47 protein-coding genes, 1 tRNA gene, 1 rRNA gene and 1 pseudogene (1 of these 50 only partly in view) are annotated in these 56,646 nt (G+C 71.4%); 24 read left to right on the top strand and 26 right to left on the bottom strand.

Translation table 11 applies throughout. The features are described from left to right. The 4 genes from ACWC2T_RS30535 to ACWC2T_RS30520 all read left to right on the top strand — a co-directional run. A protein-coding gene (locus ACWC2T_RS30535) for an enolase C-terminal domain-like protein (RefSeq protein ID WP_450673569.1) crosses the window boundary here: on the top strand, positions 1–141 show its end. 1,065 nt of this gene lie to the left of the window's left edge; only the last 141 of its 1,206 coding nucleotides appear in the window; its start codon lies beyond the left edge, outside the window; the stop codon is at positions 139–141. Positions 142–160: 19 nt separating this feature from the next. Then, a complete protein-coding gene (locus ACWC2T_RS30530) occupies positions 161–1,915 on the top strand; it encodes a thiamine pyrophosphate-binding protein (protein ID WP_450673568.1) in 1,755 nt (584 codons plus the stop codon). An 80-nt stretch (positions 1,916–1,995) separates the two neighbouring features. Next, positions 1,996–2,892, top strand: a complete 897-nt coding sequence (locus tag ACWC2T_RS30525) for an FAH family protein (protein ID WP_450673567.1) — start codon at positions 1,996–1,998, stop codon at positions 2,890–2,892. Next, positions 2,889–4,199, top strand: coding sequence for a phthiocerol/phthiodiolone dimycocerosyl transferase family protein (locus ACWC2T_RS30520; RefSeq protein ID WP_450673566.1), 1,311 nt, complete (start codon positions 2,889–2,891; stop codon positions 4,197–4,199). Before ACWC2T_RS30525 ends, ACWC2T_RS30520 begins: the two co-directional genes overlap by 4 nt. 62 nt (positions 4,200–4,261) lie before the next feature. Here the strand turns inward: ACWC2T_RS30520 and ACWC2T_RS30515 are convergent, their stop codons facing one another. After that, positions 4,262–4,618: an ArsR/SmtB family transcription factor gene (locus ACWC2T_RS30515; RefSeq protein ID WP_450673565.1), complete on the bottom strand. Its 357-nt coding sequence runs from the start codon at positions 4,616–4,618 to the stop codon at positions 4,262–4,264. A 185-nt stretch (positions 4,619–4,803) separates the two neighbouring features. Here ACWC2T_RS30515 and ACWC2T_RS30510 point away from each other — a divergent pair, with 185 nt between their 5' ends. From ACWC2T_RS30510 to ACWC2T_RS30495, 4 genes are all read left to right on the top strand, one after another. After that, a complete protein-coding gene (locus tag ACWC2T_RS30510) occupies positions 4,804–6,255 on the top strand; it encodes an MFS transporter (RefSeq protein ID WP_450673564.1) in 1,452 nt (483 codons plus the stop codon). Between the two features lie 54 nt (positions 6,256–6,309). Continuing rightward, positions 6,310–6,702, top strand: coding sequence for a 5-carboxymethyl-2-hydroxymuconate Delta-isomerase (locus ACWC2T_RS30505; protein WP_450673563.1), 393 nt, complete (start codon positions 6,310–6,312; stop codon positions 6,700–6,702). 42 nt (positions 6,703–6,744) lie between these two features. Beyond that, positions 6,745–7,467, top strand: coding sequence for an SDR family oxidoreductase (locus ACWC2T_RS30500; protein ID WP_450673562.1), 723 nt, complete (start codon positions 6,745–6,747; stop codon positions 7,465–7,467). 291 nt (positions 7,468–7,758) lie between these two features. Beyond that, positions 7,759–8,184, top strand: coding sequence for an SRPBCC family protein (locus tag ACWC2T_RS30495; RefSeq protein WP_450673561.1), 426 nt, complete (start codon positions 7,759–7,761; stop codon positions 8,182–8,184). A 15-nt stretch (positions 8,185–8,199) separates the two neighbouring features. Here ACWC2T_RS30495 and ACWC2T_RS30490 read toward each other — a convergent pair whose 3' ends face one another. After that, positions 8,200–8,478: a hypothetical protein gene (locus ACWC2T_RS30490; protein ID WP_450673560.1), complete on the bottom strand. Its 279-nt coding sequence runs from the start codon at positions 8,476–8,478 to the stop codon at positions 8,200–8,202. 46 nt (positions 8,479–8,524) lie between these two features. Between ACWC2T_RS30490 and ACWC2T_RS30485 the strand changes: the two genes are divergently transcribed. After that, positions 8,525–9,187 (top strand): protein-L-isoaspartate O-methyltransferase family protein, encoded by a 663-nt coding sequence (locus ACWC2T_RS30485; RefSeq protein ID WP_450673559.1) that lies wholly within the window; start codon positions 8,525–8,527, stop codon positions 9,185–9,187. 39 nt (positions 9,188–9,226) lie between these two features. On the opposite strand, the gene ACWC2T_RS30480 is transcribed toward ACWC2T_RS30485, so the two are convergent. Continuing rightward, positions 9,227–9,976: a PP2C family protein-serine/threonine phosphatase gene (locus tag ACWC2T_RS30480; RefSeq protein WP_450673558.1), complete on the bottom strand. Its 750-nt coding sequence runs from the start codon at positions 9,974–9,976 to the stop codon at positions 9,227–9,229. A 93-nt stretch (positions 9,977–10,069) separates the two neighbouring features. Then, entirely contained in the window at positions 10,070–11,401 is a 1,332-nt protein-coding gene (locus tag ACWC2T_RS30475; protein WP_450673557.1) for a cytochrome P450, read from the bottom strand. A 231-nt stretch (positions 11,402–11,632) separates the two neighbouring features. Between ACWC2T_RS30475 and ACWC2T_RS30470 the strand changes: the two genes are divergently transcribed. Further along, on the top strand, positions 11,633–13,054 hold the full coding sequence (locus ACWC2T_RS30470; protein WP_450673556.1) for a hypothetical protein: 1,422 nt from the start codon (positions 11,633–11,635) through the stop codon (positions 13,052–13,054). On the opposite strand, the gene ACWC2T_RS30465 is transcribed toward ACWC2T_RS30470, so the two are convergent. After that, positions 13,051–13,479, bottom strand: coding sequence for a pyrophosphohydrolase domain-containing protein (locus tag ACWC2T_RS30465; protein WP_450673555.1), 429 nt, complete (start codon positions 13,477–13,479; stop codon positions 13,051–13,053). The genes ACWC2T_RS30470 and ACWC2T_RS30465 overlap by 4 nt on opposite strands. Before the next feature lie 106 nt (positions 13,480–13,585). On the opposite strand from ACWC2T_RS30465, the gene ACWC2T_RS30460 reads away from it, so the two are divergent. Then, positions 13,586–14,584 carry a TAXI family TRAP transporter solute-binding subunit gene (locus ACWC2T_RS30460; RefSeq protein ID WP_450673554.1) on the top strand — a complete coding sequence of 333 codons (999 nt, stop codon included), beginning with the start codon at positions 13,586–13,588 and terminating at the stop codon, positions 14,582–14,584. 36 nt (positions 14,585–14,620) lie between these two features. On the opposite strand, the gene ACWC2T_RS30455 is transcribed toward ACWC2T_RS30460, so the two are convergent. Both ACWC2T_RS30455 and ACWC2T_RS30450 read right to left on the bottom strand, forming a co-directional pair. Then, on the bottom strand, positions 14,621–16,024 hold the full coding sequence (locus tag ACWC2T_RS30455) for a sensor histidine kinase (protein WP_450673553.1): 1,404 nt from the start codon (positions 16,022–16,024) through the stop codon (positions 14,621–14,623). A 9-nt stretch (positions 16,025–16,033) separates the two neighbouring features. Beyond that, positions 16,034–16,720, bottom strand: coding sequence for a response regulator transcription factor (locus ACWC2T_RS30450; RefSeq protein WP_450673552.1), 687 nt, complete (start codon positions 16,718–16,720; stop codon positions 16,034–16,036). Between the two features lie 291 nt (positions 16,721–17,011). Between ACWC2T_RS30450 and ACWC2T_RS30445 the strand changes: the two genes are divergently transcribed. The 8 genes from ACWC2T_RS30445 (at position 17,012) to ACWC2T_RS30410 (ending at position 23,384) form a co-directional block, all read left to right on the top strand. Continuing rightward, positions 17,012–17,791, top strand: a complete 780-nt coding sequence (locus ACWC2T_RS30445) for an amino acid ABC transporter ATP-binding protein (protein ID WP_450673551.1) — start codon at positions 17,012–17,014, stop codon at positions 17,789–17,791. Between the two features lie 101 nt (positions 17,792–17,892). Then, positions 17,893–18,729, top strand: coding sequence for a glutamate ABC transporter substrate-binding protein (locus tag ACWC2T_RS30440; RefSeq protein ID WP_450673550.1), 837 nt, complete (start codon positions 17,893–17,895; stop codon positions 18,727–18,729). A 77-nt stretch (positions 18,730–18,806) separates the two neighbouring features. After that, positions 18,807–19,472, top strand: coding sequence for an amino acid ABC transporter permease (locus ACWC2T_RS30435; RefSeq protein WP_450673549.1), 666 nt, complete (start codon positions 18,807–18,809; stop codon positions 19,470–19,472). Then, positions 19,469–20,428, top strand: coding sequence for an amino acid ABC transporter permease (locus ACWC2T_RS30430; protein WP_450673548.1), 960 nt, complete (start codon positions 19,469–19,471; stop codon positions 20,426–20,428). The genes ACWC2T_RS30435 and ACWC2T_RS30430 overlap by 4 nt, the downstream gene beginning before the upstream one ends. 176 nt (positions 20,429–20,604) lie before the next feature. Next, positions 20,605–22,209: an FAD-dependent monooxygenase gene (locus tag ACWC2T_RS30425; protein WP_450673547.1), complete on the top strand. Its 1,605-nt coding sequence runs from the start codon at positions 20,605–20,607 to the stop codon at positions 22,207–22,209. A gap of 76 nt (positions 22,210–22,285) precedes the next feature. Further along, positions 22,286–22,372, top strand: a complete 87-nt coding sequence (locus ACWC2T_RS30420) for a putative leader peptide (protein WP_313960178.1) — start codon at positions 22,286–22,288, stop codon at positions 22,370–22,372. A gap of 68 nt (positions 22,373–22,440) precedes the next feature. Then, entirely contained in the window at positions 22,441–22,974 is a 534-nt protein-coding gene (locus ACWC2T_RS30415; protein ID WP_450673546.1) for a cysteine dioxygenase, read from the top strand. Next, positions 22,965–23,384: a rhodanese-like domain-containing protein gene (locus ACWC2T_RS30410; protein ID WP_450673590.1), complete on the top strand. Its 420-nt coding sequence runs from the start codon at positions 22,965–22,967 to the stop codon at positions 23,382–23,384. Before ACWC2T_RS30415 ends, ACWC2T_RS30410 begins: the two co-directional genes overlap by 10 nt. Positions 23,385–23,502: 118 nt before the next feature. Here ACWC2T_RS30410 and recX read toward each other — a convergent pair whose 3' ends face one another. The 4 genes and pseudogenes from recX to ACWC2T_RS30390 form a co-directional block, all read right to left on the bottom strand. Then, a complete protein-coding gene (gene recX, locus ACWC2T_RS30405; protein ID WP_450673545.1) occupies positions 23,503–24,372 on the bottom strand; it encodes a recombination regulator RecX in 870 nt (289 codons plus the stop codon). A gap of 3 nt (positions 24,373–24,375) precedes the next feature. Then, positions 24,376–25,503 (bottom strand): recombinase RecA, encoded by a 1,128-nt coding sequence (gene recA / locus ACWC2T_RS30400; protein ID WP_351209042.1) that lies wholly within the window; start codon positions 25,501–25,503, stop codon positions 24,376–24,378. Positions 25,504–25,774: 271 nt separating this feature from the next. Continuing rightward, positions 25,775–26,912: pseudogene (locus tag ACWC2T_RS30395) on the bottom strand (AI-2E family transporter). A 125-nt stretch (positions 26,913–27,037) separates the two neighbouring features. Beyond that, positions 27,038–27,232 (bottom strand): DUF3046 domain-containing protein, encoded by a 195-nt coding sequence (locus ACWC2T_RS30390; RefSeq protein WP_388763542.1) that lies wholly within the window; start codon positions 27,230–27,232, stop codon positions 27,038–27,040. 80 nt (positions 27,233–27,312) lie between these two features. On the opposite strand from ACWC2T_RS30390, the gene ACWC2T_RS30385 reads away from it, so the two are divergent. Then, positions 27,313–28,257, top strand: a complete 945-nt coding sequence (locus ACWC2T_RS30385) for a hypothetical protein (protein ID WP_450673544.1) — start codon at positions 27,313–27,315, stop codon at positions 28,255–28,257. 98 nt (positions 28,258–28,355) lie between these two features. On the opposite strand, the gene ACWC2T_RS30380 is transcribed toward ACWC2T_RS30385, so the two are convergent. Genes ACWC2T_RS30380 through ACWC2T_RS30370 form a run of 3 tightly spaced genes read right to left on the bottom strand, consistent with a single transcriptional unit; the run spans position 28,356 to position 30,482 of the window. Continuing rightward, positions 28,356–28,664, bottom strand: a complete 309-nt coding sequence (locus tag ACWC2T_RS30380; protein ID WP_450673543.1) for an AzlD domain-containing protein — start codon at positions 28,662–28,664, stop codon at positions 28,356–28,358. Then, positions 28,661–29,533 carry an AzlC family ABC transporter permease gene (locus tag ACWC2T_RS30375; RefSeq protein ID WP_450673542.1) on the bottom strand — a complete coding sequence of 291 codons (873 nt, stop codon included), beginning with the start codon at positions 29,531–29,533 and terminating at the stop codon, positions 28,661–28,663. Before ACWC2T_RS30375 ends, ACWC2T_RS30380 begins: the two co-directional genes overlap by 4 nt. 22 nt (positions 29,534–29,555) lie before the next feature. After that, positions 29,556–30,482: an AraC family transcriptional regulator gene (locus tag ACWC2T_RS30370; protein ID WP_450673541.1), complete on the bottom strand. Its 927-nt coding sequence runs from the start codon at positions 30,480–30,482 to the stop codon at positions 29,556–29,558. Positions 30,483–30,589: 107 nt separating this feature from the next. Between ACWC2T_RS30370 and ACWC2T_RS30365 the strand changes: the two genes are divergently transcribed. The 3 genes from ACWC2T_RS30365 (at position 30,590) to ACWC2T_RS30355 (ending at position 37,587) form a co-directional block, all read left to right on the top strand. Then, positions 30,590–35,581, top strand: a complete 4,992-nt coding sequence (locus ACWC2T_RS30365) for an ATP-dependent helicase (protein ID WP_450673540.1) — start codon at positions 30,590–30,592, stop codon at positions 35,579–35,581. A 133-nt stretch (positions 35,582–35,714) separates the two neighbouring features. Further along, a complete protein-coding gene (locus ACWC2T_RS30360) occupies positions 35,715–36,563 on the top strand; it encodes an Fpg/Nei family DNA glycosylase (RefSeq protein WP_450673539.1) in 849 nt (282 codons plus the stop codon). 259 nt (positions 36,564–36,822) lie between these two features. Beyond that, on the top strand, positions 36,823–37,587 hold the full coding sequence (locus ACWC2T_RS30355; protein WP_450673538.1) for an SDR family NAD(P)-dependent oxidoreductase: 765 nt from the start codon (positions 36,823–36,825) through the stop codon (positions 37,585–37,587). A gap of 354 nt (positions 37,588–37,941) precedes the next feature. On the opposite strand, the gene ACWC2T_RS30350 is transcribed toward ACWC2T_RS30355, so the two are convergent. The 9 genes from ACWC2T_RS30350 to ACWC2T_RS30310 form a co-directional block, all read right to left on the bottom strand. Next, positions 37,942–38,412, bottom strand: coding sequence for a Dps family protein (locus ACWC2T_RS30350; protein WP_450673537.1), 471 nt, complete (start codon positions 38,410–38,412; stop codon positions 37,942–37,944). Positions 38,413–38,609: 197 nt separating this feature from the next. Then, positions 38,610–38,984, bottom strand: a complete 375-nt coding sequence (locus ACWC2T_RS30345; RefSeq protein ID WP_351209052.1) for a helix-turn-helix domain-containing protein — start codon at positions 38,982–38,984, stop codon at positions 38,610–38,612. A 109-nt stretch (positions 38,985–39,093) separates the two neighbouring features. Then, on the bottom strand, positions 39,094–39,639 hold the full coding sequence (locus tag ACWC2T_RS30340) for a CinA family protein (RefSeq protein ID WP_450673536.1): 546 nt from the start codon (positions 39,637–39,639) through the stop codon (positions 39,094–39,096). After that, positions 39,636–40,394, bottom strand: a complete 759-nt coding sequence (pgsA, locus tag ACWC2T_RS30335; protein WP_450673535.1) for a CDP-diacylglycerol--glycerol-3-phosphate 3-phosphatidyltransferase — start codon at positions 40,392–40,394, stop codon at positions 39,636–39,638. Before pgsA ends, ACWC2T_RS30340 begins: the two co-directional genes overlap by 4 nt. Then, positions 40,391–41,863 (bottom strand): 30S ribosomal protein S12 methylthiotransferase RimO, encoded by a 1,473-nt coding sequence (rimO, locus tag ACWC2T_RS30330; protein WP_450673534.1) that lies wholly within the window; start codon positions 41,861–41,863, stop codon positions 40,391–40,393. The genes pgsA and rimO overlap by 4 nt, the downstream gene beginning before the upstream one ends. A 94-nt stretch (positions 41,864–41,957) precedes the next feature. After that, positions 41,958–42,803: a helix-turn-helix domain-containing protein gene (locus ACWC2T_RS30325; RefSeq protein ID WP_450673533.1), complete on the bottom strand. Its 846-nt coding sequence runs from the start codon at positions 42,801–42,803 to the stop codon at positions 41,958–41,960. Positions 42,804–43,090: 287 nt separating this feature from the next. Next, the gene (locus ACWC2T_RS30320) at positions 43,091–45,826 is read right to left on the bottom strand and encodes a DNA translocase FtsK (RefSeq protein ID WP_450673532.1); all 2,736 of its coding nucleotides are present in this window, start codon (positions 45,824–45,826) and stop codon (positions 43,091–43,093) included. 124 nt (positions 45,827–45,950) lie between these two features. Continuing rightward, on the bottom strand, positions 45,951–46,631 hold the full coding sequence (locus ACWC2T_RS30315; protein WP_351209058.1) for a response regulator: 681 nt from the start codon (positions 46,629–46,631) through the stop codon (positions 45,951–45,953). Between the two features lie 299 nt (positions 46,632–46,930). After that, positions 46,931–52,393, bottom strand: coding sequence for a HAMP domain-containing protein (locus ACWC2T_RS30310; RefSeq protein ID WP_450673531.1), 5,463 nt, complete (start codon positions 52,391–52,393; stop codon positions 46,931–46,933). A 409-nt stretch (positions 52,394–52,802) separates the two neighbouring features. On the opposite strand from ACWC2T_RS30310, the gene ACWC2T_RS30305 reads away from it, so the two are divergent. Beyond that, positions 52,803–55,562 carry a SpoIIE family protein phosphatase gene (locus ACWC2T_RS30305; protein ID WP_450673530.1) on the top strand — a complete coding sequence of 920 codons (2,760 nt, stop codon included), beginning with the start codon at positions 52,803–52,805 and terminating at the stop codon, positions 55,560–55,562. Positions 55,563–55,615: 53 nt separating this feature from the next. On the opposite strand, the gene ACWC2T_RS30300 is transcribed toward ACWC2T_RS30305, so the two are convergent. The 3 genes from ACWC2T_RS30300 to rrf all read right to left on the bottom strand — a co-directional run. Further along, positions 55,616–55,691, bottom strand: a tRNA-Thr gene (locus tag ACWC2T_RS30300). An 84-nt stretch (positions 55,692–55,775) separates the two neighbouring features. Continuing rightward, a complete protein-coding gene (locus ACWC2T_RS30295; protein WP_450673589.1) occupies positions 55,776–56,438 on the bottom strand; it encodes a DegT/DnrJ/EryC1/StrS family aminotransferase in 663 nt (220 codons plus the stop codon). 115 nt (positions 56,439–56,553) lie between these two features. After that, positions 56,554–56,646 (bottom strand): 5S ribosomal RNA (gene rrf / locus ACWC2T_RS30290); the annotation flags it as partial.

Genomic DNA, 56,646 nt, shown 5'->3' with positions numbered 1-56,646 from the left:
GCCCCCGCGCCCGGCCCGGGGTTCGGCCTCGGCCTCACGGCACGCGCCGCCGCCTGGGCCGTGGCGCACCGCACCGAGGGCGACCCCGTCTGGCGCCCCGTCGCCGCGTCCGGGAGTCGCACGCCCCGCATTCCCGCGTGAATCGCACGAAGGATCACACATGACGTCCTACTTCTCCGACCTGCTCGTGGAGTTCCTGCACCAGCAGGGCATCGACAAGGTCGCCTTCAACCCCGGTGCGTCCTTCCGCGGCGTGCACGACTCCCTCGTCCACGCGGACAGCGCCGCCGTGGCGCCCGACATCGTGATGGCCTGCCACGAGGAGATCGCGGTGGCCCTGGCGCACGGCTACCACAAGGCCAGCGGACGCCACATGGGCGTGTTCGTGCACGCCAATGTGGGTCTGCTGCACGCCTCGATGGCCATCTTCAACGCCTGGTGCGACCGGGTGCCGCTGTTCGTGCTCGGGGGCAACGGCCCCGTCGACGCCGGCAAGCGGCGCCCCTGGATCGACTGGATCCACACCTCGCAGAACATCGAGTCCGTCGTCAAGGACTATGTGAAGTGGTGCGACCAGCCCATCGGGCAGCGCGCCACGATCGAATCGCTCTACCGCGCCTTCAAGCTGATGAACACCCCCATGCAGGCCCCGGTGTTCGTGGCCCTCGACTTCGACGTCCAGGAGCAGCCGCTGGAGGACGGCGTACGGCTGCTGCCCGCGAGCGCCACCGAGCCCACCCGGCTTCCCGCGCTCGGCGGCGCCGACCTCGACCACCTCACCGGACGTCTGCTGAGCGCGCGGCTGCCGGTACTCCTGGTCGACTTCTCCGGCCGTGACCCGCGGACGGTCGCGCCACTGGTCGCGCTCGCCGACGCGCTCGGCCTCGCCGTCGTGGACCGCGGCAACCGGATGAACTTCCCGGCCACCCATCCGCTGAACGTCAGCCACACCGGCGGCGAGCTGCTGGCCGAGGCCGATCTCGTCCTCGCGCTGGAGGTGCAGGACCTGGTGGGGGCCCTGGGGTCCTTCCTCACCCTCACCGACCAGGGACAGCCGGCGAACGGCGCCGAGATCGTCACGCTCGGCTTCAACGAGTTGCTGACCAGCAAGTGGGCCGCCGACTACCAGCAGTTCGTGCCGGTCAGCAGGGCCATCGCGGCCGACACCAGGGACTCGGTGGCCGCCCTGCTGGCGGTCGCCGAGGACCCGACGGGGCCGTTCGCCGAGCCCGCGTTCACCGAGCGACGCGAGGATCGCGTCAAGGCGCTGTCCGCCCTGCACACCGAGGCGCGGACCGGGTGGGCACGGCAGGCCGAGGAGGCGAAGGGCCGCGAGCGCATCCACGTGTCCGCGGCCGTCGACGAGATCCACCGCGCGGTGCGGGACGAGGAGTGGATCCTCACCAACACCGGCAGCCTCACCATCGACGGCTGGGTGAAGAAGCTGTGGCCGCTGGAGCGACCCGGCAGCTACCTGGGTCTCAACGGCGGCGGCGGTCTCGGCTACGGCCTGGGCGCATCCGTCGGTGCGGCCCTCGCCCACCAGGGCGACGGCACCCTCTGCGTCGACCTCCAGGCCGACGGCGACTTCCTGTACACGCCGAGCGCGCTGTGGACGCTGGCCGCGTACGACGTGCCGCTGCTGGTGGTCGTCATGAACAACCGCCTGTACCTCAACTCCACTCAGCACGCCGAGCGGATCGCCGGCAACCGTGACCGGGACACCGGCCGCGCGCACATCGCGACCAGCTTCTACGACCAGCCGGTCGACTTCGTGAACCTGGCCCGGTCCTACGGCGTGCACGCCCTGGAGCGGGTCGAGCGGATCGAGGATGTCGAGCCGACCGTGCGGGAGGCCGTGGCCCACATCAAGGCGCAGGGCCGGCCCGTCCTGGTCGAGATCCTCATGGAGTGAGCGGCCGCGCGCCCCTCCCCGATCTTCCCCTTCCCTTTCCCCTTCTCCCTCTCCCAAGACTTTCCGAGGAGCCCTCCACCATGACGGCGCCCCTTCCCTCCGTCTTCGAATGCGTCTACGGCGACGCGCGCCACGTCGGCCTCGGCCTGCCTGAAAGCGACGCTCCCCTGCGCCTGTATCCCCTGGCCGGTGACACACTGGCCGCCCTGGTCGCCGCCGCGGACGGCGACGCGCAGACCGCCCTCGCCCGGCTCACCGAGGGCCGCACCCCCGTAGAGGTGCCGGCCGCGGACCGCGACCGGGTGCGGATGCTGCCGCCGCTGCTGCCCGCGCACACGGGCGACGCGCTGGTCAGCGGCTTCATGATGACGCACAACGTGAAGGTCGGCGCCGAGGTGCCGGACCAGCCGAACTGGTTCGTCAAGGGACTCGGTGACGTCCTCAAGGTCCCGGGCGAGCCGCTGTCCGTGCCCGCCGACGCGGTCGCCGTGTGCGAGGAGGCCGAGGTGGTCCTGGTCTACCTCGGGGACGAGACGGGTGTGCCGCGCTACGTCGGGTACACCTTCGGCAACGACCTCACCGACATCGGCCGCTTCAAGCAGCACGCCGGGCACCTGTCGTACGCGAAGCTGTGCGACGCGGGTGTGGCCCCCTGGCTGCACCTGGGTGCGCCACCGCGCTCGGTGACAGGCGAGGTCGTCATCGAGCGGGACGGGGCATCGGCCTGGAAGGGCTCCTTCACCACGGGCACGGACGCGCTCCACTACGACCTGGAGACGATGATGTCCCGCCTCTTCGCATACCAGGCCCTGCACCGTCCCGGCCGCGTGCACTACGTCTACCTCGGCGCCGACCGCAGCAGTTTCCACGCCGGTTTCCGGACCGCGGACGGCGACCGGGTCACCTTCGATGTCGCGAGTCACGGCGTACGGCTGTCCCACCCGCTGGCGTGGACGCGCGGCCCCGGGAAGGGGTGAGCACGGTGGCGCTGCTGCGCAGGCTCAGCGATGTCGAGGCGTCGTTCGCCTACACCCACGCGCTCATGCGTGGCACCACACAGGTCACCACCCACGTCTCGGTGCGCGGGGACATCGGCCCAGAGCGGTGGCGCGCGGCGGCCGGCCGCTGGGCCGGTGACCTGCCGCTGCTGTCGCTGCGCATCGAGGAGAGGCCCGACGGCCTGTGGTTCGCCGCGGGCCCCGGACCCCGCGCCGAGCAGGTCCGGCACACCGTCCTGACCGCGCCGGACTCGCCGGACGAGGTTCTGCGGCGGGAACTCAACGACGTCCTGGAGACCGGCGGCCCGCTGTGGCGGCTGCACGCCGTCAGCGATCCGGGCGCCGGGACGACGCATCTGTACTTCACCCGGAACCACGCCATCTCCGACGGTCACTCCACCGGAGCGGTCGTCCGCGCCCTGCTGGACGCGCTGTTCCCGCCGTCGGACGGCGAGGGTCCGCACGACGTGCGCACCCTGCCGCCCTGCGCGGACGGACTGCCGTACCGGCCGCCGCGGCGGCCGGACGCCGGCGGGACGGCGGAGGCCGGGGCGCGCGAGGTCGCGACGCCCGAACGGCTGCCGTTCGCGGCGCACCGGCCCTGGCAGGAGCGGAGCGCGGACTTCGTACCGCTGACGCACACGCGCGCGGCGAGTCTGGCCCTCAAGTCCTGGTGCAGGTCCCGGGGAGTGACGGTGAACCAGTTCTTCGGGGCGGCGCTGGCGGAGTCGTACGCCGAGGCGACCGGGCGGGCTCAGGTCGGCCTGTGCACCGCGGTGTCGCTGCGGCCGCGATACGCGCCGAGCACCCCGCTGCCGGACGTGGGCTGCTTCATCAGCGTGCTGAACGTGCCACTGCGGCTGGACCGGGGGAATCTGGCCGGTCATGCCCGGCACTACGCGGCCGCGCTGGCGCGGGCCGACGCCGCGTGGCGGCCGCCCTCCCGCTCGCACGCGGCGATCCGCCGGGCGGTCGAGGAGACGGCGGCCGCCCGGTCCGCCCCGGGCATCTGCATCACGAACGTCGGGATGGCCGACCCGGCGCTCGGCCCGCACCTGAGCCGGGTCACCGGCTACCGGACGGTGGTCAACCGGACGGGCGCCAACTACGGCGTCGTCCTCCACCTCGGCACGCTCGACGGTGTGTTCGCCACGGCGCTGGCCTTCGGCGCACCGGCCACCGACCGGGCACTGGTGCGGGCCGTGGCGAAGGGACTGCACGACCGGGTGGTGCGCCCGTACGCGACGGTCCGGGACCTGTCGGCCGCCGAGGCCGCACCCGCATGACCGGGCACCGGTGCCGCGCCGGTGAGATCCGGCCAAGGCACCGCGGCCCGGGCCGATCCGCCTCAGGAACCGGCGTCCTGACGGAGCACCAGATCGAGCAGACCCGGGAAGCGGGCGTCGAACTCGGCTCTGCGCAGGCGGTTGAGTCGCTTCGGCCCGGCGTCCCGCTGCTCGAGCAGCCCGGCCTCGCGCAGCACCGCGAAGTGCCGGCTGAGGGTGGCCTTGGTGACCGGCACGTCGAAGCTGCCGCACGACCGCTCCCAGTCACCGGCCTGCGCCAACTCCCTCACCAGGGTGCGGCGCACGGGGTCGGCGAGGGCGAGCAGCGCCGCCTCCAGCGGGACGGCGCCCGGGTCCGTGTGGATCGGCGGAGTGCGGTGACTCGCGGCCGCCTGCTGCTGTGGGGTCTGTGCCGCCATGGCTGGTTTGCTCCGTCCCGGCATCGCTCGTTCCGTGACGCGTACGGCGCACGGATTGCAGAGTGTTCGATGATCTGCGTACACTCTGAATGTTCGTCCAACGACGAACACTCTACCGGAGCCGGTGGTGTATCGCCCGGCTCCCCTCCCCCCACTCGCCTCCGGCACGTATGGAAGGAAGACCCGTGCCACACACCCAACAGCACAAGGCCCGCCCGGGACTGACCCTGTTCGCGGCCTGCCTCGGCTTCGTCGTGGTCATCCTGGACGTCAGCGTCGTGAACGTCGCCACCAAGGCCCTCGCCGCGGACTTCGGCGGCAACCTGTCCGGTCTGGAGTGGGTGATCAACGGCTACACCCTCACCTTCGCCGCGTTCCTGCTGACCGCCGGCGCCATGGGCGACCGCTACGACCCCAAGCAGATCTTCATGTGGGGCTTCGCGCTCTTCGCGCTGACCTCGCTGGCCTGCGGCAGCGCCCCCTCGCTGGTCGCGCTCATCGCCGCCCGCGTGATCCAGGGCATCGGCGCCGCGATGATCGTGCCGTCGTCCCTGTCCATCGTGAACACCAACTTCCCGGACCCCGCCGAGCGCACCCGCGCCGTGAGCCTGTGGGCCGCGGCCGGCGGCCTCGCCCTGGCCCTCGGTCCGGTGGTGGGCGGACTTCTGGTGGACGCACTCGGCTGGCGCTCGATCTTCTACGTCAACGTGCCTATCGCCGCCCTCGGCATCGTGCTGGTACGGGCCTACGCCCGGCCCGCCCCCGCCCGGGACGCCTCCGCGCGCCGCTCCCTCGACCTGCCCGGCCAGTTGCTCGCCGTGATCGGCCTGGGCGCCCTCACCGGGGCCATCGTCGAGGCCAATGGCAAAGGCTGGACCTCGGCCACCGTCCTGACCTGCCTGATCGTCTTCCTGGTCGCGCTTGCCGGCTTCCTCGTCACGGAGCGCCGCAGCAACGACCCGATGCTGCCCCTGCACCTGTTCGGCCGGAAGGCGTTCTCCTCCACGTCGCTGATCGGCGTGCTGCTCAACTTCGCCTTCTACGGTCTGATCTTTGTCTTCAGCCTCTTCTTCCAGCAGGTCTGGAAGTATTCGCCGATCGTGGCGGGTCTGGCGTTCCTGCCGATGACGGCCGCCATCATGATCGCCAACCTGGCGTGCGGGCCCCTGGTCAAGCGCCACGGCGCCCGCACGGTCCTGATCACCGGCAACACCCTGGCCGCCGTCGGCTATCTGGCCACGGTGCCGGTGGTCGGCTCCGGGGCGTACGTCCAGATGGCCGTCCAGTTCGCCGTCGCCGGCTTCGGCATCGGCCTGGTCGTACCGTCCATGACGAACGCCATGCTCGGCGCCGTGGACCCGGCCAACGCCGGCATCGCCTCCGGTGTCCTCAACGCCTCGCGCCAGCTGGGCGGACTCATCGGCGTCGCCGCGATGGGCCTCCTGGTCGGCGAGGCGTCCTCCGGCCACTTCCTGTCCGGGCTGCGCTCCGCACTGCTCGCGGCCGTGGTGGCGCTCCTGGTCAGCGCGGTACTGAGCGCGGTCGGCCTGCCCAGGAGGCGGACGACGCCGGCCCCGGCGCCGGTCGCCGGCGCGCGCCGGTCGGAACCCGCGGCCAGCACGGCCGACGCAGGCTGACACGTCCCGCGGAGCAAAGCCGTTCCCCCAGCACCCCCAAGGAGCGCACGAGCCATGCCTCATCTCGTACTCGAACACTCGGGCAACATCCGGGAGGACATAGACCTGACCGCCCTCTTCGGGAAGCTGCACACGGCACTGGCGGCCGCGGGCGGCTTCCGGCTCCAGGACTTCAAGAGCCGCGCCGTCCGCATGAACCGGTACTTCATCGGCGACGGCACCTACGAGCAGTCCTTCGTCAACCTCGATGTCCGGACGTTCGGCGGCAAGTCCACCGAGGCCCGCACGGCGATCAGCGAGGCGGCCCTCGCGGTGCTCGCCGAAGCCTTCGCGACCAGCCTGCGCGAGACGGCCTGTGACATCTCCGTCCAGGTCACCGAGCTGGACCGCCCGACCTTCGCCCGCACACGGTCCGAAGACCGCGACACCCGGCACCGGGTCGACTGACCGGCCACCCCGCCCCATCCACGTACAGGAGCAGACCCAGTCATGAGCGCATACGCAGACCAGCGTGTCCTCGTCGTCGGCGGCACCTCCGGTGTCGGCCTGGCCGCCGCCCACGAGTTCGCCGCGCAGGGCGCCGCCACCGTCATCGCCTCCCGCAGCCCCGAGCGGCTCCAGACGGCCCTCACCCGGCTCTCCGGGCTCCCCGGCCCGGTGACGGGCCAGAACCTGGACATCCGCTCCGACGACGAGGTGGAGAAGTTCGCCGCCTCCGCACCGGAGTTCGACCACGTCGTCGTCACCGCGGGCGAGACTCCCATGGGGCGCGTCGACACCCTGCCGCTGGCCGACGCGTACACCGCCATGGACAGCAAGTTCTGGGGCGCGTACCGCATCGCCCGGTCCGTCCCCGTCCGCTCCTCCGGCTCGCTCACCCTGGTCGCGGGCTACCTCTCCCAGCGCCCCGGCCGGGCGTCGGCGCTGCAGAGCGCCATCAACGCCGCGCTCGAGGCCCTCGTCCGCGGACTGGCCCTGGAGTACGCGCCGTTGCGCGTCAACGCCGTCTCGCCCGGTCTGCTGCGCACTCCGCTGTGGGACGGGCTGGACGCCGTGGCCCGCGAGAACATGTACGAGGCCGCCGCCCGGCGGCTGCCGGCCGGGCGCGTCGGAGAAGCGGCCGACATCGCGCAGGCGGTGCTCTTCCTCACCGCCAACGCCTACACGACGGGCACCACGCTGTACGTCGACGGCGGCGGAATGATCGCCTGACGCCCCGCCCCGGCGGCGCCCGGCGATGCCACACCCCCGCCGGCCCGCGCCGGCTCCCGGCCCACCCAGAACCGGCGGCCGACGGCGACATCCCCCGCGCCGTCGGCCGCCTCCCCGTCCGGGAGGCCGCCGAGGCGCACCGCATCCTGGACGCCCATCACATCGGCGAAATCGTCCTGCTCGACCCCGACGCGGCATGACTCGACGAGTCACCGTAATGGCCCCTCGTCCCACCGGGCGCACACTGTAAGCAGAAGGTCATGTGTCATGAGCCGCACGTGGAGGTGAGCCATGAGCACCCTCGAGCTGCACGTCGATGTCGACGTTCCGGTCGACAGGGCCTGGGAGACCCTGCATCGGTTCGAGAACTATCCGCGCTTCGTGGACGGAGTCCGGGGCGCGCGTACGGAGGCGGGGGGCCGAGCGCATCTGGAGGTAGAGGCGGGCGGCCGGGCCCGGGAGGTCGAGGCCGAGGTGACGGACCGCGGTGAGCGTGTGATGGAGTGGCTCACCACGAGCGCTCCCGAGCTGACGGGTTCCTTCTCGGTCCAGCCGATCGACAAGAGCCACACCCGGATCCAGGCACGGCTGGAGTACGACCCTGCCACGGTCCACGACACCTTCGGCGGACCCAAGGGTTTCGCCCAGACCAACGCGATCGAACGGCTCGTCCGCGGCGATCTGGAGCACTTCAAGGAGTACGTGGAACGCGGGTGAGCGGCGGGAAGGCGGTCAGGTCTCCATCACGGCATCGCAGTCCGGGCAGACCAGGGATGCGTGTTCCGTGGGATACCAGGGCGCCCCCGGGTGGTCGGCGGGCCGCCAGTCGGCCGTCTCCATGGCGAAGGTGTCCTTGCCACAGAGGGTCCGCGGTCCCGCGGCCGTGTGCGACCCGGGCGCGGCCGGTGCCGCGTGCACCTTGCGCACGCGCCGTTCCGCCCCGCTCGCCGGTCCTGCGGAGGAGCGTGCTGCGCCCGGTTTGTCGAGTTCGTAGACGACGATCTCGCTCATGTCTCCACCGTAGGCGTCGCCACCCGGTGATGTGGTGAACCCGGCCGTGAACTCCGTACCCCGAGGACCGGACGATCTCGTGCGGGCCCTCACGGCCGCCGGGGTCGGGGACGAGCGTCTGCTCGCGGCCGTGCGGGCGACGCCCCGGGCGGAATTCGTCCCGGACGATCAGACAGGCGCCGCCTACCGGGACGAGCCCATCGCCATCGGGCAGGGACAGGTCACCACGCAGCCCTCGCTGTCCGCCCTGATGATCGAGGGGCTGGGTCTGGACGGGTGCGAGCACGTCCTGGAGGTCGGCACGGGTCTGGGCTTCCAGACCGCCTTGCTCGCCCGGCTGGCCGCGGACGTGGTCAGCATCGAGCTGCGGCCGGACCTGGCCCGCCAGGCCCGCGTGAACCTCGCCCGCCAGGGCGTCCGGAACGTGGAACTGCGCATCGGCGACGGCAGCGGCGGTGTGCCGGACCGGGCGCCGTACGACGCCGTCCTGGTGTCGGCCGCGTTCCCTGAGGTGCCCGTGCCGCTGGCCGCGCAGGTGCGCCCGGGTGGCCGCCTGGTGCAGCCGATCGGGCCGGGCGGACACGAGCAGGTGGTGTGCTTCGAGCGCACCGCGTCGGGGCTGGTGCGGTTGCGGGTTCTGACCGCGGCGTGTTTCGTCCGGTTGCAGGGGCGATACGGCTTCCCGCCGGACGAGCCGGGGGTGCGTTGAGGTGTTGCTCTGCTGTCGAGGCGTTCTTCCGGCCTCGGGCTATTCGTCGGCGACGCGTACGACCGCGAGCGTGATGTTGTCGGGGCCGCCCGCAGCGATGGCCGCCTTCCACAGCTCGAAGGCGGCACGCCCGTCGTCGTGCTCCCGCATCACCTCGTCGAGCACATCCGCCGGCACGGGGTCGGTCAGACCGTCGGTGCAGATGAGGTAGCGGGCGCCGGGAGCCAGGGACTCGGCCGTCACATGGGGGTGGACGGCCCGGTACGAGGGGCTGCCGCCCAGGCACTGGGTGACGATGGACGTGGTGTGCTGCCCGGGTTCGAGCGGGGGGTTGTCGTCGACGCTCACCTGGCGCAGCCCGTCGCGGGAAGCCGCGTAGACCCGGCTGTCGCCCACGTTGAACGCCAGCAGCGAGCCGGGCTGCACGACGATGCCGGCGACCGTGGTGCCCATGGCGGCGAGCTCGGTCTCCTCCTCGGCGCCGGCGGCCGCGTACACGGCGCGATTGCAGGCGTTCAGGGCGTCGCGGACGGCGTCCTCGCCGCTCAGGGTGGGGCCGACGGCCGCGATCCGGCGGGCGACCAGGGCGCTGGCCAGGTCGCCTCCGGGATGCCCGCCGAGCCCGTCCGCGACGGCGACGACAAGGGGCGTGCCCAGCGGGAAGACGAGGGTCTGCGGGCTTTCCGTCACCGTGGCGCACAGGGTCCACGGCCCGGCCACCAGGCTGTCCTCGTTCCGTTCGCGGAGCAGCCCGGGATGACTCAGCGCGCTCACAGCCACGTACCGCATGGAACGCCACCGCCTTCCCGGGCGGGCCACGGCCATCGGCCGGCTCGCTGCCCGCGGCTCCAGCGTAGGCGTTCGCCGGCCGTGGGGTCCGGGTCAGGTGAGCGGCGGTGTCAGGGACGCGGTGGTGGGGCCGTCGGGACGGACGGTGATTCCGTACGCCGCCTTGGTGGGCCTGGAGTGGAAGGACAGCGTGTGGGCCGGCAGCAGGTGTTCGAGGAGGACGGTCGACTCGCGGAGCGCGAACTGGACACCGAGGCATGCGCGGGGACCGATCCCGAACGGGAGGTAGGCGCCCGGGTGGGTGGGCCGGCCGTCCGGGACGGTGAAGCGCCGGGGGTCGAACCGCTCCGGGTCCGGCCACAGTTCGGGATCGCGGTGCGTGAGATACGGGCAGACCAGGATGTCGGTGCCGGCCGTTACGGTGTGACCGGCGAGGGTGTCGTCCTCTGCCGCGTGGCGCGGCAGGATCCAGGCAGCCGGGTACAGCCGAAGCGTCTCGTGGACCAGGGCCTGGACGGCCTGGCGGCGTTGCGCCGAGCCTTCGCCGCCGGCGGCCAGAGCCTGCTCGCGGGCGGCGGGGTACTGGTCGAGGAGCAGGTAGAGCCAGGTCAGGGTGGTGGCGGTGGTCTCGTGTCCGGCCGCCAGCAGCGTGACCAGCTCGTCGCGGATCAGCCGGTCGGTGTACTCGGGGTGCTCGGCGGCGGCGTCGACGAGGACGTGCAGCAGGCCTGGGCCGTCGTGGCCGGCCGCCCCGGTGCGGGCGGTGTCGATGGCGTGCCGGGCGACCGCGTCGATCCGGGCGAGATCGGCGGCGACGGCGTCCCGGGCATCGGTGCCGTCCGCGGGCAGCGTCGGAAGGGCGGCCGCCACGGCGGTCACGGCGGCCAGCTCGCGCTCGGTCCCGTCGTCGAGGGCGTGCCCGGTGAGAGAGCGCCAGATCGCGTCCAGGGCGAAGCGGCGCATCTCCCGCACGACGTCCAGGGTCTGCCCGGTGCGGGCGTACCCCTCCCAGCGAGCGGCGGTGGTCCGGGCGGCCTCGGTGATCCGCTGTTCGTAACGGCGCATCCCGGTGCCGGTGAACTGGGACTGCAGCAAGCGCCGTTGCCGTTTCCATGCCGTGCCGGTGGCGGCGAGGACACCGTCGCCGATCAGCAGGCGGGCGCGGTGGGAGCGCTTGACGTACCGCTCGGGGTGCCGTGCGAGTACGTGCTGGACCGCCTGCGGGTCGGTGACGAGAACGGTACGCGCGGGGCCCAGCCGGAACGCGGCGACGCCACCGCAGTGCTCGCGCACCTGGGACAGCAGCTCCACCAGTTCGCCTCCCGCCGAGCGCCACCGCTCGACGAGTGCGGGCTCGGCCTCGGGCACCGGCCGCCCCACTCCGGGAACACGCGCGAGGGAGCCGGTACCGGCTTCGATGTCCATGATCTCTTCGTACCCCGTCCCGGCACGACAGAAGCACACCCGAAGGACGAGCAGGGCCCTGGTGCGTTCGGAAATGTGGCCGGATTGTGTGGGGCCCTGCCGGGCCCTGCACATAGCCATGGCATGCTCATGGCTCATCACGAGTTACCGGCCGGTTCTACCAGCGAGTAGACCCTTGCCGGTGCCTCTCTGCCACCTCCACCCCACACAGGACCGACCATGCGCAGACGCATGCGGCACAGACGTGCCCTGCTGCCCGCCTTCGCCGTGACCGCCCTCTTCCTCGCCGCGGCCTGTTCCTCGCCCGCCTCGCACGCCGGATCGCCGGCGACCGACGGGCACGGCCGCCAGGTCGAGGCCGCCGAACGGCCCTCCGACGGCACGGACCGCTCGCTCGCCGTCGCCGCCGCGCCCGCCACCACCACGACCGCCACGACCGCCACGGCGGGTCCGGCCGGCTCCGGACAGCGGGCCCGCAGGACGACGCTCGCCATCGGCTCGTACGACAGCCGCACCCGGCGGGCCGTTCTCACCAAAACGCCCGCCCCGCACCGGAGTTCATCCCCCTCCCCGGCGGCCTCCCCCGCACCCTCCGGCGCCCCGTACCGGGCCGCCGTCGGCGATGTGATCGCCAGTGCGCCCGCGCCCGGGGCACCGGACGGGCTGCTCGCCAAGGTCACCAGGGTGATCGGTGAGGCGCACAACGGCACCGAGGTACAGACGGAACCGGCCACCCTCGACGCGCTGCTCGGCGACGAGACGGCAAAGGGCGCCGTACCGGTCGACCCGTCGTCCTTCGCCGTCGACAAGCTGCTGCCCGGTGTGCAGGTGTCCTGGGCGAGGGCCGGTCACCTGCACGCCGGTCCGAAGGGTGCCACGGTGCCGCTCGGCAGCCTCCGGCTCGATGTGAGCGCCGTCCTGCCGGCGGCTCGGAACGCCTCGCCCTCGGCCACCGCCTCGGTGAACGGCTTCGTCCAGGTCGCCCCGCGGGTCGACTTCGCCTACGGCGGCGCCGGTACCGGCGCCCCGCCGGGTTCCGCGTATCTCGGCGTGTCGGGCGACTGGACCTCCGGCTGGTCGGTCAAGGGCCTGGCCGCCGCGGCCACCGGCGCCCCGCTGCGGATCCCGTTTGCCGAGCTGCACGCCGACCCCGTCCTCCAGGTCGGCCCGGTCCCTGTCGTCGTCAACCTCGACCTGACCGCCTATGTCCAGATCAGCGGCGACGGGCGGGCGACCGTCGACGTCGAGCAGAACCTCAAGGGCGATTTCACGGCAGGCGGCACCTTCGGCACGGCCAGGGGCTGGACGCCGGTCAGCTCCTCGGACATGACGAGCACGCCCGTGCGTGCCTCCGTCACCACCGCCGGGAACCTGAAGACGGCGCTCGGCGCCGAGGCCTCGGTGGGCCTCTACGGCGCCGTCGGCGTCACCGCCGACCTGGCCCCGTATGTGCGCGGCGAGGCCTCCGGCACGGTCACCGGCTCCGCCGGCGGCGGGGCGAAGACCGCGGGCGCCTGGGGTGTGTACGGCGGGTTCGATCTGTCCGGGACCCTGCGGCTCCAGCTGTCCGTCTTCGGCACACCGGTCGTCCAGCGGAGCATTCCGCTGGGCACCCTGAACCGCGAGTGGAAGCTGGCGGGCGGCACCTTCTAGGCGCTCGCCTGCGCGGAACCGTCCCGCGCCGCCGGTATCCAGCCCTGGCCGCGCAGTACGGAGGACACGTCCGGCGCCTGGTAGTGCTCCCCCTTGAGGACCTTGCCGTCGGCCCGGCGGGCGACCTGTCCGTCCGGGCCGAGCTTGCTCATGTTGGCGCGGTGGATCTCTGCGATCACCTGGTCGAGGTCGATGCCGTGGACCAGTGCCGTGCCGTACGCCACGTAGACCACGTCCGCCAGTTCGTGCGCGAGCCTGTCCAGCGGGCCGTCGACCGCGACCTCGGCGACCTCCGCGGCCTCCTCGGCGAGCAGTTCCCCACGGTGCGCGGCCAGTTCGGGGTCGACCTCCGTCGGCGTGGTGCGGGCGTCGAGGCCGAAGGCGAGGTGGAACTCTCGGACGAGGTCGGCGGGAGAAGTGCTCATGCGACGACTCTAACGGCCACCACTGACAGCGCCCTCCGGCCGCCTCCGGGCCCCGGAGTGACCCCTGCCCTGGTCAGCGTCGCACCGGGCCTGGCAGGATCGCCGCATGTCCAAGGTGTTCGCCCGTATCAGCAGGCGCCGGGCGCTGCCGGCCTCGGCCGCAGGTGCCGTGGTGCTCGGGCTGCTGCTGTGGTGGCTGCTGCCGCTGGGTGAGAAGCCGCCGAGCGGGACGATCGTCTTCAGCACGGGCACGCCCCGGGGCGTCTACCAGGAGTACGGCGAGCGGCTGCGCGCCGAGTTCGCCAAGGACATGCCCCACCTGAAGGTGAAGCTGCTGAACAGCGCCGGCTCGCAGGAGAACGTGCAGCGGGTGGCGACCGGCAGGGCCGACTTCACCATCGCGGCGGCCGACGCGGTGGAGGCGTACGAGCTGCGGCACGGCAGCGGCGCCGGGCGACTGCGCGGGGTGGCCCGGCTCTACGACGACTACGTCCACCTCGTCGTGCGCAGTGACTCGGACATCAGAAACGTCGCGGACCTGCGGCACAAGCGGGTGGCGACCGGGCTGCCCGACTCCGGGGTGCGGCTGATCGCCGACCGGGTGCTGAAGGCCGCCGGCATCGACCCCCATACGGACATCACCCCGGTCGCGGACGGCATCGACACCGGGCCCGACCAGCTGGAGCAGCGCAAGGTCGACGCCTTCTTCTGGTCGGGCGGCCTGCCCACCAAGGGACTCGCCGCGCTGGCCCAGCGGTCCGCCTTCAAGTTCGTGCCGATCGAGGGCGACCTGGTCGCCAAGCTGCACAGCGAGGGCGAGGAGGCGCGCTACTACCGGGCCACCAACATCCCCGAGTCGGCGTACCCGGCCGTACAGCAGGGCAACGAGGTCCCGACGATCGCCGTGTCCAACCTCCTGATGACCCGCGCGGACATGGACCCCCGGCTCACCGAGTGGGTGACGCGCACGGTCATCAAGAGCCGCGACGACATCGGCGCCCACGTGCACTCCGCCCAACTCGTCGATCTGCGCACGGCCATCTACACCGACCCCCTGCCCCTCCAGGAGGGCGCCCGTCGCTATTACCGCTCGGTGAAGCCGTAGCCGCTACCGCTCGGGACCGAGCCCCGCTCAGCCCCGTCACGGCTCCGCGTGCCTGGGCACCGTGACCGTCACCCGCAACCCCCGGGGCTCATGGTGGGCGTAGTCGATCGAGCCGCCGCACGGCGTGAGCAACGCACGCACGATGGACAGGCCGAGGCCCGAGCCCTTGATGTTCTGGTGGCGGCCGCTGCGCCAGAACCGGTCGCCGACGCGGGCGAGTTCCTCGTCGGTGAGGCCGGGCCCGGTGTCGGTGACCACGACCGTGGACCGATCACCGTCGGCGGCGACGGTGACCTCCACCGTGCCGCCCTCCGGGCTGAACTTCACGGCGTTGTCGATCACCGCGTCCAGGGCGCTGGACAGGGCGATCGGGTCCGCCCAGGCGGTCGTGGGCGGGCAGTCCCCGGTCAGCCGGACGCCCTTGGTCTCGGCGGCCGGAGACCATGCGGCCACCCGCTCCTGGGTGAGGGCGCCGATGTCGGTCAGCGTCAGGTCCGCCTCGGCGTGCTCGGCCAGCGCCAGGTCGAGCAGGTCGTCCAGGACCTGTGCGAGGCGCTTTCCCTCGGTGCGGACCGAGGCGATCTCCTCGTTGTCCTCCGGCAGTTCGAGTGCGAGCAGTTCGATGCGCAGCAGCAGCGCCGCGAGCGGGTTGCGCAACTGGTGCGAGGCGTCCGCGACGAAGGCGCGCTGCTGCTCCAGCACGTCCTCGACGTTGTCCGCCATCTCGTTGAACGAACGGGCCAGCCGCCTGAGTTCCGGCGGCCCGCCGCCGACCGCGACCCGCGACTTCAGCCGTCCGGTGGCGATGTCGTGGGTGGTGGCGTCCAGGACCCGTACCGGTCTGAGCACCCAGCCGGTCAGCCGCAGCGCCGCGCCCACGGCCAGCAGCATCGCCGCGATCTCGCCGGCCCCGATGATCAGCCAGCCGCGGAGGGTCCGCGAACGCATCTGCCCGGTGGGCGACTCGGTGACCACGACCGCCACGACGTCCCCGTCCCGGATCACCGGCGAGGCCACGACCAGTCGGCTGTGCTGCCAGGGCCACACCTGCCGCGGGTCATGGCTGCGCCGGCTGAGCAGCGCCTCCTCGAACGCCTCCCGCACCTCCCCCGTCCGCGGTACGGACCAGTCGTCAGGGGCGTTGGCCATCGCCGAGCCGTTGCGGTAGAAGACGCCCGCGCGGATGCCGTAGACGCCGTAGTAGCTGCCGAGTTCACTGCGCAGGGCCTCCAGGCGCTCGTCGGTGCCGGTGCGGGGCGATCCGCTGGGCCCGTCGGTGACGAACTGGGCGAGCGCCGCGAAGCGTGCCGTGTCGTCGATCCGGTCGACGACGACCTTCTGCTGCTGTGCGGCGGCCAGGCTGATGGCGAGCGGAAGCCCGAGAGCGAGGAGGACGGCCGCCAACAGGATGATGAGCAGCGGCAGCAGACGTGCGCGCACCCGTCCCCGCTAGGCGGCCGGGGCGACGAGCCGGTAGCCGACGCCGCGTACGGTCTCGATGAGCGCGGGCATGCGCAGTTTGGCGCGCAGGGAGGCGACGTGCACCTCCAGGGTGCGGCCGGTGCCCTCCCAACTGGTGCGCCAGACCTCGCTGATGATCTGCTCCCGCCGGAACACCACGCCGGGGCGCTGCGCCAGCAGGGCGAGCAGATCGAACTCCTTGCGGGTCAGCTGGACGACCGAACCGTCCACCGTGACCTGCCGGGTGGGCAGTTCGATGCGTACGGGACCGAGATGCAGGGCGCTCTCGCCGACGGCCGCCGGATCCTCGTGGACGGTGCGCCGGCTGACGGCGTGGATACGGGCGAGCAGTTCCCCGGTGTCGTAGGGCTTCACCACGTAGTCGTCGGCGCCCAGGTTGAGCCCGTGGATGCGGGAGCGGACGTCCGAGCGGGCCGTCACCATGATCACCGGGGTGCTGGTGCGTTTGCGGATCTTGCCGCAGACCTCGTAGCCGTCCTGGTCGGGCAGGCCCAGGTCGAGCAGGACCACCCCGAAGCCGTTGCCCTCGGGGACGAGCGCCTGCAGGGCCTCCTCGCCGCTGCGCGCGTGAGTGACGTCGAAACCGTGTCGCGCGAGTACGGCGGACAGGGCCGCGGCGACGTGGTTGTCGTCCTCGACGAGCAGCAGTCTCATTCCGGCCCCCTCCGGTTCAGTGGTCGTACGGTCTGGGTTCACGCGCGTCGTGCAACTTCACGCGCGCGTGCACCATGGCAGTGACGCCGATGTACAAGGACGGCGTCAAGAGGGTTCCGGTTGCCCGTCGCTTGTCGTTATCCGGCCGATACGCACACGGGCGACAAGTGCTACGACACGTGTCCGATTGCTATCCGATCGTGATGCTCAGATCTCCCTCAGATGTGATGACGCAGGTCACAGCCCCTCACTACTGTCCACCGAAACCGAGGAGGACGGAGCCCGAGAGCGATGACCAATGTATCGGTGACCAAGGAAGACACTGTGGTCACGTCCGACGAACTGGTCGTCCTGAAGAGCGTCAACAAGCACTTCGGCGCGTTGCACGTGCTCCAGGACATCGACCTGACGATCGCCCGCGGCGAGGTCGTCGTGGTCATCGGGCCCTCCGGGTCCGGAAAGTCGACGCTGTGCCGCACCATCAACCGCCTGGAGACGATCGACTCGGGCACCATCACCATCGACGGCAAGCCTCTGCCCCAGGAGGGCAGGGAGCTGGCCCGGCTGCGGGCGGACGTCGGGATGGTCTTCCAGTCCTTCAACCTCTTCGCGCACAAGACCGTGCTCGAGAACGTGATGCTGGGCCAGCTCAAGGTCCGCAAGGCGGACAAGAAGCAGGCCGAGGAGACGGCCCGCTCCCTGCTCGACCGGGTCGGCGTGGGCACCCAGGCCGACAAGTACCCCGCGCAGCTGTCCGGCGGCCAGCAGCAGCGCGTCGCCATCGCGCGGGCCCTGGCGATGGGCCCGAAGGTCATGCTCTTCGACGAGCCGACCTCCGCCCTCGACCCCGAGATGATCAACGAGGTCCTCGAGGTCATGCAGCAGCTCGCCCGTGACGGCATGACGATGGTCGTCGTCACCCACGAGATGGGCTTCGCTCGATCGGCTGCGAACCGTGTGGTCTTCATGGCCGACGGCCGGATCGTCGAACAGGCTGCACCCGACCAGTTCTTCAGCAACCCGCGCAGCGACCGGGCCAAGGACTTCCTGTCCAAGATCCTGCACCACTGACGGCCCGGGGGCCCGCCCCGCGCCCCTGGGTTGCCTTTTCCAACCCGCGGGTTGGCTTTTCCAACGGACCTCGTTCCTCACCTTTCAGAAGGATGTTCACCATGAAGCTCCGCAAGGTCACCGCCGCCTCGGCCGCCGTACTCGCGCTCGCCGTGGGCGCCACCGCGTGCGGTGGCGGCAAGAAGGACGACAACGGCTCCTCCGGTGGCGGCAAGAAGATCGCCATCGGCATCAAGTTCGACCAGCCGGGCCTCGGCCAGAAGACCCCGCAGGGCTACTCGGGCTTCGACGTGGACGTGGCCACCTATGTCGCCAAGAAGCTCGGCTACAGCGCGGACCAGATCGAGTGGAAGGAGTCGAAGAGCGCCGACCGCGAGACCATGCTGCAGCGCGGTGACGTCGACTTCATCGCCGCCACGTACTCGATCACGCCGAAGCGTGAGGCGAAGGTCGACTTCGCCGGCCCGTACCTGCTGGCGCACCAGGACGTGCTGCTGCGGGCGGACGACACGAAGATCAAGTCTCCGGCGGATCTGAACGGCAAGAAGCTCTGCTCGGTGGCCGGCTCGACCTCGGCGCAGAACGTCCACGACAAGCTGGCTCCCAAGGCCAACCTCGTGACGTACCCGACCTACTCGGCCTGTCTGGGCGGTCTGCAGAGTGGCGCGATCGACGCCCTCACCACGGACGACTCGATCCTCGCGGGCTACGCCTCCCAGGCCCAGTTCAAGGGCAAGTTCAAGCTGGGCGGCTTCAAGATGACCAACGAGAACTACGGCATCGGTGTCAAGAAGGGCAGCGCCCTCAAGGCCAAGATCAACAAGGCCCTTGAGGAGATGGTCTCCGACGGTTCCTGGGAGGCGGCCGTGAAGAAGAACTTCGGCCCGGCCGACTACAAGAACGAGCCCGCCCCGAAGATCGGCGACATCAAGAGCTGAGGCAACGCCCTCCGGTGCGCCGTCCTGGAACACGGCGGCGCACCGGGGCATCCCTACACGCGGAAGCGCGGGAGAACGTGTTCGACTTTCTTGACAAGTACGACGTGCTGGGCGCCTTCTGGACGACCGTGCAGCTGACGCTGCTGTCGGCCGTGGGCTCCCTGGTCTGGGGCACTCTGCTGGCCGCCATGCGGGTGGGCCCGGTACCGCTGATGCGCGGTTTCGGCACCGCCTACGTGAACATCGTGCGGAACATCCCGCTCACGGTGATCATCCTCTTCTCCTCCCTCGGCCTCAACCAGACGCTCGGTATCAGCCTCGGTGCAAGCGACTTCGACACGATCAACTTCCGGCTGGCCGTGCTCGGTCTGATCGTCTACACCTCGGCTTTCGTGTGCGAGGCGATCCGGGCCGGCATCAACACCGTGCCGGTCGGCCAGGCGGAGGCGGCGCGGGCCATCGGGCTGAGCTTTCCCCAGGTGCTGGGGCTGGTCGTGCTGCCGCAGGCCCTCCGCGCGGCCGTCGGTCCGCTGACCAACGTACTGATCGCGCTGACGAAGAACACGACGGTCGCGGCCGCGATCGGCGTGGCCGAGGCGGCCTTCCTGATGAAGAAGATGATCGAGAACGAGGCGGAGCTGCTGGCGATCTCCGCGGTCATCGCCCTCGGGTTCGTCTGCCTGACCCTGCCGACCGGTCTGATCCTCGGCTGGGTGGGCAAGAAGGTGGCGGTGAAGCGATGAGCTCGGTCCTGTACGACGTCCAGGGGCCCCGCGCCAAGCGGCGCAACATCCTGTACACGGCGGTCTTCCTGATCGCCCTCGCGGCCGTCGCGTGGTGGGTGTACAAGTCGTTCGACGACAAGGGGCAGCTGGCCTGGGCCCTGTGGAAGCCCTTCTTCAGCGGCACCGAGGCGTACTCGACGTACATCTGGCCCGGTCTGCAGAAGACCCTGGAGGCGGCGGCCCTGGCGATGGTCATCGCGCTTCCGCTCGGTGCCGTCCTCGGTATCGCCCGGCTCTCGGACCACCTGTGGGTACGGGTCCCGGCCACGATCGTGGTCGAGTTCTTCCGCGCGATCCCCGTCCTGGTCCTGATGATCTTCGGGCTCGCGCTCTTCGCCCAGTACACCGACGTCACTTCGGACGACCGGCCGTTCTACGCGGTTGTCACCGGTCTGGTGCTGTACAACGCGTCCGTGCTCGCGGAGATCGTCCGCGCGGGCATCCTCGCCCTGCCGAAGGGACAGTCCGAGGCGGCCCTGGCGATCGGTCTGCGCAAGGGGCAGATGATGCGGCTCATCCTGCTGCCGCAGTCGGTCACCGCCATGCTCCCGGCCATCGTCAGCCAGTTGGTGGTCATTGTGAAGGACACCGCCCTCGGCGGCGCGGTCCTCACCTTCCCCGAACTGATGGCCTCGGCCAACACGATGGCCGGCTACTACGGCAACATGATCGCCTCGCTGACCGTGGTGGCCGTGATCTTCGTGATCATCAACTTCTCGCTGACCTCGTTCGCGAGCTGGCTGGAGGGCAGGCTGCGGCGCGGCAAGAAGTCGACCGGGGCGGTGCTCGGCGCCCAGGACGTCACGGACATCGCGGGTACGGCGGCGACCGGGGCCGGAGGCGCGGCCGGCGCCGCGGACCTCAGCGGTCCCTTCGTGGGCGGCGGCCACCACGGCGGCGGGCACGGGAACTGACGCTCATTCAGGTGATATGAAACACTCGGAGGCAGTGGCCTGATCGCCACTGCCTCCGGTCGCTTGACGCAAACTCTGCCAATGGGTTGCATACGTTCTGTGATCGTGCACCCCGCTCCCCCTTCCTGTTCACTTGTCTCCGTCAGGGCATCGTCACGGGCAGGGGGCGCCGCGTCATGGACCCGGTGATCGTCGTCGGAGCGGGGCCCGTCGGGCTTGCCCTCGCCCTCGCGCTGGCCCGCCAGGAGGTGCCGTCCGTCGTCCTGGACGAGGGTCCCGGCAAGGACGAACCCCGCCCGGCCCGCACCGTCGTGCTGCGCGAGGACACAGCCGCCCTGCTGGAGCGGCTGAGCGGTGTGGCGCTCGGTGAGCAGGGCGTGCGCTGGGCCGGATGGCGGTCCCTCAGGCGCAAGCAGGTGATGAGCGAGATCACCTTCGAGGAGGCGGACCCCGCGGCTCCGCTGCACATCGCCCAGCACGTCGTCACCGGGGCCCTGCGCGCGGCCATCGCCGACGAGCCGCTGGTGAAGGTGGCCGTGGACAGCCGTCTGGACTCGATCGAGCAGGAGCGTTCCGGCGTCACTGCGCACACCCGGGGCCCGAACGGCACCTGGTGGCGCGGCAGTTACCTGGTCGGCTGCGACGGCCCGCGCTCCACGGTGCGTAAACTCCAGGACATCCGCTTCCCCGGCCGTACGGCGGTGGAGCGGCACGCGGTCGCCGCGCTGCGCGTGGAACTTCCGTGGCAGGGCCGGACGTTGCTCCATCGGGCGCCGCCGTGGCGGCAGTCCGGGTCCTCGGCCGGGGAGGTGACCGCCCGCCCCCTCCCGGACGGCGTGTGGCGCCTGGACTGGCTGCTGCCCCCGGGCAAGGACCTGGTCACGCCCGAGATCCTGGTGGCCCGGATCCGCGAGACGCTCGCGGGCTGGACGGACGGCTCGACACCGGCGTACGAGCTGCTCGACACCGGTGTCCACACGGTGCACCACCGGCTGGCCCGCCGCTGGCGCGTCGGCCGGGTCTTCCTCGCCGGGGACGCGGCCCATCTGCTCGGCGCGCTCGGCACCCAGGGGCTGGACGAGGGTCTCCGGGACGCCGACAACCTCGCCTGGAAGCTGGCCCCGGCCTGGCACCACGGCCGGCACGAGGCGCTGCTGGACAGCTACCAGACCGAGCGGCGCGCGGTGGTCGCCGCCCGGCTGCGCGCCGCCGACCAGGCGCTGCCGGTGCTGCGCGGCACCGGCGGACTGCGCCAGATCGTCCCCGGCGCGGCCCGCGGCCACGACGCGCTGCTCACGGACGGTCACCTCGGCCGCGGGCCGCTCGGTGCGCCGGGGGCGTACTCCGACTCGCCGCTGGCGCCCCAGAATCTGGAGGGCGAGATCCCGGTCGGCACCCCGCCCGGCGCGGCCGTCACCGACGTACGGGTCACCGCGGAGGATGGTTCCTTCGTCCAACTGCGCGACCGGCTCGGCCGCGGCACCCTCCTCGTCGTGCTGATCGCGCCCGGCACGGGGGTGTGGGACCGCAAGCACTGGGTCTCCGCCGGAGTGATGCCCCGGCTCGCGGCGGCCGTGACCGCGCTGCCGTACCCCGCCGAGCTGCTGGTCGCCGAGAGCTACCCGGGTGCGCCGGCGCACAGCGTGCTGCTCGTGCGCCCGGACGGCCACCTGGTCACCGCGCTGAGCGGGGTCCGCCCGGCCGACCTGTACGCGGCGGCGGAGGCGACGGTGGGCGGCGCCGCCAAGGAGGAGGCACAGGCGGCCGCCGGCGCCCGCTGACCCGAGGGCCGTCACCCTCTGTCCACATGGTGACGGTGAGTTGACCGAAGTACACCGGCATGCTGTACTCCGGACCATGACCGACACCTGCGTGCGCCTGTGGCGGAGGGTCCATATGGACCTCGTCCGCTATGCGGGCTGCGTGTGTCGCCCGTCCTGCTGAATTCGCATCCCTCTTCCTTCCGGGCGCCGTGGCGCGCCCGTTCCGCGAACCTTCTCAGGACGGTGCACGTGTCTGTTTCCCCCGTTCCCGTGTCCCCTGCCGTCGGCTCGGCGCCCACGCAGGCGGACCTCCTCGACTTCGTGCGGCGTACGGCCGCCGACGCCGAGCTGATCGCCTGCCTCCCGCTCGACCCGGAGGGCCGCACCTGGGTGCGGCTGGAGGGTCCGGGCGGCAGCGAGGCGTGGCTCATCGGCTGGCCGCCCGGCACCGGCACCGGCTGGCACGACCACGCCGACTCGGTCGGCGCGTTTCTCACCGCCTCGGGCGTCCTCAAGGAGAACTCGCTCGCCACTCGGCTGCCGACCGACGGCTGGAAGACCCTGGAACTCGCCGAGGGCGTGGACCGCGAACGCCGGCTGTCCGTCGGCGAGGGCCGTTCCTTCGGCCGTCACCATGTCCACGAGGTCCTCAACGACTCCCGTACCCAGCACGCGATCTCGGTGCACGCCTATTACCCGCCCCTGCCGCGCATCCGCCGCTACAGCCGCAGCGGGCAGGTCCTGCGTCTGGAGCAGGTCGAACGCCCGGAGGACTGGCAGTGAGCGGCACCGGCGGTGAAGTACCGGTCGGCATCGACGAGTTGCTGGAGCGGGTGCGCGCGGGCTACCGGCGTATCGAGGCACGGGAGGCGCACGAGGCGGCGCGGACGGGCGAGGCGCTTCTGGTCGACATCCGGTATGCGGCCCTGCGCGAGCGGGACGGGCTGATCCCCGGCGCACTCGTCATCGAGCGCAACGAACTGGAGTGGCGCCTCGATCCCCAGGGCAGCCATCGCGTCCCCGAGGCCACCGGCCATGACCTGCGCGTCGTGGTGGTCTGCAACGAGGGCTACGCCTCCAGTCTCGCGGTCGTCTCCCTCCGCCAACTGGGCCTGCACCGGGCGACGGACCTCGTGGGCGGCTTCCAGGCCTGGCGGACGGAAGGCCTCCCGGTGGAAACGGCGACGCCCTGACCCGGAATGGTTCCGCAATGCCTGCTGGTCGAGGGTCGAGGCCACCGGCACCGCATGAGGGCGGGGACGCTCGGCCCTCTCCGCACCCGACCCGGCGCTCTCCCCGAGTCCGAATACCTCAGAGGTCTCCTTCTCCAAGGAACTCGGTGTCCTCGCCCTCTTCCTCCAGGGCCTGGCGGACGACGCGGAGGGCCAAGCCCTCGTGGTAGCCCTTGCGGGCGAGCATGCCGGCGAGGCGGCGGAGCCGCTTGTCGCGGTCGAGGCCACGGGTGGCGCGCAGTTTGCGGGCCACGAGCTCACGGGCGGTCGCCTCCTCCTGCTCGGAGTCGAGCTGGGAGACGGCCTCGTCGATCAGCGCGGAGTCGACCCCCTTGGTGCGCAGCTCCTGGGCGAGCGCCCGGCGCGCGAGTCCCCGGCCGTGGTGCCGGGACTCCACCCAGGCGTCCGCGAACGCGCTGTCGTCGATCAGCCCGACCTCCTCGAACCGTGACAGCACCTCCTCGGCCACGTCCTCGGGGATCTCCCGCTTGCGCAGGGCGTCCGCGAGTTGCTTGCGGGTACGTGGGGTCCCGGTGAGCAGGCGCAGGCAGACAGCCCGGGCCCGCTCAGCCGGGTCCCCCGAAGACTCCCCCCGCTCGGCCCTCGACGAGGAAGGGGGGCCTTCGTCCTCACCGGGCACGTCCCCGAAGCCGTGCCGCCGCCGGCCGCGCCCCCGGCCACCCCGCGGGCCGACACCACCGCGGGAGCCACGGCTGGGCGAGCCGCCCCCGTACGGCTCGTCGCCCGTGCCCCCCGGATGGGTGCCGCCGACATCCCCGTATCCACCGGCGCCGCGGTACTCGTCGTGCCCGTCGTGACCCTTGTGACCGTCGTCCGGGTGTCCGGCGTCACCGCCGGGGGCGGAGTCCGGGTGGCCCCCGGTGCCCCTCCCCCGTGGGGCACCGGGGGTGGCGTACTCGTACTCGGCCCAGTCGGTTCGTCGTGTCACGGGTCAGCTCTTGGCTGCGGCGGCCTTGGGCTTGGTGGCCTTGGCGGCTGCCGGGGCGGGCACCGTCTTGGCGTCGTCGGCGGCCGCGGTGGTGACCGCCGCGTCCCCGCCCGGCTCGGCGGCGGGCTCCTCCGGCCGGACACCGACGCCCAGCTTCTCCTTGATCTTCTTCTCGATCTCGTTGGCCAGGTCGGGGTTGTCCTTGAGGAAGTTGCGCGCGTTCTCCTTGCCCTGGCCGAGCTGGTCGCCCTCGTACGTGTACCAGGCGCCGGCCTTGCGGACGAAGCCGTGCTCCACGCCCATGTCGATCAGGCCGCCCTCGCGGCTGATGCCCTGGCCGTAGAGGATGTCGAACTCGGCCTGCTTGAAGGGCGGCGCGACCTTGTTCTTGACGACCTTGCAGCGGGTGCGGTTGCCGACCGCCTCGGTGCCGTCCTTCAGGGTCTCGATGCGGCGGATGTCGATACGCACCGAGGCGTAGAACTTCAGCGCCCGGCCACCGGTCGTGGTCTCCGGGGAGCCGAACATCACGCCGATCTTCTCGCGCAGCTGGTTGATGAAGATCGCGGTGGTCTTGGACTGGTTGAGCGCGCTGGTGATCTTCCGCAGAGCCTGGCTCATCAGGCGAGCCTGGAGACCGACGTGGCTGTCGCCCATCTCGCCCTCGATCTCCGCGCGCGGGACGAGCGCGGCGACGGAGTCGATGACGATGAGATCGAGGGCGCCGGAGCGGACCAGCATGTCCACGATCTCCAGGGCCTGCTCGCCGTTGTCGGGCTGGGAGAGGATCAGGTTGTCGATGTCGACGCCGAGCTTCTTCGCGTACTCGGGGTCGAGAGCGTGCTCCGCGTCCACGAACGCGACCTGGCCGCCGGCCTTCTGTGCGTTGGCCACGGCGTGCAGGGTAAGGGTCGTCTTACCGGAGGACTCCGGTCCGTAGATCTCCACGACACGGCCGCGCGGGAGGCCACCGACGCCGAGGGCGACGTCGAGCGCGGTCGACCCGGTCGGGATGACCTCGATGGGCTCCTTCGCCCGCTCGCCCATGCGCATGACCGCGCCCTTGCCGAATTGCCGTTCAATCTGCGCGAGCGCGGCGTCGAGCGCCTTCTCGCGGTCGGTTCCTGCCATGGGTTCCACCCGGTTTGCTTGAGTCGATCGCTTCACGTCAAAGACGCTAACGCCTGCCACTGACAATGCGCCCCGACGCAGGCCCAGCCTGTGGATAACCATGGGACTTCTTCCCGCAAAACGGGGCGAAATCCACCGACCAAAGCCTCGCCTGAGCCTCCATGAGAATGGATGTTCGATTTTGGTGTCAAGCGCTCCTACCGGCGGTGCAGGGCAGGTGTCTTCGGCCGGAAGAAGTTCTTCGCCGGCGCTTCCCGGCCGCCTGTCACGCTCACGACCACTCCTCCGGCCGGGGCTGCCCGGTCCGCGGTCGGCGTATGCGCGCCAGCACCCCGGGACTGCCCGGACCCCGGCCGCGGTGCCCGTGCACCCGGGGATCGTCCGTTACGGCGTACCGCTTCACATACGCCCCCAGGAAGGCCTGGAGGGTGGCCACCGCCGGGATGGCGATCAGCGCGCCGACGGCGCCCAGCAGCGCGGTGCCGGCGATGACCGAGCCGAAGGCGACCGCGGGGTGGATGTCGACCGTCCTGGCGGTCAGCTTGGGCTGGAGCATGTAGTTCTCGAACTGCTGGTAGACGACCACGAAGACCAGCACCCACACCGCGTACCAGGGGTTGACGGTGAACGCGATCAGCATCGGCAGCGCGCCGGCGAGGTAGGTGCCGATGGTCGGGATGAACTGCGAGACGAGGCCCACCCAGACACCGAGCACGGGCGCGTACGGCACGCCGAGGGACTGGAGCAGGATGTAGTGGGCGATGCCGGAGATGAGCGCCATCAGGCCGCGCGAGTAGAGATAGCCGCCCGTCTTGTCGACGGCGATCTCCCAGGCGCGCAGCACCTCCGCCTGGCGTGCGGGCGGCAGGACGGAGCACAGGGCGCGGCGCAGCCGGGGGCCGTCGGCCGCGAAGTAGAAGGAGAACAGCCCCACGGTCAGCAGCTGGAACAGCCCGCCGAGCACCTGCGCGGAGACATCGAGGACACCGGCGGTGCTGGTCTGCGCGTACCTGCGCAGCCAGTCGGAGTGGAGCAGGCCCTCCTGGACGTCCACGCGCCGGAGCTCGGTGTGGAAGGTCTCATTGATCCAGTTGATGAGCGGGTCAAGGTATTGCGGGAACCCCTCGACCATCTTGATGATCTGGCCGGCCAGCATGGAGCCGAGCAGGGCGACGAACCCGGCGACGGCGATCGTCAACCCGAGGAAGACCAGGAAGGCGGCCAGTCCCCGGCGCATGCCGCAGGCGGCCATCCGGCTCACTGCGGGCTCGATCGCCAGGGCCAGGAAGAACGCGATCAATACGTTGATCAACAGTCCGGTCAGCTGGTGGAAGGCCCAGCTGCCGAGCTGGAACGCGGCGATCAGCGCGAGCGCGAGCACCATGGCGCGTGGCAGCCAAGCGCGGCATGCGGCCGCCCGCGGCGACTGCGTCGGGGGCCGTGGGCCGCTCGGGCCGTGTCGTGCCGGTCGGTGCCACGTCCCGGATCAGCGGCTCGCTGTGGGAATGTCTCGGGCAGCCGGCCGGCGGGCGGGTCAGTGCCGCTCGCCCGGCACGTTCATCACCGCGCAGACCACGCGCCACACGTCCTTCGCGTCCCAGCCGGCGTCCAGGGCCTCGTGCACCGTGCGCCCGCCCAGCTCCGACATGACGTGATCACGCGCGAAGGTGTCGGCGTACCCCGGACCGAAGTGTTCCGCCATCCGCTGCCAGAAGACCGTCAACCGCATGACTCCAGTATCCCGCCCCTGAGGGTGGGCCCCGGCCGTGAGCGCTTGCCGAGACCGCTTTCCGTCCTACGGTCTGACCCATGGCCGAAACAGGAGCTTCCCCACTCCCCTCCACGCCCCCGGCGCGCTCCCCGCTCTTCCGCGCCGAGCAGTTCGTGTGGCTCACCGCGCGCGTGCTGGAACAGCGCCTCTTCGCGTACCACTTCCTGCACGGCACCCCGGACGCGGTGGAAGCGGCGCTGGACGCCTACCGCAACGAGGACGGCGGCTACGGGCACGCGCTGGAGCCGGATCTGCGCGGCCCCGTGAGCCAGCCCCTGCACACCGCTCATGCGCTGCGCGTCCTGGACGCCATCGGGCGCTGCGCCGGGCAGCGGGTCGAGCGCGTGTGCCGCTATCTGACCTCGGTCTCCACCGCGGACGGCGCCCTGCCGGCGATCCATCCCAGCCAGCGCGGATATCCGGTGGCGCCGTTCGTCCCGGTCGTCGACGCCCCTCCCAGCGAGCTGCTCGCCACGGGACCGGTGGTGGGGCTGCTGCACCGCAACGAGGTGTGGCACGCCTGGCTGTTCCGGGCCACCGACTTCTGCTGGCAGGCCGTGGAGTCCCTGGAGAAGTCCCACCCGTACGAGGTGGAGGCCGCCGTGGCCTTCCTCGACTCCGCTCCCGACCGTTCGCGCGCGGAGGCCGCCGCGGACCGGCTCGGCCGCCTGGTTCGCGAGCAACGGCTCGCGGCTCTGGACCCGGACCGGCTCGACGCGTATCCGGTCGCGTCCGGCTACGCGCCGGGCGAGCACCACTTCCCGCACGACTTCGCAAGGTCTCCGGGGTCGCTCGCGCGCGCGTGGTTCACGGACGACGAGATGACACGCTCCCTGGACCACCTGGCCGCCGAGCAGCAGGAGGACGGCGGCTGGCCGGTCCGGTGGCGCCAGTGGGCACCGGCCCCGGCACTGGAGGCACGTCCCCTGGTGACGATCGAGGCCTTGCGCATCCTGCGGGCGTACGGCCGTTTCGTGGGCTGAGCCGGTGCCGTGCGGCCGCCCGACCGGCAGCCGGGCCGGGCCGGTCCACGCGCGGAGCCCCCTGCGTGTGGGCCGCGCCGTCCTGCGTCGCTCCCGCGTCATCCCCCAAGCGCCCGCAGGCCCGCCGTCACCACCACGGCCGCACCGACGACCAGCAGGAACGGCGCGCGCAGCACCAGCGCCACGGCGGCCGCACCGAGCCCCGCGACCCGTGCGTCCAGCACGAGCGTGTGTCCGTCGGAGAACGTCTGCTGAGCCGTGAGCGCGGCGAGGAGGGCGACGGGCAGCAGTGCGGCGAGCCGCCGTACGAACGGCTGCTCCATGGCGGCCGCGGGCACCAGCAGCCCGGCGAGCTTGACGGCGTAGCAGCCGAGAGCGGTCAGGCCGATCGCTGTCCAGGTGTTCACCGGTCCTCCTCCGCCACGGCGCCGCCGTCCGGTCCGTTCACTTCATTGATCCGGTCAAGCTGGTCAATCCGGTCCACCCGGGCCACTCCGTCCGATGCGGTGGGTCCAGCCGGTCCACCCGTCCGACCCGGCCCGCGTCGTACCCCTGGTCGGCCATGCCCTTCGCGGCGGCCCTCGGCGACGAGCGCGATCGGCGCCGCCAGGGCCGCCACCAGGACCGGAACGCCGGCCGGCAGCACGGGCAGCAGGCCGAGGCCCAGCAGGACCGCCAGGCCTGCGACCGCCCGCTCGGTGGTCGTCCTCAGCATCGGCGCGAGGAGTGCCAGGAACACGGCGGGTCCGGCCGCGTCGAGGCCCCACGCGCGCGTGTCCCCGATGGCCTTGGCGCCGAGCGCGCCGAGCAGGGTGGTGAGGTTCCAGAGCGCGTACAGCGTGAGCCCGGTGACGGTGAAGCCGATCCGCCGGGCGCGCCGGGTCGGCTGGGCCAGGGTGACCGCCGTCGTCTCGTCGATCACCCACTGGGCGGCGAACGGCCGTACTGCGCGCGGGAGGGCGAGCAGGTGCGACAGGCGCAGCCCGTAGAAGGCGTTGCGCACGCCGAGGAAGAAGGCGCCGGCAGCCGCCGTGAACGGATTGCCTCCGGCGGCGAGCGCTCCGACCAGGGCGAACTGGGAAGCGCCGGTGAAGACCAGGAGGCTGAGCGCACAGGTCTGGAGCAGCCCGAGCCCGCTGCCGGCCGAGGTCACCCCGAAGGCGAATCCGGACAGACCCACGGCGACGCCGACCCCGAGGGCGTCCCGTACGACGGCCCGGTCGGGCTTGTCCGCGCCGTCGGCGGTCATGTCCACGCGTGCTGTCTGCTGTGTCACGCCCCGACGGTACGGACGTCCCTCACCCCGGGTCTTGTACGTTCTTGCGCCCGCGCATGCTCCTCGGCCCGTCCGCGTTCCTGCGCTCGCGCTGGTAGGCCCCCGGCGGCACGCCGACGATCCGGGTGAAGTGCCGGTTGAGGTGCGGCTGGTCGGTGAAGCCGACGGCCGTGGCCGCCTCGGCGGGGGGCGAGCCCGCGTCCAGCAGGAGCCGCGCCCGGCGCACGCGGGCGTCGGTCAGCCAGGCGTGCGGCGGCATGCCGTAGGCGTCACGGAACGCCCGCAGGAGGGCGAACGGGCTGGTGCCGAGGTCGGTGGCCAGCCGTTCCAGGGTCGGCGGCTCGGCCATCCGCTCGTCCAGCACGGCACGCGCGCGTGCCGCGATACAGGCTCCGGCCGTGCGGACCGGCCGCTGCGGCATCGGTCCGCCGTTCAGCCGGAGCAGCCTGGTCACGGCCACCCGCAGCAGGGTGTCGGCGGCCAGCGCGTTGCCCTCGTCGGCGGCGCGCAGCAGCTGGTGGACCAGGCCGACCGTGTGGGGGTCGTGGAGGACGGGGCTGACGAAACCCGGCGTGCCCCGGATGGTGGTGGTCTCGGCCGCGATCGCGGCGACCACCTCGGGTGAGGGGTAGACCGCGCCGTACCGCCAGCCTTCCGGGACGCCTGCGCGGCCGGTGTGCGCGGTGTCCGGGTTGACCAGAGCGAGGGCTCCCGCGCCCGCGGACACGTCGGTGCCACGGTGCTGGAAGACGTCCACGCCGTCGGCTATGGCCGCGATCACGAAGTGCTCGTGGGTGTGCCGGACGAAGGTCTTGCGGATGTACCGGGCCCGCAGCAGATCGACGCCCGGCAGATCGTGGTACCGCCAGTGCCGCGCACGCTCCACCGGCCGACGAGCCCCCGTCGTCCCGTCCGTCCGTTCCTCGCTCCGTCGAGCCGCACCCGCCATACGCCCATTCTCCGCCCCGCTGCCCGCGACCGGCCCCGCCCACTCTCCTGCGCACGGCGTTTGCGCAGGTCAGCGCGATTGTCAGTGGCCGGGTGCAGGATGGACGCATGGTCAGCTCCGCACACCGAGCCCTCGACGGCTTCTCACCCGCGACCCGCGGCTGGTTCACGGGGGCGTTCTCCGCGCCCACCGCGGCCCAGGCCGGCGCGTGGCAGGCCATCGGTGCGGGCTCGGACGTGCTGGTGGTGGCCCCGACCGGCTCGGGCAAGACGCTGGCCGCGTTCCTCGCCGCCCTGGACCAGCTGGCCTCGACTCCGCCCCCGGCCGACCCGAAGAAACGCTGCCGGGTGCTCTACGTCTCCCCGCTGAAGGCCCTCGCGGTGGACGTCGAACGCAATCTCCGCAGCCCGCTGACCGGCATCCGCCAGGAGTCCGTGCGCCTGGGCCTGCCCGAGCCCGAGGTCCGGGTCGGCATCCGCTCCGGCGACACCCCGGCCGCCGAGCGGCGCGCCCTGTCCACGCGCCCGCCGGACATCCTGATCACCACCCCCGAGTCGCTGTTCCTGATGCTGACCTCGGCCACGCGCGAGGCGCTGACGGGCGTGGAGACGGTGATCCTGGACGAGGTGCACGCGGTCGCGGGCACCAAGCGCGGCGCCCATCTCGCGCTCTCCCTGGAGCGGCTGGACGAGCTGCTGCCGAAGCCGGCCCGCCGGATCGGCCTGTCGGCGACCGTCCGCCCGGTGGACGAGGTGGCCCGGTATCTCTCGCCGCGCCGCAAGGTGGAGATCGTCCAGCCGGAGTCCGGCAAGGAGTTCGACCTGTCCGTGGTCGTCCCGGTCGAGGACATGGGCGAGCTGGGCGGCTCCCCGGCTGCGGACGCGGGCGAGGGCGCGGAGCGGCCGTCGATCTGGCCGCATGTGGAGGAGCGGATCGCCGACCTGGTGCAGTCCCACCGCTCCACGATCGTGTTCGCCAACTCCCGGCGCCTCGCCGAGCGGCTGTGCAACCGGCTCAACGAGATCGCCTACGAGCGGGCGACCGGTGAGACCCTGGACGAGCACCACGCCCCGGCCCAGCTGATGGGCGGCTCGGGCGCGGCCCAGGGCGCGCCCCCGGTGATCGCCCGCGCGCACCACGGCTCGGTCTCCAAGGAGCAGCGCGCCCTGGTCGAGGAGGACCTGAAGGCGGGCCGCCTGCCCGCCGTGGTCGCCACGTCCAGCCTGGAGCTGGGCATCGACATGGGCGCCGTCGACCTGGTCGTGCAGGTCGAGTCCCCGCCCTCGGTCGCCTCCGGCCTGCAGCGCGTCGGCCGCGCGGGACACCAGGTGGGCGCCGTCTCCACCGGTGTCGTCTTCCCCAAGTACCGCGGCGACCTCGTCCAGGCGGCCGTGGTCACCGAGCGGATGCGCTCCGGCTCGATCGAGTCGCTGAAGGTGCCCGCGAACCCGCTGGACGTGCTCGCGCAGCAACTGGTCGCGATGACGGCGCTGGACACCTGGCAGTTCGACGACCTGCTCGCCGTGGTCCGCCGTGCGGCGCCCTTCGCGTCGCTGCCCGAGTCGGCGTTCACGGCGGTCCTCGACATGCTCGCGGGCCGCTATCCGTCCGACGCGTTCGCGGAGCTGCGCCCGCGCGTGGTGTGGGACCGCGTGACCGGCGAGATCACCGGCCGCCCGGGCGCTCAGCGCCTCGCCGTCACCTCCGGCGGCACGATCCCCGACCGCGGCCTGTTCGGGGTCTTCCTCGCCGGCGCCGACCCCAAGAAGGGCGGCGGCCGGGTCGGCGAGCTCGACGAGGAGATGGTCTACGAGTCCCGGGTCGGGGACGTCTTCACGCTGGGCACGAGTTCCTGGCGCATCGAGGACATCACCCGCGACCGGGTCCTGGTCTCCCCCGCGCCCGGCGTGCCGGGCCGACTGCCGTTCTGGAAGGGCGACCAGCTGGGCCGCCCCCTCGAACTGGGCCGCGCGGTGGGCTCGTTCCTGCGCGAGGTCGGCGCGCTGGCCAGGGACGACGCCCGGCTTCGACTGCTGGCGGCCGGCCTCGACGCCTGGGCGGCGGACAACGTGCTGTCGTACCTGGACGAGCAGCGCGAGGCCTGCGGCCACGTCCCGGACGACCGCACGATCGTCGTGGAGCGGTTCCGCGACGAGCTCGGCGACTGGCGGGTCGTCGTCCACTCCCCCTTCGGCGCCCAGGTGCATGCCCCCTGGGCCCTGGCGCTCGGTGCCCGTCTGTCCGAGCGGTACGGCATGGACGCGCAGGTCATGCATGCCGATGACGGCATCGTGCTGCGCCTGCCCGACGCCGACCTGATGGGCCTGGACCTGCTCGACCAGGCACCGATGAAGGCCGGCACGGAGTACGACAGCGACCAGGCGCCCGTCGGCGCCGCGGACGTGGCCTTCGACAAGGGCGAGGTCGACCAGATCGTCACCGACCAGGTCGGTGGCTCCGCCCTGTTCGCCTCCCGGTTCCGCGAGTGCGCCGCCCGCGCGCTGCTGCTGCCGCGCCGCAACCCCGGCAAGCGCACCCCGCTGTGGCAGCAGCGTCAGCGCGCCGCCCAACTGCTCCAGGTGGCGAGCGAGTTCGGCTCGTTCCCGATCGTCCTGGAGGCCGTCCGCGAGTGCCTGCAGGACGTCTTCGACGTCCCCGGGCTCGTCGAGCTGATGGGCGACATCGAGTCCCGCAGGGTGCGCCTGGTCGAGGTCACCACCCCGGAGCCGTCCCCGTTCGCCCGCTCGCTGCTGTTCGGGTACGTCGCCCAGTTCCTGTACGAGGGCGACTCCCCCCTCGCCGAGCGCCGCGCCGCCGCGCTGTCCCTGGACTCCCGGCTGCTGGCCGAGCTGCTGGGCCAGGCGGAGCTGCGCGAACTGCTCGACGCCGAGGTGCTGACCGAGCTGGAGCGCGAGCTGCAGTGGCTCACCGAGGACCGCCGGGTCAAGGACGTGGAGGGCGTGGCCGATGTGCTGCGGCTGCTCGGCCCGCTGACCGACGGCGAGCTGGTCGCGCGGGGCGCGGATCCGCAGTGGGCGCGCGCGCTGGCCGGCGCCCGCCGGGCCATCAAGGTCCGGATCGCCGGCGCCGACCACTGGGCGGCGGTCGAGGACGCGGGCCGGCTGCGCGACGCGCTCGGAACGGCGCTGCCGGTCGGTGTGCCCGAGGCGTTCACCGAGCCGGTCAAGGATCCCCTGGGCGATCTCCTCGCCCGGTACGCCCGCACGCACGGCCCGTTCACCTCGGCCACGGCCGCGGCCCGCTTCGGCCTGGGCGTGGCGGTCACCGAGGGCGCCCTGCAGCGGCTCGCCGCGAACGGCCGGGTCGTCCAGGGCGAGTTCCACCCGGCCGGCATCGGTCAGGAGTGGTGCGACGCGGCCGTACTGCGCCGCCTGCGCCGCCGCTCCCTGGCGGCCCTGCGCCATGAGCTGGAGCCCGCGCCACCGGCCGCGCTCGCCCAGTTCCTGCCGCAGTGGCAGCACATCGGCAAGGGGCATGGCCTGCGCGGCATCGACGGACTGGTGCGCGCCGTCGAGCAGTTGCAGGGCGCCTCCGTGCCCGCCTCCGCGCTGGAGAAGCTGGTCCTGCCCTCCCGCGTGGCGAACTATTCGCCCTCGATGCTCGACGAGCTCACCGCCGCCGGCGAAGTGGTGTGGGCCGGCGCGGGTGCCCTGCCCGGCAAGGACGGCTGGGTCTCCCTCTATCTGGCGGACGCGGCCCCCCTGCTGCTGCCGACGCCCCACCCCCTGGAGCTCACCGCGCTCCACCAGTCCGTGCTGGACGCGCTCTCCGGCGGCTATGGCCTGTTCTTCCGCCAGATCGCCGATCAGGTCCGTGCCACCACCCATCCCGACGCGACCGACCCCCAACTCGCCGACGCCCTCTGGGACCTGGCCTGGTCGGGCCGGCTGACCAACGACACCCTCGCACCGATGCGCTCCCTGCTGGGCTCGGGCCGTACGGCGGGCTCGACCGCCCACCGTGCCAAGCGCGCCGTCCCGCGCGGGCGCTACGGCTCCCTGACGGCCGCCGCCCGCACCGCGTCCCGGACAGGCCCGCCGACGGTGGCCGGCCGCTGGTCACTGCTCCCGACAGCGGAGCCGGACGCCACTGTGCGCGCCCACGCGCTGGCCCGCACCCTGCTGGACCGGCACGGCGTGGTCACCCGCGGGGCGGTCGCGGCGGAGGGGATCGAGGGCGGCTTCTCGGCGGTGTACCGGGTGCTGTCCGCGTTCGAGGACAGCGGCCAGGCGCGGCGCGGCTATGTGGTCGAGGGCCTGGGCGCGGCCCAGTTCGCCATGGACGGCGCGGTGGACCGGCTCCGCGCGGTGGCCAACGCCCGCGAACGGGGCGACAGCCTGAGCGCCGCGGACCCCCGAAGCGGTTTCCCGGGTGTCTCGAACGGCTTTGCCGCACCGGCGTTCCCGGACGACTTCGGCGCAGGCAACGGCGCACCCCACGCACACCCCCTCCCCGGCGCCTTCGAAGGGTCGGACGCCGGTTTCGCCCATCCCGGCCTCGATGGCGACTTCACCTGGCCACCGGCGGACCCCCCACCCGCCCCCGGCGACTACGTCTCGCCCCGCGACCTCCCCGACCCCTTCGCCTCCCCCGGCTACGGCGGCCCCCGAGGAAGCGGAGCCGGCGCCTACGGCTCACCGGCGCGCGGGGGGTACGGCAGCGGTCGTACGAGCGCGGCCTCACCCGACCCGCGTGCCGTGGTCCTCGCCGCGGCCGATCCCGCCAACGCGTACGGCGCGGCCCTGTCCTGGCCCGACCCACCGACCGAGGCCGGGCACAAGCCGGGCCGCAAGGCGGGCTCGCTGGTCGTCCTGGTGGAGGGCGAGCTGACGCTGTACATGGAGCGCGGCGGCAAGACCCTGCTGGCCTGGCCCGCGGGCCCGGACACTTCGCCCCCGGACGACCCGCGTCTGCGTACGGCCGCGGAAGCCCTGGCCGCGGCCGCCCGCGCGGGCTCCCTCGGCACGGTCACGGTCGAGCGGATCAACGGCGCCCAGGCCCTGACCTCGCCCATGGGCACCCTTTTCGAAGCAGCGGGCTTCGTGGCCACGCCACGCGGGCTGCGGCTGAGAGCGTGACGCTCCGCCGGGTGCCGCGGAGTTTGGAGGTGCCGCGATATGCCGTCTTTCGTCCGCGGCGCCGTCGTGACGGGTCGCGCCCACGCCGAGGTGGCCGCATGCCCGCCTCGTCCGGCCGTGGCACCCTTGACCCATGCCCGAAGGTGACACGGTCTGGCAGGTCGCGAAACGGCTGCACGAGGCCCTCGCGGGCAAGGCGCTGACCCGCAGCGACTTCCGGGTGCCGAGGTACGCGACGGTCGATCTCACGGGTCGTACGGTGCTCAGCACGGTCCCGCGCGGCAAACACCTGCTCACCCGGTTCGCGGGCGGCCTGACCCTCCACACGCATCTGCGGATGGAGGGCACCTGGAAGGTGTACGGCACCGGCGAACGCTGGCGGGGCGGCCCCGGACATCAGATCAGGGCGATCCTCGGCACCGCCGACCGCACGGCCGTGGGCTACCGGCTCCAGGTCATGGAACTGCTGCGCACGAGCGACGAGGAGCGGGTCGTCGGCCATCTGGGCCCCGATCTGCTCGGCCCGGACTGGGACCCTGAGCGCGCCCTCGCCAACCTCCTCGCCGACCCCGCCCGCCCGCTCGGCGAGGCCCTGCTCGACCAGCGCAACCTCGCCGGTATCGGGAACATCTACAAGAGCGAACTGTGCTTCCTGCTGGGCGTCACTCCGTGGCTGCCGGTCGGCACGCTGCCCGCGGACCGCGCCGAGAAGCTGCCCGCGCTCGCCAAGAGACTCCTGGAGGCGAACCGCGACCGCCCGGTCCGCCAGACCACCAGCCTGCACCGGCACGACCTCTTCGTCTACGGCCGCGCACCCCGCCCCTGCCTGCGCTGCCGCACCTCGATCCGCGTGGCCGACCAGGGCGACGGCTCCCGGGAGCGCCCCACCTACTGGTGCCCCGCCTGCCAGGCGGGCCCCGCCCCGGCCCCCGTCTCACCCCAACACCGGCAAGACCGCCCTCCTCCCCACCGCACCCCCTGACGCCCCGCCGCCTCGTCCGACACCCGCCCCGCACCCGCGCCCCGCCACACCACCACCCCGGCACGCCACCCACACCACCACCACCGCCCCATCGGACCTCGAGTCGCCGGGCACCCCGCGCCGCGGCGCCCCCGTCCGGTGCTCCGACGACAGCCGATCCGCACCCCGGGCACACGTGTGGTCCGCCCCAATGGGAGCGCCAAGTGCAATCCATCCCGGCCAATTGACGATCCGTCAGAAATACTCGTACCGTCGCTGCATGCCCCTCACGGCGTACGACCTCACCGGACGCACCGCATTCGTCACCGGAGCCGCCGGCGGTATCGGCCGGGCCTCCGCCGTTCTGCTCGCCGAGGCGGGGGCGACGGTGCACTGCGCCGACCGGGACGGCGACGGCCTGCACGGCACGGCGGAGCTGATCGAGAAGCGCGGCGGCACGGCCCGTACCCACGTCCTGGACGTCACCGACCGGGCCCGGCTGGCGGAGGCCGTCCAGTCCTGCGAGCGCCTGGACGTGATGGCGGCGATCGCCGGGATCATGCACAGCAGCCCTGTGCTGGAGACCCGCGACGAGGACCTCGACCGGGTGCTGAACGTCAACTTCAAGGGCGTGCTGTACGCCTGCCAGGAGGCGGCCCGCTTGATGCTGGCCCGCGAGACGCACGGCAGCATCGTCACCATGGCCTCCGGCGCGATCGACACCGGCGGCCCCGGGCTGCTCTGCTACGGCGCCGCGAAAGCGGCCGTGGTGCAGCTCACCAAGACCCTGGCCGGCGAGATCGGCCGGCACGGCATCCGGGTCAACGCGATCGCCCCGGGCTGGATCCGCACCCCGATGACCGACCGCCACGACCGCGAGGCGCAGGCGCACACCGAGGGCGTGATGGCCCGGATGGCGCCGCTGGGCCGGGTCGGCGAGCCGGACGACGTCGCACACGCGGTGCTGTACCTGGCCTCGGACGCCTCGGCGTTCACTACAGGTCAGATACTTCGCCCGAACGGGGGTGTGGCGATGCCCTGGTAGCGTCCCGCACCCGCCAGGCGGCCCCCCACCGCCCCTTCGGCACGGCTCCCACGGCCTGCCCCCTGGGGACGCAGTGCACCGGCAGCAGGCTCAGCCCCCACCCGCCGGCCACGACGGCGCCTTCCAGCACGCCCGCACCCTGCCCCAGGGCGATCCGCAGCACGGCCCACCACCACACGGCGCCGAGCCCCAGTCCAACTGCCCAGCGCACCGTCCGCCCCACCATGGCCGCCACCACCTCCTGCGGGACGCTAGACCGCCGCCTGCCCGTCGCGGGAGGCGCACCGAGGGCTCACGGATGCAGCACCCGAAGCAGCCCGTCCGGCGCTCGAGGACCGACCGCGAGCGAATCGCTCACGCGTTCTCGGCCTGGAACATCCAGTGATGCTTCTCCAGATCCGCCGTGATGCCGATGAAGATGTCCTGGGACACCGGATCCGGCTCCCCTGTCGCGGCCACCCGCTCCCGCATCCGGGTGATCACCGCGCCGAGCGCGTCCACCATCGCCCCGACCGCGTCGCCGTCCTTGATCCAGCCGGCCGGAGTGGTGCCGATGCCGCTGCCGGAGGCCACCGTGGCGGCGCGCCCGTCCGGCGGTACTCCCAGGGCCGAGGCCCGCTCGGCCACGGTGTCGGAGTGGGTGCGCGCGGAGGCGACGACCTCGTCGAGCTGGAGGTGGATGGAGCGGAAGCGGGGCCCGACGATGTTCCAGTGAATCTGCTTGGCGACCAGGGAGAGGTCCACCAGGTCGACGAGGGCACCCTGCAGCGCCTGGGCCACGGTCTTCAGGTCCGCCTCCGCCAACGGGCTCTTCACGACGTACATCCGCTTCCTCCGGTACCTCGGCGCCGTCACGTCCCTCCACCATGACCGCCTCACCCAACACCGGCAAACGGACGTAAAAGCGACACACATCACACATACGGGCGGCACAGCAAAAGACCCGGCCGACGCTCCAGGTCTCCCTGGAACGGCCGACCGGGCCTCACACGTATGGGTTGGCTAAGCCGCGCATGCGTACGTCACGCGGCAACCACGTCCACCGCCCCGGCGGGCGCCTTGATGGTCACCCGTTCCGGTGGCACACCGGTCACCGAGACGGAACCCAGCACCGGACGGACCGGCGTGGGCACGGGCTCGGTGGCCGCGGCGGACTGCGCCAGTTCGGCGAGCGCCAGCTCGTCGCTCACTTCTCGCATGAGTTCCGACATCCGTACGTCCAGCGCGTCGCAGATGGCGGAGAGCAGTTCGGAGGAAGCCTCCTTCTGCCCCCGCTCCACCTCGGAGAGATAGCCGAGTGAGACTCGGGCGGACGAGGAGACTTCGCGCAGAGTACGGCCCTGGCGTTGGCGCTGCCGACGCAGCACGTCACCCAGCAGGCGACGGAGCAGAATCATCGGTGGCTCCCTCCTCGGACCGCGTAGCCGCATCCTTCTCGCCCCACCGTACCGCCTCGCGCTGCGGCCGTGCGGGGAGCGATGTCGTGTTCACTCAGGGCTGCAAACATCAAAACCCCCCGTTCCGTTCCGTATCCTGTGCCCGCTCATTACCGGTCTGTTCGCCCGCAAGCTGCTCGAGAAGCGCTGCGAGTACGCTCCGTACACTCTCCATACGAATTTCCGCACGGCTGCCGTTCAACCGCAGGGCCTCCACTTTTCCGCCACCGGCAGAACCGGGGCGGTCGGTGAACGGTCCGTCGACGGCCACGAAGACCGTCCCGACGGGCTTGCCGTCCTGGGGTTCGGGGCCGGCCACTCCGGTGGTCGCGATGCCCCAGTCCGCGCCCAGCGCCTTCCGTGCGCCGGCTGCCATCTGGCCCGCGACCTGCGGGTCCACCGCTCCCCGCTGTGCCAGGAGGGTGGCGTCGACGCCGAGCAGCCCGTGCTTCAGCTCGGTGGCATAGGCCGTGACCGAACCCCGGAACACCTTGGACGCTCCGGGGACCGAGGTGATCTCCGCCGCCACCAGGCCACCGGTGAGCGACTCGGCAACAGCGAGGGTCTCGCCCCTCACGGTCAGTAGTCGCACCAGTTCGGTGGCCTGTGAGCTCACGCTTCCTTCTCCTCCAACGCCGCCGCGCGCTCGGCGATTCCCCGCCTGCGCAGCACAATGGCTTGTCTCACATAGTCGAGTCCGGTGACGACGGTGAGGACGACCGCCACGGCCATCACCCAGAACCTCAGCGTGGCCAGCCATCCCGTCAGCGCCAGGACGTACATCCCGACCGCCACCCCCTGGGTGAGGGTCTTGAGCTTGCCCCCGCGGCTGGCCGGGATCACGCCGTAGCGAATGACCAGAAAACGCAGCAGCGTGATGCCGAGTTCCCGGCCGAGGATCACGGCCGTCACCCACCACGGCAGATCGCCCAGGGCCGACAGACAGATCAGCGCCGCCCCCATGATCGCCTTGTCGGCGATGGGGTCGGCGATCTTCCCGAAGTCGGTGACCAGGTTGTAGGTGCGCGCCAGATGCCCGTCGAACAGGTCGGTGATCATGGCGATGGCGAAGGCCGCCCAGGCCAGCGAGCGCCAGGCCGGGTCGTAGCCGCCGTTCGCCAGCATCAGCGCCACGAAGCCGGGCACCAGGACCAGCCGGAGCATGGTCAGCAGATTGGCCACGTTCCAGACGCTGGCCTGGTTGACGGCCGCGGCCGCGATCTTCCCGCCGCGCGCGGACCTGCCGCCGTTGTCGGGATCTGGAGCAGAACCGGAGACCTCGGACCGGGCGCCGTCGGCAGCGGCGGCGGAACCCCGGGCGCCGTGCGCGCCGGAGGAGCCACCCGCGGCGGATGCCGGGACTCCGGTCATCTGCCCGCCTCCTCACTACACGCGGGCGAGCCGGCCAGCGGCTCGGCCACCAGGTCGACACCTTCCGTACCGACCACCTTCGCCTCGACCATACGTCCGACACTCAGGCCCGCGCCGCTCGTGAGCAGGACCTGGCCGTCGGTCTCGGGCGCCTGGTGTGCGGCACGGCCGTACACGCCCTCTTCCTCGTCGACGGACTCGACCAGGACGCGCACGGTGTCGCCGACGCGCTCCTCGGCGCGCTGGGAGACGAGCTCCTCGGCCAGCCGGGACACCCGGGCCAGGCGCTCGGCGACGACGTCCTCGTCGAGCTTGTGGTCGTAGGTCGCCGCCTCCGTGCCCTCCTCGTCGGAGTAGCCGAAGACACCGATGGCGTCCAGGCGGGCGCCGTTCAGGAAGCGCTCCAGCTCGGCCAGGTCCGCCTCGCTCTCGCCGGGGAAGCCGACGATGAAGTTGGAGCGCACGCCGGCCTCGGGCGCCTTGGAGCGGATCGTGTCGAGCAGCTCCAGGAAGCGGTCGGTGTCGCCGAAGCGGCGCATGGCACGCAGCACGCCGGGTGCGGAGTGCTGGAAGGACAGGTCGAAGTACGGGGCGACCTTGGGCGTGGAGGTCAGCACGTCGATCAGGCCCGGGCGCATCTCGGCCGGCTGCAGGTAGCTGACCCGCACCCGCTCGATGCCGTCGACCTCGGCCAGGTCGGGCAGCAGGGACTCCAGCAGGCGGATGTCGCCGAGGTCCTTGCCGTAGGAGGTGTTGTTCTCGGAGACCAGCATGATCTCCTTCACGCCCTGCTCGGCCAGCCACCGCGTCTCGTTCAGCACGTCGCTGGGGCGACGGGAGACGAAGGAGCCGCGGAAGGACGGGATGGCGCAGAAGGAGCAGCGCCGGTCGCAGCCGGAGGCGAGCTTCACCGACGCGACCGGGGCGCCGTCGAGGCGGCGGCGCAGGGGCGCGCGGGGGCCGGATGCGGGCGCCACGCCCTCCGGGAGGTCGGCAGGGCCGTGCCCGGGAAGGGCGACGGACGCGGCCGATTCCTGTCGGTCGGCCGGGCTGATCGGGAGCAGCTTGCGGCGGTCGCGCGGGGTGTGGGAGGCATGGATGCCGCCGGACAGGATGGTCTGCAGGCGGTCGGAGATGTCCGCGTAGTCGTCGAAGCCGAGCACGCCGTCGGCCTCGGGCAGCGCCTCGGCCAGCTCCTTGCCGTACCGCTCGGCCATGCAGCCCACCGCCACGACGGCCTGGGTTCTCCCATGGTCCTTGAGGTCGTTGGCCTCGAGGAGGGCGTCGACGGAGTCCTTCTTCGCGGCCTCGACGAAGCCGCACGTGTTGACCACGGCGACGTCGGCGTCCGCGGCGTCCTCGACGAGCTGCCAGCCGTCCGCCTCCAAACGGCCTGCGAGCTCCTCCGAGTCCACCTCGTTACGGGCGCAGCCGAGTGTGACGAGTGCGACGGTACGGCGTTCAGGCATGGGCTCAAGAGTACTTCGTCTCACTGACAGCCCACGTCGACGGGGTTGGCCGATCTTGGCCGACCCCGTCACACACGCGCGTCCCGAGGGCTCCTCAGCCCGCCACCGGGTCGCCCTTCGTGTAGGTCAGGCGCTGCACCTGGCCCGGCTGGAAGTTGTCGTCGATCTTCTTGCCGTTGACGTACAGCTCGATCGCGCCGGCGTCGCCGAGGATCAGGTTGATCTTGGTGCTGTCCTGGAAGGTCTTGGACTCGCCCTTCGTCAGCAGCCCGTCGAAGAGCATCCGGCCGTTGTGGTCCTTGGCCGAGATCCAGCTGCGGCCGTTGGGCGCACTGACCTGGACGGTCACCTTGTCCTGGGGCGCGGCGGCGATGGCGCTGTCGGAGGGTGCGGCGCTCGGGGTGGCGGGCTTGTTCCTCGTCGGGCTGGGTGAGGCGGACTTGCTCGCGACGGACGTACTGGCACCTCCGGCGACCTGCGACTTGGCATCGTTTCCGGAGTTGCTGCCCTTGACCGCGGTGAAGCCGACGAAGCCGATCACCACGACGATCGCGGCGACCATGGCGGCGGTCCAGTTCGGTCCGCGCCGCTCGGGCCGGATCCGCTCGGCCTCGAACAGGGGTGCGGCCGGCGTGGGGGCGGGACGGCCGCCGTGCTCGGCGTCGTACTGGGCGACCAGGGGCGCGGGATCGAGGTGGACGGCCTTGGCCAGCGTGCGGATGTGCCCGCGGGCGTACACAGCACCGCCGCAGGGGGCGAAGTCGTCCGACTCGATGGCATGGATGATGCTGATACGGACACGAGTGGCGGTGCTGACGTCGTCCACGGTGAGCCCGGCCGCGATCCGCGCCTGCTGCAGGGCGCGGCCCACGGAGACACGGGCTTCCTGGGACTCGTCTTGGAACGGACGCTCGTCTTCAGGGGAGTTGCCGATGGACACGGGGGCGCCTTTCGAGCGTGTAGCCACCTGTGCTGGAAGCTCAGTCTAGGGGGGGTACGAAAGGGTGGGGCAACCGGGCGGTCGGACTTTGTACACCATAGGAATGGCCGGACATTCCTATGATTGGACAGGCAGGTACCCCATGGTGGGACGCCCAACTGTCCTTTCGCTCAACTGGACGTACGACAAAGGGAAACGGTTGCCCGTCGTTCTCTAACGGGTGGATCACGACGATGCCGCCACCCGGGTAACCCTCATCCGCCGGACGACCCTTCGCCCTTCGCCGCCTACTCTCCAGACTCCCCGCGAATCATGGCGAGCACGCCGTCCAGCTCGTCAGGCTTCACAAGAACGTCACGTGCCTTGGATCCCTCGCTCGGGCCCACGATGTTGCGGGACTCCATGAGGTCCATCAGCCGCCCGGCCTTGGCGAAGCCGACGCGCAGCTTGCGCTGGAGCATGGACGTCGACCCGAACTGGGTGGAGACGACCAGCTCGGCCGCCTGGCACAGCAGGTCGAGGTCGTCGCCGATGTCCTCGTCGATCTCCTTCTTCTGCTTGCTGCCGACCGTGACGTCGTCCCGGAAGACCGGCGCCATCTGGTCCTTGCAGTGCTGGACGACGGCCGCGACCTCGGCCTCGGTGACGAACGCGCCCTGCATACGGGTCGGCTTGTTCGCGCCCATGGGCAGGAACAGGCCGTCGCCCTTGCCGATCAGCTTCTCGGCGCCGGGCTGGTCGAGGATGACCCTGGAGTCGGCGAGCGAGGAGGTGGCGAAGGCCAGCCGGGAGGGCACGTTGGCCTTGATCAGACCGGTGACCACGTCGACCGACGGGCGCTGGGTGGCGAGCACCAGGTGGATGCCGGCCGCGCGCGCGAGCTGGGTGATGCGCACGATCGCGTCCTCGACGTCACGCGGGGCGACCATCATCAGGTCGGCCAGCTCGTCCACGATCACCAGCAGATACGGGTACGGCTGCAGCTCGCGCTCGCTGCCCTCGGGCGGCTTGACCTTGCCCTCGCGGACGGCACGGTTGAAGTCGTCGATGTGCCGGTAGCCGTACGCCGCGAGGTCGTCGTAGCGCAGGTCCATCTCGCGTACGACCCACTGCAGGGCCTCGGCGGCCCGCTTGGGATTGGTGATGATCGGCGTGATCAGGTGCGGGATGCCCTCGTAGGCGGTCAGCTCGACGCGCTTGGGGTCGACCAGGATCATCCGGACGTCCTCCGGGGTCGCCCGCATCATGACCGAGGTGATCAGGCAGTTGATGCAGGACGACTTGCCGGAACCGGTCGCGCCGGCGACCAGCATGTGCGGCATCTTCGCCAGCGAGTGCATCACGTACCCGCCCTCGACGTCCTTGCCGAAGGCGACCAGCATCGGGTCGTCGTCCTCGGCGGACTCGGCGAGGCGCAGGACGTCGCCGAGGTTGACCATCTCCCGGTCGGTGTTCGGGATCTCGATGCCGACCGCGGACTTGCCGGGGATCGGGCTGATGATCCGCACGTCCGGGCTGGCGACGGCGTACGCGATGTTCTTGGTCAGCGCGGTGATCCGCTCGACCTTCACGGCGGGGCCGAGCTCGACCTCGTAGCGCGTGACCGTCGGGCCGCGGGTGAAGCCGGTGACGGCGGCGTCGACCTTGAACTCGGTGAAGACCTGGGTGAGCGAGGCGACGACGGCGTCGTTGGCCTCGCTGCGCGCCTTGCCGGGGCCGCCGCGGGTGAGGAGGTCCAGCGACGGCAGCGAGTAGGTGATGTCCCCCGACAGCTGGAGCTGCTCGGCGCGCGGCGGCAGGTCGCGCGGCTCCTCGGGGGCCTTCTTGGTCAGGTCCGGGACGACCCCGGCCGTGAGCTTCTCCTGCTGGGGGCGCGCAGCCGGGACCGGTGAGGGCGCGGGTGCGGGGGTCGGTACGGGTGTCGTCTCCTCGCGGTCGCCGACGCTGACGCCCTGGGTGAGGTCGGCCACCAGCGGGGACGGCGGCATGCCGTGCAGCACCGCGCCGTCCAGCGCCGCGGCGGCGGCCGCCGCGACGTCCACGGCGTCCATCCGTCGCTGCTGCAGATCCGGCTGGGGCACCGCGGAGCGCCTGCGGCGGCCACGGCGCTGCGAGAGGGCCTCCTCCTCGGCACTGTCGGGGTCGTACGCCTGGGGGGCGGACTGGCGCTTACGGGGGCGCGCGGGCAGCGCCTCGCGCCACTGCTCGTCGTAGCGCGCGTCATCCTCGGAGAACTCCTCCGCCTCGTGGTCGTGCAGCACGCCCAGGCGCACGCCGAGCGCCCGCAGCCGCTGCGGGATGGCGTTGACCGGGGTGGCGGTCACCACGAGCAGCCCGAAGATCGTCAGCAGCACCAGCAGCGGTACGGCGAGCACGTCGGTCATGCTGTAGGTCAGCGGAGTGGCCGCCGCCCAGCCGATGAGGCCGCCCGCATCTCTTATGGCCTGCATGCCGTCGCTGCGCGCGGGCGAGCCGCACGCGATGTGGACCTGCCCGAGCACGCCGATGACGAGCGCGGACAGGCCGATCACGATCCGTCCGTTGGCCTCGGGCTTCTCCGGGTGCCGGATGAACCGTACGGCGATCACCGCGAGCAGTATCGGCACCAGCAGGTCCAGACGGCCGAAGGCGCCGGTGACGAGGATCTCCACGAGGCCGCCGACGGGACCCTTCAGGTTGGCCCAGGTGCCGGCGGCGACGATCAGCGCGATACCGAACAGCAGCAGCGCGATGCCGTCCTTGCGGTGGGCCGGATCGAGGTTCCTCGCGCCCTGCCCTATGCCGCGGAAGATGGCGCCGACGGCGTGCGCAAGACCCAGCCAGAGGGCGCGCACAAGCCGGTACACGCCCCCGGTGGGGCTGGGCGCCGGCTTCGGCGGCGCGGCCTTTCCGGCCGCGGCCTTCTTGGCGGGCGCCTTCTTGGCCGGGGCCTTCTTCGCTGCGGCCTTCTTCGCCGGAGCCTTCGAGGGAGCGGCCGCCTTCTTCGCGGGCTGCTTCTTGGCTGCGGAGGGACGTGAGGCCATGGGTGTGAGGTTACCGGGGGAGACGACAGCGGACACGTGTGCCCACAGCTTCACCCGTTCGTGTCGCCCATGACGGGGACCGGAACTGACGCACGCTCATGGGCAACCGCCACCTGGGCGTACGTCAGTTCTGCGCCGGCACCGACGAGCCGCCGGGGCCGGCGCCCGGCTCCAGGGCGTCGAGCGCGCGCCGCAACCCGGTGAGTTTGCGCTCCAGATGGGCCGCGGTGGCCACCGCGGCCGCGTCCGCCGAATCGTCGTCCAGCTGCTTGGACAGCGCCTCGGCCTGCTCCTCCACGGCCGCGAGCCGCGCGGACAGCTCGGCGAGCAGCCCGGCGGACTCCTTGCCGCCGACCCCGCCCTTGCCGCCGCCCTCCAACTGCAGCCGCAGCAGCGCCGCCTGCTCCCGCAGCTGGCAGTTCTTCATGTACAGCTCGACGAACACCGAGACCTTCGCGCGCAGCACCCACGGGTCGAAGGGCTTGGAGATGTAGTCGACCGCGCCCGCCGCATAGCCCCGGAAGGTGTGGTGCGGGCCGTGGTTGATCGCCGTGAGGAAGATGATCGGGATGTCCCGGGTCCGCTCGCGCCGCTTGATGTGCGCGGCGGTCTCGAAACCGTCCATGCCCGGCATCTGGACGTCCAGCAGAATGACCGCGAAATCGTCCGTGAGCAGTGCCTTGAGCGCTTCCTCCCCGGACGATGCCCGCACCAGCGTCTGATCGAGCGCCGAGAGGATCGCCTCCAGCGCCAGCAGATTCTCCGGCCGGTCATCGACCAGGAGGATCTTGGCCTTCTGCACCATGGCCCGCCCTCCTCGCCCCGGCGGTACACCGGGCGCCGCCCCAGGGGACGACTCCCTTTCGCCGCCCGTCCTTGTGCCGGTCATCGTAGCCGCACCCCGCCTGTCGCCACACCCTGTCACCGCGATGTCACTGTGCACGTACCGGAAACGCGGCGGGGGCCGGGATGGTTCCCGGAATCCTGCATTCCCATACGTACGCACGCCACCTTAGGCCGTTCGTCCGCCATCACCTCAAGGGGGCAACTCCCGACCCCCGCCAAGGGTTCCCCGGGTGTTCACAACCCGGTGGCCGGATCTCGTCACTTCCCACCCATCCACTGCTGCATCACGGCCAGCAGATGATCCGGGTCGACCGGCTTGGTCACGTAGTCCGAGGCTCCGGACTCGATGGCCTTCTCCCGGTCGCCCTTCATCGCCTTCGCGGTCAGCGCGATGATCGGCAGCCCGGCGAACTGCGGCATCCTGCGGATCGCCGTGGTCGTCGCGTACCCGTCCATCTCCGGCATCATGATGTCCATCAGCACGACCGCCACGTCGTCGTGCTGCTCCAGCACCTCGATGCCCTCGCGGCCGTTCTCGGCGTACAGCACCGACAGTCCGTGCTGCTCGAGGACGCTGGTCAGGGCGAACACGTTACGGATGTCGTCGTCGACGATCAGCACCTTCTCGCCGCCGAACCGCACCCCACGCGCGGACAGCGGCGCGCCCTCGTGGTCGGGCACCGCCGCCCAGTGCTCGGGCCGCTGCTCGCCCTGCGGCAGACCCCGGCGCCGGCGCCGGAAGAGCGCTGCCGGGCCGTTCTGCGTCTCCCGGTACGACTTCACCTCGGCCGGGGTCTCGATCTCCACGGCGGACAGCTCCGAGGACTGCTCCGTCCGGGAGGCGACCAGCTCGCCGGCTTCCAGCGGGGGCACGGACTGCTGGTAGCCATGGGGCGGCAGCTCGCTGGGGTGCAGCGGCAGGTACAGCGTGAACGTCGAGCCGCGGCCCGGTTCGCTCTGTGCGTGGATCTCACCGCCGAGCAGCTGCGCGATCTCCCGGGAGATCGACAGGCCGAGACCGGTGCCGCCGTACTTGCGGCTGGTCGTGCCGTCCGCCTGCTTGAACGCCTCGAAGATCACCCGCATCTTGCTGGCCGCGATGCCGATGCCGGTGTCCGTCACCGAGAACGCGATCAGCGGCGCGTCCGGATCGGTGAGCGAGCCGGCCTCCAGCAGCTGCTCCCGGATGCCCACCGGCACGTCGGCGCCGGCCGGCCTGATCACCAGCTCCACCGACCCGGAGTCGGTGAACTTCACCGCGTTCGACAGCAGGTTGCGCAGCACCTGCAGCAGCCGCTGCTCGTCGGTGTGCAGCGTCGCGGGCAGCTCCGGCGAGACCCGTACGGACAGGTCCAGGCCCTTCTCCGCGGTCAGCGGACGGAAGGTGGCCTCCACGTAGTCCACGAGCTGTACGAGCGCGATACGCGTCGGCGAGACGTCCATCTTGCCCGCCTCGACCTTCGACAGGTCGAGGATGTCGTTGATCAGCTGGAGCAGGTCGGAGCCGGCGCCGTGGATGGTCTCGGCGAACTCCACCTGCTTCGGCGAGAGGTTGCCCTCGGCGTTGTCGGCGAGCAACTTGGCCAGAATCAGCAGCGAGTTGAGCGGCGTACGCAGCTCGTGCGACATGTTGGCGAGGAACTCGCTCTTGTAGCGCATCGACACCGCGAGTTGCTCGGCACGCTCCTCCAAGACCTGCCGCGCCTCCTCGATCTCGGTGTTCTTCACCTCGATGTCGCGGTTCTGCCGGGCCAGCAGCTCGGCCTTCTCCTCCAGTTCGGCGTTGGAGGCCTGCAGCGCCTTCTGCCGGTTCTCCAACTCGGCCGAGCGCTCCCTCAGTTGCTCGGTCAGCTCCTGCGACTGCTTCAGCAGCTGCTCGGTCTTGGTGTTGACCGAGATGGTGTTGACGCTCGTCGCGATCATCTCGGCGATCTGGTTGAGGAAGTCCTTCTGGATCTGCGTGAACGGCGTGAAGGAGGCCAGCTCGATCACACCGAGCACCGTGCCCTCGAACAGCACCGGCAGCACGATCACCTGCGCCGGCGGGGCCTCACCGAGCCCGGAGGAGATCTTCAGATAGCCGCTGGGCGCGTTCTCCACCAGGATCGTGCGCTTCTCCTCCGCGGCCGTGCCGACCAGCGCCTCACCGGGCCGGAACGACGTCGGCATGGAACCCATCGAGTAGCCGTACGAGCCCAGCATCCGCAGCTCGTAGTTGTCCTCGCCGTCGGCGACGTCCTTGCCCTCCTCCATGAGCGGCATCGCCACGAAGAACGCGCCGTGCTGCGCGGACACCACCGGCGTCAGCTCGCTCATGATCAGCGAGGCCACGTCCTCCAGGTCCCGGCGGCCCTGCATGAGGCCGGAGATACGGGCCAGGTTGCCCTTGAGCCAGTCCTGCTCCTTGTTGGCGATCGTGGTGTCGCGCAGGTTGGCGATCATCTTGTTGATGTAGTCCTGCAGTTCCTGGATCTCGCCGGACGCGTCGACGTCGATCTTCAGGTTCAGGTCGCCGCGGGTCACCGCGGTCGCCACGCGCGCGATGGCACGCACCTGCCGGGTCAGGTTCCCGGCCATCTCGTTCACCGACTCGGTCAGGTCCCGCCAGGTGCCGTCGACGTCACGCACGCGTGCCTGGCCGCCGAGCTGTCCTTCGGTGCCCACCTCGCGGGCCACGCGCGTGACCTCCTCGGCGAAGCTGGACAGCTGGTCGACCATGGTGTTGATCGTCGTCTTCAGCTCAAGGATCTCGCCGCGCGCGTCAATGTCGATCTTCTTGGTCAGGTCACCCTTGGCGATGGCCGTGGTGACCATGGCGATGTTGCGCACCTGACCGGTCAGGTTGGACGCCATCTGGTTCACGGACTCGGTGAGGTCCTTCCAGGTGCCGGCCACACCCGGTACGTGGGCCTGCCCGCCCAGGATGCCGTCCGTGCCCACCTCTCGGGCCACCTTGGTGACCTGGTCCGCGAACGAACTCAGCGTCTTCACCATGATGTTGATGGTGTCGGCGAGCTGAGCGACCTCACCGCGCGCCTCGATCGTCACCTGACGGGTCAGGTCGCCGTTGGCGACGGCAGACGCGACCTGGGAGATGTTCCGCACCTGCATGGTCAGGTTGTTGGCCATCAGGTTGACGTTGTTGCTCAGGTCCTTCCAGATACCGGTGACGCCCGGCACGGTCGCCTGGCCGCCCAGGATGCCCTCGGTGCCCACCTCACGGGCCACCCGGGTCACCTGCTCGGCGAAGCTGGACAGTTGATCAACCATGGTGTTGACCGTCGTGACAAGCTCAAGGATCTCGCCCTTGGCGTCAACAGTGATCTTCTTCGACAGGTCACCCTTGGCGACCGCCGTCGTGACCTCGGCGATGTTGCGCACCTGGATCGTCAGGTTGTTCGCCATGAAGTTCACGGACTGCGTGAGGTCCTTCCAGGTGCCGGAGACACCCTGCACCTCGGCCTGACCGCCGAGGATGCCCTCCGTACCCACCTCACGGGCCACCCGCGTGACCTCCTGGGCGAACGACGACAGCTGGTCCACCATCGTGTTCAGCGTGTTCTTCAGCTCCAGGATCTCCCCGCGCGCGTCCACGGTGATCTTCTGGGAGAGGTCACCGCGTGCCACGGCCGTCGCGACCTGCGCGATGTTGCGGACCTGGGCCGTCAGGTTGCCGGCCATGCCGTTCACGGAGTCGGTCAGGTCGCGCCACACACCGGCCACCCCGGGCACCTGCGCCTGACCGCCGAGCCGGCCCTCCGTACCCACGTCCCGGGCCACCCGGGTCACCTGGTCGGCGAAGGCGGACAGCTGATCAACCATCGTGTTGATCGTGTTCTTCAGCTCAAGAATCTCACCGCGCGCGTCAACGTCGATCTTCTGCGACAGGTCACCGCGCGCCACGGCCGTCGTCACCTGGGCGATCTGCCGCACCTGGGACGTGAGGTTGCCGGCCATGAAGTTGACGGAGTCCGTCAACTCCTTCCAGGTGCCCGACACGCCGTCCACCCGGGCCTGACCGCCCAGCCGGCCCTCCGTACCCACGTCCCGGGCCATCCGCGTGACCTGGTCGGCGAAGCTCGACAGCTGGTCCACCATCGTGTTCACGGTGTTCTTCAGCTTGAGCATCTCGCCGGAGACGTCGACGGTGACCTTCTGCGAGAGGTCGCCGTTGGCCACCGCCGTGGTCACCTGGGCGATGTTGCGCACCTGTCCGGTGAGGTTGCGGAATGCAGTGTTGACGGAGTCGGTCAAGTCCTTCCATGCGCCGGCGGCACCGGGCACCTGTGCCTGGCCGCCCAGCTCACCCTCGACACCGATCTCCCGCGCGACCCGCGTCACCTCGGCACCGAACGCCGACAGCTGGTCCACCATCCCGTTGACGGTGTTCTTCAGCTCCAGCATCTCGCCGGCCACGTCGACCGTGACCTTCTGCGACAGGTCACCGTTGGCCACGGCGGTCGTCACCGTGGCGATGTCCCGCACCTGGGTGGTCAGGTTCCGGAAGACCGTGTTGACCGAGTCCGTCAGGTCCTTCCAGGTACCGGCGGCACCGGGCACGTTCGCCTGCCCGCCCAGCCGGCCCTCCGCACCGACCTCGTTCGCCACGCGCGTGACCTCGTCCGCGAAGATCCGCAGCGTCTCGGTCATCTGGTTGATCGTCTCGGCCAGCTGCGCGACCTCGCCACGCGCCGGAACCGTCACCTTCTGCGACAGATCACCGCTGGCGACCGCTGTCGTGACCTGCGAGATCCCGCGCACCTGCGCGGTCAGGTTGCCCGCCATCGTGTTGACGGAGTCGGTCAGCTCCTTCCACACACCGGCCACGCCCGGCACCTGCGCCTGACCGCCCAGGATGCCTTCGGTGCCGACCTCACGGGCGACGCGGGTCACCTCGACGGAGAAGGACGACAGCTGCTCCACCATCGTGTTGACGGTGTTCTTCAGCTCCAGCATCTCGCCGGCCACCTGGACGGTGACCTTGCGCGACAAGTCACCCCGCGCCACCGCCGTCGTCACCAGCGCGATGTCGCGCACCTGGGCGGTCAGCTGCCGCGCCATGGTGTTGACGGACTCGGTGAGGTCCTTCCAAGAACCGGACATACCGCGCACCCGGGCCTGACCACCGAGCTTGCCCTCGGTGCCGACCTCGCTGGCCACACGCGTGACCTCGTCCGTGAACGTCGACAGCTGGTCGACCAGGTTGTTGACGGTACGGCCGACCTTCAGGAACTCGCCCCGCAGCGGATGCCCGGTACCGCCGTCCAGAGCCTGCGTCCGCAGCTCCATGCGCAGCAACAGATCACCCTCGGCGACCCCCGTGAGCACCCGGCTGACCTCCGAGACCGGCCACACGAGATCGTCGACCAGCGCGTTGGAGGCGTCGATCGCTGACGCCCAGGAGCCCTCACAGGCCCCCTTCTCCAGCCGTTCCGTGAGCTTTCCCTCACGCCCCACCATGCGCCGCACCCGGGACAGCTCACCGGTGAGATGCAGGTTTCGGTCGGCCACCTCGTTGAAGACGGCCGCGATCTCCGACATCACACCGTCCCCGGAGACCGTGAGCCGCTTGCGGAAGTTCCCGTCACGCATCGACACGAGAGCCGCCAGCAGCCGGTTCAGGGCAGCCGTGTCCACGGTGGTGGTGTCGCCGCGCCTGCCCAGGGACGGTCCGCCTTTCGCGCGCGTCTTCGTGCCACGCGTCGCCGCGCCAGACTCCACTGTGTCCCTCCCGGAGGGGTAGACCGTTACTGCTGTGCTCGGCCGCTTCGGCCCGGAGTGCCGCTGATCGGCATACCGGTTACGTCCGCGTACCCGTTACTGCTGCGTATTTCTGCCAGACGAGATCCGGCCACACCAGAGGCTGCTGCCCGCCGTACACGGAACGCACGCAGGCCGACCCGACCTTCATCAGAAGCTTGCCCAGTGTTTCACCCCGCCCGAACCAGGCCATAACAGTTCGGCAGCTTCGCACATCGTCCGCACACCCTGGGGGGTAAACACCGGCGACCGGCATCCGCTCGGACGGCGAAGGTAAGTAACCTTGCATGCGGCTGTCCAGCCGCACCGGTCCGACCGGCTTGGGCGGTGGCACGAGAACGAGCGGGCATCGGAGGGGCGGCCGCAGACCATGACCACCGGAGTCATCCCCGGGGAACAGCCCCCGGAGCCACAGCCGACGGGCGAGCTGATGCCGCAGCAGCGGCGCGAGCCGGCCGGCCACGCAGCCCTGCACGTAGACAACCGGCCGAGGAGTTCTGTGATCACCGCGCGCGCGGCCGCCACCTTCGAGCCCGTGGGGCGGTCGGTCGCGACCGCCCGTTCCTTCGTCCGCGACACCCTCCAGGGCTGGGGCTTCGCCGACATCGTCGACGACGCCGTGGTCCTCACCAGCGAACTGGTGACCAACGCGGTCGTCCACGCGGGCACGCACGCGGACGTCCTGTGCCTGCGCACCGAGGACGGTGTGCGCATCGAGGTCTCCGACCGCTACCCCGAGCGCGAGGTCCCCCTCCAGAGCAGCCCGGCCACGATGGGCAGCCCCGACCGCGAGGGAGGCCGCGGCCTGCAGTTGTGCGCGGCCCTGGCCACCCGCTGGGGCGTCGACTACACGCCCACCCACAAGCACGTCTGGTTCCAGCTCAACCTGCCCGAACGTCCGGTCGGTACCCGCACGGCCGGCCCGTCCCTGCCCGCCGAACTGCTCCCGCTGGCCGACGGCCGAGTCCGCGTCGCCGTCCTCCAGATCGACCGAAAAGGGGCCATCACCTCCTGGAACGAGGACGCCGAAGAACTGTTCGGCTATCCGGCCGCCGAGGTCATCGGCAAGCCCCTCACCGAACTGGCGGCCTGGCCCCACACCCCCGGCACCAGCACCGGCGTGGCCGAGGCCCTGCAGCTCTCCCGCTGGGAGGGCAGCTACGGCATCCGGGGCGCCGACGGCCGGGTGGCCCCGGTCTACGCCTCCCACCTCAGGGTCCGCGACACCGGCGGCGAACCCTCCACGGTCTGTCTGCTGGTCCGCGACCACGAGCGCGCCGTGCTCCAGACCCCGCCGCGCGTCCCGGCCGGCGACCAGAGCACGTCCGCCGACGGCCAGAGCACCGACCCCTTCGAGGTCTTCATCGGCTCCCCCGCCCCGGACGACCTCGACGGCCTCCTGCAGCGCACGGTGGAGCGCGCCCGCGACATGCTCGACGGCGACTCCGCGTTCCTGCTGCTGGCCACCGACGACGAGACCGAGCTGGAGGTCCGCGCCTCCACCGGCCTGCCCTCCGCCCGCCAGCGCTTCGCGCGCGTGCCCGTCGAGGCCGGCCCCGGCCGCTACGGCTCCGCACGCATGCCGGCCGTCCACGACGACCTCACCTCCGTCCCCGGCGCCGTACCCCTGCTCGCCGGCACCGGCATGCGCTCGGTCGTCACGGTCCCGCTGAAGGTCGAGGGCCGCCTCACCGGCTCGCTCGGCGTCGCGGCCGAGGCCCCGGGCCGGTACTCGAACGAGGAGGCGCTGCGCCTGCAGTTCGCCGCCGACCGGATCGCCCTGGCCGTCGAGTCGGCCCGCCTGGGCGAGCTGGAGCGGCTGCGCCGCGGCTCCCTGAGCTTCCTGGTCGAGGCCTCCGACCTGCTGGCCGGCACCCTGGACCGCGACCAGACGCTGGCCCTGATGGCCCAGATGACGGTCCCCACGCTGGCCACCTGGTGCGCCGTCTATACGATCGCCGACCAGGCCTCCGAGCCGTATCTGTCGTACGTCCTGCACGAGGACGAGGAGCTCATCGACGGCATCAAGTCCCTGCTGTCGAAGGTCCCGCCGCCGGACCCGGTGCCGACCCCCGGCGCCCGCGTCTGGACCGCCCCGGGCGAGGTCGCCCACCGCGCGGCCCTGCGCAGCTCCATGCGCAGCCTCGGCCTCTCCGGCGGACCCACCCGCCAGGTCTCCTCGGGTATCGGCCCGACCCTCGCCACGGCCTCCGCGGTCGGCGGCGAGACGGTCGTCCTGCCGCTCGTGGCCCGCAACCGCGTCATCGGCATGCTGACCCTCGGCAAGCCCACCGACGAACACTTCCGCCAGGAAATCCTCGAGCTGGCCGAGGATCTCTCCCGCCGGGCCGCGCTCGCCCTGGACAACGCCCGCCTGTACTCGGAGCGCACGGCCATCAGCCAGTCCCTCCAGCGCAGCCTGCTCCCACCGGGCCTGCCGCAGATCGACGGCGTCGAGGTGGAGGTCATCTACCGCGCGGCCGGCGAGGGCAACGAGGTCGGCGGCGACTTCTACGACCTCTTCCCCATCGGCAACGGCGCCTACGGCTTCGCCATCGGCGACGTCTGCGGTACGGGCCCGAACGCGGCGGCGGTCACCGGTCTCGCCCGGCACGCGCTGCGCCTGCTGGCCCGCGAGGGCCTCTCGGGACCGGCGGTCCTGCAGCGCCTGAACTCCGCGATCCTCGACGAGGGCGACCGCAGCCGCTTCCTGACCCTCCTCTACGGCGAGATGCGCCCGCAGGAGGACGGCAGCGCCGAACTGAAGGTGGTCTGCGCAGGCCACCCGCTCCCGCTGCGCCTGCGCCAGGACGGCACGGTGACGCCGGCCGCCGAACCGCAGCCGCTGCTGGGCGTGATCGAGGACCTGGAACTGCACGAGGAGACCGTCACCCTCGACCCCGGTGACGTACTGCTCTGCGTCACGGACGGCGTCACGGAACGCCGTGAGGGCACGCGCATGCTGGGCGACGACGGCCTCGCCGACGTTCTCACCACCTGCACCGGCCTGACGGCGGGCGCGGTCGCCGCACGCATCATGCGGGCGGTGGAACGCTTCGCGTCCGACGCCCCGTCGGACGACATGGCGATCCTGGCGATGCGCGTCCCGGGAATCCACAAGGACGCATGAGGCGGCGTCAGACAGAAAGAAGGCCCCACCCGGAAGGGTGAGGCCTTTTTTGCTGGAGCCCCCAAACGGAATCGAACCGTTGACCTTCTCCTTACCATGGAGACGCTCTGCCGACTGAGCTATAGGGGCCTGTCGTTTTCGAGGTTTCCCTCGCGGCGACGAAGAAACTGTACCCCGAGCAGGCTCGAGTTCCCAAATTCGTTCGGAACCCGCTCAGTAGGCGGGCTGCAGCAGTCCACCAAGCGCATTGCACGCGGACACGATCCGCTGCATCTCCCGCTTGGTGAGCGCCGCGTCCACAGGCAGGGTCAGCGTCTCGTCGGCGGCCAGCTCGGTCTCCGGCAGGGACACGCACTGCCGGAACTCCGGCAGCCGGTGCACGGGCGTCTTGACCGGCACCCGGCACTCAACTCCCTTGGCCCGCAGGGCCATCGCGAAGGCGTCCCGGTCCGGCCGGCCGTTTCCCGGCACCCGCACCACGTACTGCTGGTAGGTGTGCCCGTCACCGCCGTCCGGCGTCCGTACGCCCTTGAGCCTGCCGTCGAGGTAGGCGGCACGCTCCCTGCGCTGCGCTATCTCGTCGTACGGAACCTCGGACTCGCCCTGCTCGAGAACCAGCACACCGTGCCGCTGTCCGAGCCCGTGCAACCGCCGCACGTCGGCCCACCGCCCGAAGCGGTGTACGACAACCACCGCCGCGGTACGCGGAGTTACGGCTGCCTCGACAGCGCCGGGGTCGAGGCAGTAGGTCACCGGGTCTATGTCGGCGAACACCGGGAGCGCACCGACCAGGGTCACCGCCTCGGCGACTTCGACGTTCCCGAAGGCAGGTACGACGACCTCGTCACCCACGCCGACGCCGGCGGCCCTGAGCATTGCAGCAGTTGCCATGTGCTGGATGCTGGGCGCGCAACGTGAACGACACGTTAAGAACAAAGTAAAAAGGCCGGACCCCGAACCGAAGTTCAGAATCCGACCTTTTTGAAAATTTGTTCGGCGGCGTCCTACTCTCCCACAGGGTCCCCCCTGCAGTACCATCGGCGCTGTGAGGCTTAGCTTCCGGGTTCGGAATGTAACCGGGCGT

The organism is Streptomyces sp. NPDC001393, from assembly GCF_053597455.1.
The sequence above is the reverse complement of the archived record's forward strand: the minus strand, read 5'-3'. Positions and strand labels throughout refer to the sequence as shown.

What these genes read in the sequence shown, in the direction of transcription:
- ACWC2T_RS30530 (WP_450673568.1), top strand. Translation starts at nt 161, where the DNA reads ATGACGTCCTACTTCTCCGACCTGCTCGTGGAGTTCCTGCACCAGCAG.
- ACWC2T_RS30525 (WP_450673567.1), top strand. Translation starts at nt 1,996, where the DNA reads ATGACGGCGCCCCTTCCCTCCGTCTTCGAATGCGTCTACGGCGACGCG.
- ACWC2T_RS30515 (WP_450673565.1), bottom strand. Translation starts at nt 4,618, where the DNA reads ATGGCGGCACAGACCCCACAGCAGCAGGCGGCCGCGAGTCACCGCACT.
- ACWC2T_RS30505 (WP_450673563.1), top strand. Translation starts at nt 6,310, where the DNA reads ATGCCTCATCTCGTACTCGAACACTCGGGCAACATCCGGGAGGACATA.
- ACWC2T_RS30500 (WP_450673562.1), top strand. Translation starts at nt 6,745, where the DNA reads ATGAGCGCATACGCAGACCAGCGTGTCCTCGTCGTCGGCGGCACCTCC.
- ACWC2T_RS30495 (WP_450673561.1), top strand. Translation starts at nt 7,759, where the DNA reads ATGAGCACCCTCGAGCTGCACGTCGATGTCGACGTTCCGGTCGACAGG.
- ACWC2T_RS30490 (WP_450673560.1), bottom strand. Translation starts at nt 8,478, where the DNA reads ATGAGCGAGATCGTCGTCTACGAACTCGACAAACCGGGCGCAGCACGC.
- ACWC2T_RS30480 (WP_450673558.1), bottom strand. Translation starts at nt 9,976, where the DNA reads ATGCGGTACGTGGCTGTGAGCGCGCTGAGTCATCCCGGGCTGCTCCGC.
- ACWC2T_RS30475 (WP_450673557.1), bottom strand. Translation starts at nt 11,401, where the DNA reads ATGGACATCGAAGCCGGTACCGGCTCCCTCGCGCGTGTTCCCGGAGTG.
- ACWC2T_RS30470 (WP_450673556.1), top strand. Translation starts at nt 11,633, where the DNA reads ATGCGGCACAGACGTGCCCTGCTGCCCGCCTTCGCCGTGACCGCCCTC.
- ACWC2T_RS30465 (WP_450673555.1), bottom strand. Translation starts at nt 13,479, where the DNA reads ATGAGCACTTCTCCCGCCGACCTCGTCCGAGAGTTCCACCTCGCCTTC.
- ACWC2T_RS30460 (WP_450673554.1), top strand. Translation starts at nt 13,586, where the DNA reads ATGTCCAAGGTGTTCGCCCGTATCAGCAGGCGCCGGGCGCTGCCGGCC.
- ACWC2T_RS30450 (WP_450673552.1), bottom strand. Translation starts at nt 16,720, where the DNA reads ATGAGACTGCTGCTCGTCGAGGACGACAACCACGTCGCCGCGGCCCTG.
- ACWC2T_RS30445 (WP_450673551.1), top strand. Translation starts at nt 17,012, where the DNA reads ATGACCAATGTATCGGTGACCAAGGAAGACACTGTGGTCACGTCCGAC.
- ACWC2T_RS30440 (WP_450673550.1), top strand. Translation starts at nt 17,893, where the DNA reads ATGAAGCTCCGCAAGGTCACCGCCGCCTCGGCCGCCGTACTCGCGCTC.
- ACWC2T_RS30430 (WP_450673548.1), top strand. Translation starts at nt 19,469, where the DNA reads ATGAGCTCGGTCCTGTACGACGTCCAGGGGCCCCGCGCCAAGCGGCGC.
- ACWC2T_RS30425 (WP_450673547.1), top strand. Translation starts at nt 20,605, where the DNA reads ATGGACCCGGTGATCGTCGTCGGAGCGGGGCCCGTCGGGCTTGCCCTC.
- ACWC2T_RS30420 (WP_313960178.1), top strand. Translation starts at nt 22,286, where the DNA reads ATGACCGACACCTGCGTGCGCCTGTGGCGGAGGGTCCATATGGACCTC.
- recA (WP_351209042.1), bottom strand. Translation starts at nt 25,503, where the DNA reads ATGGCAGGAACCGACCGCGAGAAGGCGCTCGACGCCGCGCTCGCGCAG.
- ACWC2T_RS30390 (WP_388763542.1), bottom strand. Translation starts at nt 27,232, where the DNA reads ATGCGGTTGACGGTCTTCTGGCAGCGGATGGCGGAACACTTCGGTCCG.
- ACWC2T_RS30385 (WP_450673544.1), top strand. Translation starts at nt 27,313, where the DNA reads ATGGCCGAAACAGGAGCTTCCCCACTCCCCTCCACGCCCCCGGCGCGC.
- ACWC2T_RS30370 (WP_450673541.1), bottom strand. Translation starts at nt 30,482, where the DNA reads ATGGCGGGTGCGGCTCGACGGAGCGAGGAACGGACGGACGGGACGACG.
- ACWC2T_RS30365 (WP_450673540.1), top strand. Translation starts at nt 30,590, where the DNA reads ATGGTCAGCTCCGCACACCGAGCCCTCGACGGCTTCTCACCCGCGACC.
- ACWC2T_RS30360 (WP_450673539.1), top strand. Translation starts at nt 35,715, where the DNA reads ATGCCCGAAGGTGACACGGTCTGGCAGGTCGCGAAACGGCTGCACGAG.
- ACWC2T_RS30355 (WP_450673538.1), top strand. Translation starts at nt 36,823, where the DNA reads ATGCCCCTCACGGCGTACGACCTCACCGGACGCACCGCATTCGTCACC.
- ACWC2T_RS30350 (WP_450673537.1), bottom strand. Translation starts at nt 38,412, where the DNA reads ATGTACGTCGTGAAGAGCCCGTTGGCGGAGGCGGACCTGAAGACCGTG.
- ACWC2T_RS30345 (WP_351209052.1), bottom strand. Translation starts at nt 38,984, where the DNA reads ATGATTCTGCTCCGTCGCCTGCTGGGTGACGTGCTGCGTCGGCAGCGC.
- pgsA (WP_450673535.1), bottom strand. Translation starts at nt 40,394, where the DNA reads ATGACCGGAGTCCCGGCATCCGCCGCGGGTGGCTCCTCCGGCGCGCAC.
- rimO (WP_450673534.1), bottom strand. Translation starts at nt 41,863, where the DNA reads ATGCCTGAACGCCGTACCGTCGCACTCGTCACACTCGGCTGCGCCCGT.
- ACWC2T_RS30320 (WP_450673532.1), bottom strand. Translation starts at nt 45,826, where the DNA reads ATGGCCTCACGTCCCTCCGCAGCCAAGAAGCAGCCCGCGAAGAAGGCG.
- ACWC2T_RS30315 (WP_351209058.1), bottom strand. Translation starts at nt 46,631, where the DNA reads ATGGTGCAGAAGGCCAAGATCCTCCTGGTCGATGACCGGCCGGAGAAT.
- ACWC2T_RS30305 (WP_450673530.1), top strand. Translation starts at nt 52,803, where the DNA reads ATGACCACCGGAGTCATCCCCGGGGAACAGCCCCCGGAGCCACAGCCG.
- ACWC2T_RS30295 (WP_450673589.1), bottom strand. Translation starts at nt 56,438, where the DNA reads ATGCTCAGGGCCGCCGGCGTCGGCGTGGGTGACGAGGTCGTCGTACCT.